The organism is Streptomyces tyrfis (genome assembly GCF_037034285.1).
Lineage (GTDB): Bacteria > Actinomycetota > Actinomycetes > Streptomycetales > Streptomycetaceae > Streptomyces.
Genome location: NZ_JBAGJZ010000001.1, coordinates 1 through 57383 on the forward strand (window position 1 = coordinate 1; position 57383 = coordinate 57383).

Annotated in this window: 55 protein-coding genes (1 of these 55 running past the window's edge); 12 read left to right on the forward strand and 43 right to left on the reverse strand. The window is 72.8% G+C overall.

The window, feature by feature from the left end; translation table 11 throughout:
• Positions 1-37 precede the first annotated feature (37 nt).
• From lgt to hisI, 10 genes are all read right to left on the reverse strand, one after another.
• Positions 38-1081: a prolipoprotein diacylglyceryl transferase gene (gene lgt, locus WA762_RS00005; protein ID WP_335931534.1), complete on the reverse strand. Its 1044-nt coding sequence runs from the start codon at positions 1079-1081 to the stop codon at positions 38-40.
• A gap of 101 nt (positions 1082-1182) precedes the next feature.
• Positions 1183-2130: a DsbA family protein gene (locus WA762_RS00010; RefSeq protein WP_335931536.1), complete on the reverse strand. Its 948-nt coding sequence runs from the start codon at positions 2128-2130 to the stop codon at positions 1183-1185.
• Between the two features lie 91 nt (positions 2131-2221).
• A complete protein-coding gene (gene trpA, locus WA762_RS00015; RefSeq protein ID WP_335931538.1) occupies positions 2222-3034 on the reverse strand; it encodes a tryptophan synthase subunit alpha in 813 nt (270 codons plus the stop codon).
• Positions 3031-4311 carry a tryptophan synthase subunit beta gene (trpB, locus tag WA762_RS00020; RefSeq protein WP_335931540.1) on the reverse strand — a complete coding sequence of 427 codons (1281 nt, stop codon included), beginning with the start codon at positions 4309-4311 and terminating at the stop codon, positions 3031-3033. Before trpB ends, trpA begins: the two co-directional genes overlap by 4 nt.
• A 413-nt stretch (positions 4312-4724) precedes the next feature.
• On the reverse strand, positions 4725-5534 hold the full coding sequence (trpC, locus tag WA762_RS00025) for an indole-3-glycerol phosphate synthase TrpC (protein WP_335931542.1): 810 nt from the start codon (positions 5532-5534) through the stop codon (positions 4725-4727).
• 195 nt (positions 5535-5729) lie between these two features.
• Positions 5730-6239 (reverse strand): DUF2752 domain-containing protein, encoded by a 510-nt coding sequence (locus tag WA762_RS00030; RefSeq protein ID WP_335931544.1) that lies wholly within the window; start codon positions 6237-6239, stop codon positions 5730-5732.
• 81 nt (positions 6240-6320) lie between these two features.
• Complete coding sequence (locus WA762_RS00035) at positions 6321-6569, reverse strand: HGxxPAAW family protein (protein ID WP_335931546.1); 249 nt, start codon at positions 6567-6569, stop codon at positions 6321-6323.
• Positions 6570-6704: 135 nt separating this feature from the next.
• Entirely contained in the window at positions 6705-7364 is a 660-nt protein-coding gene (locus tag WA762_RS00040; RefSeq protein WP_335931548.1) for a TIGR02234 family membrane protein, read from the reverse strand.
• A gap of 121 nt (positions 7365-7485) precedes the next feature.
• A complete protein-coding gene (locus WA762_RS00045) occupies positions 7486-8979 on the reverse strand; it encodes an anthranilate synthase component I (protein ID WP_335931550.1) in 1494 nt (497 codons plus the stop codon).
• Between the two features lie 11 nt (positions 8980-8990).
• Positions 8991-9377, reverse strand: coding sequence for a phosphoribosyl-AMP cyclohydrolase (gene hisI / locus WA762_RS00050; protein WP_335931552.1), 387 nt, complete (start codon positions 9375-9377; stop codon positions 8991-8993).
• Positions 9378-9460: 83 nt separating this feature from the next.
• Here hisI and WA762_RS00055 point away from each other — a divergent pair, with 83 nt between their 5' ends.
• Positions 9461-10093: a TIGR03085 family metal-binding protein gene (locus WA762_RS00055; RefSeq protein WP_335931554.1), complete on the forward strand. Its 633-nt coding sequence runs from the start codon at positions 9461-9463 to the stop codon at positions 10091-10093.
• Positions 10094-10144: 51 nt separating this feature from the next.
• Here the strand turns inward: WA762_RS00055 and WA762_RS00060 are convergent, their stop codons facing one another.
• From WA762_RS00060 to hisD, 10 genes are all read right to left on the reverse strand, one after another.
• Entirely contained in the window at positions 10145-11395 is a 1251-nt protein-coding gene (locus WA762_RS00060; RefSeq protein ID WP_335931556.1) for an MFS transporter, read from the reverse strand.
• 25 nt (positions 11396-11420) lie between these two features.
• Complete coding sequence (locus tag WA762_RS00065) at positions 11421-12008, reverse strand: ArsR/SmtB family transcription factor (RefSeq protein WP_335931558.1); 588 nt, start codon at positions 12006-12008, stop codon at positions 11421-11423.
• Positions 12009-12166: 158 nt separating this feature from the next.
• Positions 12167-12922, reverse strand: coding sequence for an imidazole glycerol phosphate synthase subunit HisF (gene hisF, locus WA762_RS00070; RefSeq protein WP_335931560.1), 756 nt, complete (start codon positions 12920-12922; stop codon positions 12167-12169).
• Positions 12919-13317: a RidA family protein gene (locus WA762_RS00075; protein WP_335931562.1), complete on the reverse strand. Its 399-nt coding sequence runs from the start codon at positions 13315-13317 to the stop codon at positions 12919-12921. The genes hisF and WA762_RS00075 overlap by 4 nt, the downstream gene beginning before the upstream one ends.
• Complete coding sequence (priA, locus tag WA762_RS00080) at positions 13314-14039, reverse strand: bifunctional 1-(5-phosphoribosyl)-5-((5-phosphoribosylamino)methylideneamino)imidazole-4-carboxamide isomerase/phosphoribosylanthranilate isomerase PriA (RefSeq protein WP_335931564.1); 726 nt, start codon at positions 14037-14039, stop codon at positions 13314-13316. Before priA ends, WA762_RS00075 begins: the two co-directional genes overlap by 4 nt.
• The gene (gene hisH / locus WA762_RS00085; protein ID WP_335931566.1) at positions 14039-14695 is read right to left on the reverse strand and encodes an imidazole glycerol phosphate synthase subunit HisH; all 657 of its coding nucleotides are present in this window, start codon (positions 14693-14695) and stop codon (positions 14039-14041) included. Before hisH ends, priA begins: the two co-directional genes overlap by 1 nt.
• A gap of 10 nt (positions 14696-14705) precedes the next feature.
• A complete protein-coding gene (locus tag WA762_RS00090; RefSeq protein ID WP_335931568.1) occupies positions 14706-14873 on the reverse strand; it encodes a hypothetical protein in 168 nt (55 codons plus the stop codon).
• Positions 14870-15472 carry an imidazoleglycerol-phosphate dehydratase HisB gene (gene hisB / locus WA762_RS00095; protein WP_335931570.1) on the reverse strand — a complete coding sequence of 201 codons (603 nt, stop codon included), beginning with the start codon at positions 15470-15472 and terminating at the stop codon, positions 14870-14872. The genes WA762_RS00090 and hisB overlap by 4 nt, the downstream gene beginning before the upstream one ends.
• Positions 15469-16620, reverse strand: a complete 1152-nt coding sequence (locus WA762_RS00100; RefSeq protein WP_335931572.1) for a histidinol-phosphate transaminase — start codon at positions 16618-16620, stop codon at positions 15469-15471. Before WA762_RS00100 ends, hisB begins: the two co-directional genes overlap by 4 nt.
• Complete coding sequence (hisD, locus tag WA762_RS00105; RefSeq protein ID WP_335931574.1) at positions 16617-17939, reverse strand: histidinol dehydrogenase; 1323 nt, start codon at positions 17937-17939, stop codon at positions 16617-16619. The genes WA762_RS00100 and hisD overlap by 4 nt, the downstream gene beginning before the upstream one ends.
• Positions 17940-18078: 139 nt before the next feature.
• Between hisD and WA762_RS00110 the strand changes: the two genes are divergently transcribed.
• The 4 genes from WA762_RS00110 (at position 18079) to ybaK (ending at position 22387) form a co-directional block, all read left to right on the forward strand.
• A complete protein-coding gene (locus tag WA762_RS00110; protein ID WP_335931576.1) occupies positions 18079-19680 on the forward strand; it encodes an oxidoreductase in 1602 nt (533 codons plus the stop codon).
• 304 nt (positions 19681-19984) lie between these two features.
• A complete protein-coding gene (locus WA762_RS00115) occupies positions 19985-21022 on the forward strand; it encodes a hypothetical protein (protein ID WP_335931578.1) in 1038 nt (345 codons plus the stop codon).
• A gap of 5 nt (positions 21023-21027) precedes the next feature.
• The gene (locus tag WA762_RS00120; RefSeq protein ID WP_335931580.1) at positions 21028-21774 is read left to right on the forward strand and encodes an LON peptidase substrate-binding domain-containing protein; all 747 of its coding nucleotides are present in this window, start codon (positions 21028-21030) and stop codon (positions 21772-21774) included.
• Between the two features lie 109 nt (positions 21775-21883).
• Complete coding sequence (gene ybaK, locus WA762_RS00125) at positions 21884-22387, forward strand: Cys-tRNA(Pro) deacylase (protein ID WP_335931582.1); 504 nt, start codon at positions 21884-21886, stop codon at positions 22385-22387.
• 99 nt (positions 22388-22486) lie between these two features.
• On the opposite strand, the gene cutA is transcribed toward ybaK, so the two are convergent.
• The 5 genes from cutA to WA762_RS00150 form a co-directional block, all read right to left on the reverse strand.
• Positions 22487-22810: a divalent-cation tolerance protein CutA gene (cutA, locus tag WA762_RS00130; RefSeq protein WP_335931584.1), complete on the reverse strand. Its 324-nt coding sequence runs from the start codon at positions 22808-22810 to the stop codon at positions 22487-22489.
• 80 nt (positions 22811-22890) lie between these two features.
• Positions 22891-23625 carry an ABC transporter permease gene (locus tag WA762_RS00135; RefSeq protein ID WP_335931586.1) on the reverse strand — a complete coding sequence of 245 codons (735 nt, stop codon included), beginning with the start codon at positions 23623-23625 and terminating at the stop codon, positions 22891-22893.
• 34 nt (positions 23626-23659) lie between these two features.
• Complete coding sequence (locus WA762_RS00140; protein WP_335931588.1) at positions 23660-24511, reverse strand: ABC transporter permease; 852 nt, start codon at positions 24509-24511, stop codon at positions 23660-23662.
• A 100-nt stretch (positions 24512-24611) separates the two neighbouring features.
• Positions 24612-25586, reverse strand: a complete 975-nt coding sequence (locus WA762_RS00145) for an ABC transporter ATP-binding protein (protein ID WP_335932254.1) — start codon at positions 25584-25586, stop codon at positions 24612-24614.
• Between the two features lie 132 nt (positions 25587-25718).
• Positions 25719-27032, reverse strand: a complete 1314-nt coding sequence (locus tag WA762_RS00150) for an NYN domain-containing protein (RefSeq protein WP_335931590.1) — start codon at positions 27030-27032, stop codon at positions 25719-25721.
• Positions 27033-27255: 223 nt separating this feature from the next.
• Between WA762_RS00150 and WA762_RS00155 the strand changes: the two genes are divergently transcribed.
• Positions 27256-27447 (forward strand): hypothetical protein, encoded by a 192-nt coding sequence (locus WA762_RS00155; RefSeq protein WP_335931592.1) that lies wholly within the window; start codon positions 27256-27258, stop codon positions 27445-27447.
• A 117-nt stretch (positions 27448-27564) separates the two neighbouring features.
• Here WA762_RS00155 and dnaE read toward each other — a convergent pair whose 3' ends face one another.
• Positions 27565-31104: a DNA polymerase III subunit alpha gene (gene dnaE, locus WA762_RS00160; protein WP_335931594.1), complete on the reverse strand. Its 3540-nt coding sequence runs from the start codon at positions 31102-31104 to the stop codon at positions 27565-27567.
• Between the two features lie 222 nt (positions 31105-31326).
• Here dnaE and WA762_RS00165 point away from each other — a divergent pair, with 222 nt between their 5' ends.
• The 5 genes from WA762_RS00165 (at position 31327) to WA762_RS00185 (ending at position 37475) form a co-directional block, all read left to right on the forward strand.
• Positions 31327-32652 (forward strand): DUF2252 domain-containing protein, encoded by a 1326-nt coding sequence (locus WA762_RS00165; RefSeq protein ID WP_335931596.1) that lies wholly within the window; start codon positions 31327-31329, stop codon positions 32650-32652.
• Between the two features lie 69 nt (positions 32653-32721).
• Positions 32722-33444, forward strand: a complete 723-nt coding sequence (locus tag WA762_RS00170) for a hypothetical protein (protein WP_335932256.1) — start codon at positions 32722-32724, stop codon at positions 33442-33444.
• Between the two features lie 42 nt (positions 33445-33486).
• Complete coding sequence (locus tag WA762_RS00175; RefSeq protein WP_335931598.1) at positions 33487-34302, forward strand: DsbA family protein; 816 nt, start codon at positions 33487-33489, stop codon at positions 34300-34302.
• A gap of 226 nt (positions 34303-34528) precedes the next feature.
• Positions 34529-36190: an alkaline phosphatase D family protein gene (locus WA762_RS00180; RefSeq protein WP_335931600.1), complete on the forward strand. Its 1662-nt coding sequence runs from the start codon at positions 34529-34531 to the stop codon at positions 36188-36190.
• Positions 36191-36506: 316 nt separating this feature from the next.
• Entirely contained in the window at positions 36507-37475 is a 969-nt protein-coding gene (locus tag WA762_RS00185) for a zinc metalloprotease (RefSeq protein WP_335931602.1), read from the forward strand.
• Positions 37476-37595: 120 nt separating this feature from the next.
• Here WA762_RS00185 and WA762_RS00190 read toward each other — a convergent pair whose 3' ends face one another.
• From WA762_RS00190 to WA762_RS00215, 6 genes are all read right to left on the reverse strand, one after another.
• Entirely contained in the window at positions 37596-38174 is a 579-nt protein-coding gene (locus tag WA762_RS00190; protein ID WP_335931604.1) for a dienelactone hydrolase family protein, read from the reverse strand.
• A gap of 42 nt (positions 38175-38216) precedes the next feature.
• On the reverse strand, positions 38217-39803 hold the full coding sequence (locus WA762_RS00195; protein WP_335931606.1) for a Na+/H+ antiporter: 1587 nt from the start codon (positions 39801-39803) through the stop codon (positions 38217-38219).
• Between the two features lie 153 nt (positions 39804-39956).
• Positions 39957-40433 (reverse strand): GNAT family N-acetyltransferase, encoded by a 477-nt coding sequence (locus WA762_RS00200; RefSeq protein ID WP_335931608.1) that lies wholly within the window; start codon positions 40431-40433, stop codon positions 39957-39959.
• Positions 40430-41371: an RluA family pseudouridine synthase gene (locus WA762_RS00205; RefSeq protein WP_335931610.1), complete on the reverse strand. Its 942-nt coding sequence runs from the start codon at positions 41369-41371 to the stop codon at positions 40430-40432. The genes WA762_RS00200 and WA762_RS00205 overlap by 4 nt, the downstream gene beginning before the upstream one ends.
• 77 nt (positions 41372-41448) lie before the next feature.
• A complete protein-coding gene (gene lspA / locus WA762_RS00210; protein WP_335931612.1) occupies positions 41449-42063 on the reverse strand; it encodes a signal peptidase II in 615 nt (204 codons plus the stop codon).
• Positions 42064-42121: 58 nt separating this feature from the next.
• Positions 42122-42937: a TraR/DksA family transcriptional regulator gene (locus WA762_RS00215; protein WP_335931615.1), complete on the reverse strand. Its 816-nt coding sequence runs from the start codon at positions 42935-42937 to the stop codon at positions 42122-42124.
• Positions 42938-43487: 550 nt separating this feature from the next.
• On the opposite strand from WA762_RS00215, the gene ileS reads away from it, so the two are divergent.
• Positions 43488-46664, forward strand: a complete 3177-nt coding sequence (gene ileS, locus WA762_RS00220; protein WP_335931617.1) for an isoleucine--tRNA ligase — start codon at positions 43488-43490, stop codon at positions 46662-46664.
• A gap of 261 nt (positions 46665-46925) precedes the next feature.
• Here ileS and WA762_RS00225 read toward each other — a convergent pair whose 3' ends face one another.
• The 11 genes from WA762_RS00225 to mraY form a co-directional block, all read right to left on the reverse strand.
• The gene (locus WA762_RS00225) at positions 46926-48080 is read right to left on the reverse strand and encodes a DivIVA domain-containing protein (RefSeq protein WP_335931619.1); all 1155 of its coding nucleotides are present in this window, start codon (positions 48078-48080) and stop codon (positions 46926-46928) included.
• Positions 48081-48129: 49 nt separating this feature from the next.
• Positions 48130-48414 carry a YggT family protein gene (locus tag WA762_RS00230; RefSeq protein WP_335931621.1) on the reverse strand — a complete coding sequence of 95 codons (285 nt, stop codon included), beginning with the start codon at positions 48412-48414 and terminating at the stop codon, positions 48130-48132.
• Positions 48415-48484: 70 nt separating this feature from the next.
• The gene (locus WA762_RS00235; RefSeq protein ID WP_335931623.1) at positions 48485-49108 is read right to left on the reverse strand and encodes a cell division protein SepF; all 624 of its coding nucleotides are present in this window, start codon (positions 49106-49108) and stop codon (positions 48485-48487) included.
• 126 nt (positions 49109-49234) lie between these two features.
• Positions 49235-49954, reverse strand: coding sequence for a YggS family pyridoxal phosphate-dependent enzyme (locus tag WA762_RS00240; protein ID WP_335931625.1), 720 nt, complete (start codon positions 49952-49954; stop codon positions 49235-49237).
• Between the two features lie 6 nt (positions 49955-49960).
• The gene (gene pgeF, locus WA762_RS00245) at positions 49961-50737 is read right to left on the reverse strand and encodes a peptidoglycan editing factor PgeF (RefSeq protein WP_443080482.1); all 777 of its coding nucleotides are present in this window, start codon (positions 50735-50737) and stop codon (positions 49961-49963) included.
• Positions 50734-51948, reverse strand: coding sequence for a cell division protein FtsZ (gene ftsZ / locus WA762_RS00250; protein ID WP_335931629.1), 1215 nt, complete (start codon positions 51946-51948; stop codon positions 50734-50736). Before ftsZ ends, pgeF begins: the two co-directional genes overlap by 4 nt.
• 278 nt (positions 51949-52226) lie before the next feature.
• Complete coding sequence (locus WA762_RS00255; protein WP_335931631.1) at positions 52227-53024, reverse strand: cell division protein FtsQ/DivIB; 798 nt, start codon at positions 53022-53024, stop codon at positions 52227-52229.
• A 53-nt stretch (positions 53025-53077) separates the two neighbouring features.
• The gene (gene murG, locus WA762_RS00260) at positions 53078-54172 is read right to left on the reverse strand and encodes an undecaprenyldiphospho-muramoylpentapeptide beta-N-acetylglucosaminyltransferase (protein ID WP_335931633.1); all 1095 of its coding nucleotides are present in this window, start codon (positions 54170-54172) and stop codon (positions 53078-53080) included.
• A gap of 6 nt (positions 54173-54178) precedes the next feature.
• Entirely contained in the window at positions 54179-55633 is a 1455-nt protein-coding gene (ftsW, locus tag WA762_RS00265) for a putative lipid II flippase FtsW (protein WP_335931635.1), read from the reverse strand.
• Positions 55634-55744: 111 nt separating this feature from the next.
• Entirely contained in the window at positions 55745-57265 is a 1521-nt protein-coding gene (gene murD / locus WA762_RS00270; protein WP_335932258.1) for a UDP-N-acetylmuramoyl-L-alanine--D-glutamate ligase, read from the reverse strand.
• A protein-coding gene (gene mraY, locus WA762_RS00275; RefSeq protein WP_335931637.1) for a phospho-N-acetylmuramoyl-pentapeptide-transferase crosses the window boundary here: on the reverse strand, positions 57262-57383 show its final stretch. 949 nt of this gene lie beyond the right edge of the window; the window shows 122 of its 1071 coding nt (coding positions 950-1071); its start codon lies off the right edge, out of view — the gene reads right to left on this strand; its stop codon occupies positions 57262-57264. The genes murD and mraY overlap by 4 nt, the downstream gene beginning before the upstream one ends.

Sequence of the window (57383 nt, forward strand, 5' to 3'; positions counted from 1 at the left end):
CCCCCCCACGTCCGGATCACGCGGCGGACCGCACGGCTCAGGACTTCTCCGCCGCCTCCACGGGGGCGTCCGTCTTCGGCGCCTTCGCGTCGGCGGCCCCGTCGCGGTCGGCGGCGTCCGCCTCCCCGGCGGCTTCACCGTCCCCCGACGAGTCCTCCGGGCCCTTCGACTCCGTCGTGTCCTTCGAGCCGTCCGAGCCCTTCAGGCCCTTCGGACCGGTCGCGTCCTCGGCGCCATCGGCGTCCGCCGCGTCCGCCGCGTCCTCGATGGCCTGCGGCTCCACGACCTCCTCGCGGCCCGGTCGCAGCTTCGCCGAGATCACGATGTACACCACCGCGAGGACGAACACGATCAGCGCGGTCCACACGTTCAGCCGCAGGCCCAGGATGTGGTGCGCCTCGTCGACCCGCATGTACTCGATCCAGCCGCGCCCCGCGCAGTACGCGGCGACGTACAGCGCGAACGCCCGGCCGTGTCCGAGCTTGAAGCGGCGGTCCGCCCAGATCACCAGCAGCGCGACGCCGACGCACCAGAGCGACTCGTAGAGGAACGTCGGGTGGTAGGTGCCGGCGACCCGGTTGGGGCCCTCGCTGATCTTCAGCGCCCACGGCACGTCGGTCGGCCGGCCGTACAGCTCCTGGTTGAACCAGTTGCCCCACCGGCCGCAGGCCTGGGCCAGCGCGATGCAGGGGGCGAGCGCGTCCGCCCAGGCGGGCAGCGGGATGCCGCGGCGGCGGCAGCCGATCCAGGCGCCGACGGCGCCCAGCGCGATCGCGCCCCAGATGCCGAGGCCGCCCTGCCAGATCTTGAAGGCGTCGACCCAGTTCTCGCCCTCGCTGAAGTACAGCTGGTAGTCGGTGATGACGTGGTAGAGCCGGCCTCCGACGAGCCCGAAGGGCACCGCCCAGACGGCGATGTCGGCGACGGTCCCGGCTCTGCCGCCCCGGGCGACCCAGCGCTTGTTGCCGAGCCAGACGGCGACGAAGACACCGATGATGATGCAGAACGCGTAGCCGCGGAGCGGGATCGGGCCGAGATTGATCACGCCGGTCGACGGGCTGGGAATGAAGGCAAGGTCCATGGCAGGGTCGACGCTACCCTGTCGGGTGGGGCCCGGGGCAACCCACCCGACAACGTCTGAGTAACGGGCCGGTCATCGAATCCTCATGCCGGAGGCACCGGTCAGGAGGCCGACGGCACGGGGGTGGACGCGGGGACGGGCGGGGCCGCCGGCTCCGCGGGTGACGCCGGCGCGGGCGCGGATCCGGGGGCCGACCCGGGGGCGGACGGCGGCGCGGGCGTCGGCGGATGCGTCGGCGTCGGAGCGGGCGCGCCGGGCTTCCCGCCCTTGCCGGCCTGCGCGACCCACTTCTTCAGGTTCTCCACGGTGATCGGTTCGTTCCCCTTCTTGGGGAAGACCGACTCGCCGTTGAGCAGCACGGTCGGCGTGCCCTTGAATCCGCCGTTCTGGAACGCCGTGTTGGACTTCCGGACCCAGCTGTCGTGCTTCCCGTCGTTCACACAGGTGCGGAAGGCCGGGGTGTCGAGATCGGGGACCTTGCCCGCGAGGCCGATCAGCTTGTCGTTGTCCGCGAAGGCGTCGACGGACTCCTGCGGCTGGTTGCGGTAGAGGACGTCGTGGTACGGGGAGAACAGGCCGACGTCCTGGGCGCAGGCCGCCGCGTTGGCCGCGCGCAGCGATCCGGTGCCGCCGAGGTTGCCGTCGATGATCGTGGCGAGGTGGTACTCGATCTTCATCCGGCCGTCGCGCTCCAGCTCGTGGAAGGTGTCCCTGAACACGTTCTCGAACTGGGCGCAGACCGGGCAGCGGAAGTCCTCCCAGATGGTGAGGGTGGACGGGGCGTCGTCCCGGCCGACCTGGATGGCCAGGCCGTCCTTGCCGCCCGCGCCGGACGGCGCGACGGCCGGGCCCGTCGCCTCGGTCTTCCCGCCCTTGCCGCCCGTGTTCGCGGCGATCACACCGATGACGGCGGCCAGCCCCAGCACGCCCGCCACGGCCCCGCCGACGATCAGCGAACGCCTGCGGCGCTCCCGGGCCTTCTCGCGCTCGCGCTGCTGGGCGAGCCGCTCGCGCGCGGTCCTTTTTCCGTGTTCTTTCTTCTCGCTCACACCCGCAGCAACGAACCGGGGAGGCACGCGCGTGCCTCCCCGGTCAAGATCCACCCGTACGGATGACGCCCGATGCGGCGGGCCCTGTCGCTCAGCGCTTGCGCACGCCCTCGGCCAGTTCGCCCGCCAGCGCGCGGACCGCGGCCAGGCCGGCCTCCTCGTCGGGGGCGTCGAGCATGCCCTTGACGAAGGCGGAGCCGACGATCACGCCGTCGGCGAAGCCCGCGACCTCGGCCGCCTGGGCGGCGTTCGAGACGCCGAGGCCGACGCAGACCGGCAGGGAGGTGGTGGCGCGGGTCCGCTCGACCAGGTCCTGGGCCTGCTCGCCGACGGACTCCCGGGTGCCCGTGACCCCCATCAGCGAGGCCGCGTAGACGAATCCGGAACCGGCCGCCGTGATGGTGGCCAGGCGCTCGTCCTTGCTGCTGGGCGCGACGACGAAGACGGTCGCCAGACCGTGCCTGTCGGCGTGCTCGCGCCACAGCGCGGACTCCTGGACCGGCAGGTCGGGCAGGATGCAGCCGGCGCCGCCCGCCTCCGCGAGTTCCGCGGTGAACCGCTCGACGCCGTAGCGGTCGATCGGGTTCCAGTACGTCATGACGAGGATCGGGGCGCCCGTCGCCTCGTGCGCCTCGCGGACCGTGCGCATGACGTCGGCGATCCGGACGCCGCCGCGCAGGGCGATGTCGTCGGCGGTCTGGATGACCGGGCCATCGAGGACCGGGTCGCTGTGCGGCAGCCCCACCTCGACGACGTCCGCGCCGCCCGCCACGACCTCCTTCACCGCGGCGATCGCGCCGTCGACGGTCGGGAAGCCGGCCGGGAGATAGGCGATCAGCGCCGCGCGGTTCTCGGCCTTCGCCCGCGCGAGGGCGGCGTTCAGCAGTTCCACGTTGCCGCTCACTTGGCGACCTCCTCTTCCCCGTCGGCCTCATCGGCCTCGACGACCCCGTCGGTCTCGTCGTACAGCCCGAAGTAGCGGGCCGCCGTGTCCATGTCCTTGTCGCCTCGGCCGGACAGGTTGACCACGAGGAGTCCGTCCTCGCCCAGCTCGCGCCCGACCTCCAGGGCCCCGGCCAGCGCGTGCGCGCTCTCGATCGCCGGGATGATCCCCTCGGTGCGGGAGAGGAGACGCAGCGCCTGCATGGCGGCGTCGTCGGTGACCGCGCGGTACTCGCCGCGGCCGGTGTCCTTCAGGTACGCGTGCTCCGGGCCGATGCCCGGGTAGTCGAGGCCGGCCGAGATGGAGTACGGCTCGGTGATCTGGCCCTCGTCGTCCTGGAGGACGTAGCTGCGCGAGCCGTGCAGGATTCCGGGCTCGCCCGCGGTCAGGGTCGCCGCGTGCTCGCCGGTCTCCACCCCGTGCCCGGCGGGCTCGCAGCCGATCAGCCGGACGCGGGCGTCCGGGATGAAGGCGTGGAAGAGCCCGATGGCGTTGGAGCCGCCGCCGACGCAGGCGATCGCCGCGTCCGGCAGCCGGCCGGCCCGCTCCAGGATCTGGCGGCGGGCCTCGACGCCGATGACCCGGTGGAAGTCGCGGACCATGGCGGGGAAGGGGTGCGGTCCGGCGACGGTGCCGAAGAGGTAGTGCGTGTGGTCCACGTTGGCGACCCAGTCGCGGAACGCCTCGTTGATGGCGTCCTTGAGCGTGCGGGAGCCGGACTTCACGGCGATGACCTCGGCGCCGAGCATCCGCATCCGCGCCACGTTCAGCGCCTGCCGCTCGGTGTCGATCTCGCCCATGTAGATGGTGCAGTCGAGGCCGAAGAGCGCGCAGGCGGTCGCGGTGGCGACGCCGTGCTGGCCGGCCCCGGTCTCGGCGATGACCCGGGTCTTGCCCATGCGCCGGGTGAGCAGGGCCTGGCCCAGCACGTTGTTGATCTTGTGCGAGCCGGTGTGGTTCAGGTCCTCGCGCTTGAGGAAGATCCGGGCCCCGCCCGCGTGCTCGGCGAAGCGCCGGACCTCGGTCAGCGCGCTGGGGCGGCCGGTGTAGTCGACCAACAGCGCGTTGAGCTCCGCGGCGAAGGCCGGGTCGGCCTTCGCCTTGTCGTACTCGACGGCGACCTCGTCCACGGCGGCGACCAGCGCCTCCGGGATGAACTTGCCGCCGAACGCGCCGAAGTACCCCTCGGCGCTGGGGACCAGACCCTCCGGGTCCGGGATGAAGAAGTCAGATGACATCCGACGTGCTCCTCGACATCGCAATGGGTGGTTTCACCGTATGCGCCGTGCCGGAGCGCCGCCGCGACCCCGAACGGTCGGGCGGTGCGGGCGGACGTACGACCTGAGAGGTCGGGTACGAACGGCCGGGGCTCGCTACGGCGCGGACCCCGTGCGCCATCGCATGCCGTTGACCTGGCCGGGCTCGTCGCCGATCACATAGCGCACCCGTCGTCCGTGCACCCGGCGCGCGGGGGCGCGGCAGCCGCGGTGCCAGAACGGGGGCGCGCAGCGCCTCGGCTGGGCGTGGCCGGCCTCCGGACGGCGGCCTGACGACGGCCGCGCGTACGGGCCCCGGGCAGCCCTCGCACCGGCCGGGCACGGGGCCGGCCGGGTGCGGGGCGGGGCGGGGCGGTCGGCGGGCACGGGCGCGGTCAGCCCCGTCCGTGGCGCAGCGCCGGGTGGGCGCCCGCGGCGACCAGGTCGGCGACGGCGGTGCGCGGGTCGCGCCCGGTGACCAGGGACTCGCCCACGAGCACCGCGTCGGCGCCCGCGTTGGCGTAGGCGATCAGGTCGTGCGGGCCGCGCACGCCGGACTCCGCGACCTTGACGATGTGGTCGGGGATCTCGGGGGCGACGCGCTCGAAGGTGGAGCGGTCGACCTTGAGGTCCTTCAGGTTGCGCGCGTTCACGCCGATGACCTTGGCCCCGGCGTCCACGGCGCGGTCGGCCTCCTCCTCGTCGTGCACCTCGACGAGCGGCGTCAGGCCGATGGACTCGGCCCGCTCGATCAGGGAGACCAGGGCCTCCTGGTCGAGCGCGGCGACGATCAGCAGGGCGAGGTCGGCGCCGTGGGCCCGGGCCTCCCAGAGCTGGTACGAGGTGACGATGAAGTCCTTGCGCAGGACCGGGACGTCGACCTTGGCGCGGACGGCCTCCAGGTCCGCGAGCGAGCCGCCGAAGCGGCGCTGCTCGGTGAGGACGGAGATGACGGACGCGCCGCCCGCCTCGTAGTCGGCGGCGAGCGCGGCCGGGTCGGCGATGGCGGCGAGCGCCCCCTTGGAGGGGCTGGAGCGCTTGACCTCGCAGATGACGGAGACGCCCTCGCCGCGGAGTGCGGCGGCCCCGTCCTTGGCGGCGGGGGCGCGCCGGGCGCGTTCCTTCAGCTCGTCGAGGCCGACACGCGCCTGCCGCTCCGCGAGGTCGGCGCGGACGCCGTCGATGATCTCGTCGAGCACACTCACGCGAGCGGCCCCCTTCCGGGACGGTGATGAGGGAACAGGATCAGCCTCGTCAATGCTATCCGCAGGAGGGCAAAGGGCCCGAATCCTGTCGGCGGGCGTCCCACAGTGCGGGCAGTGTGGACCCTGTCCTGGAACTGCCGCCTGCCGTGCGACGGCGGTCCGAAGACAGGTCCTAGGGCGGTCCTAGGGCCCGTCCTAGGGCGCCAGCGCCGAGCCGAACGGCAGGTTCCGGGCGACCGAGAAGACGATCAGCACGGCCCCGATCCCCCACCAGACGGCGGGGCGGGCGGCGAGGGTCATGGGTCTGCCCCGGGCGGCCCGGGCCACCCAGACCGTCCAGAGGACGGCGAAGAGCGCGTAGCCGGCGACGGCGAGCGCGTTGGAGCCGAGGGCGGCGGCGAGGTCGCCGTGCGCGACGGCGTGGGCGCTGCGCAGCCCGCCGCAGCCGGGGCAGTACAGGCCGGTGAGGCGGAGCAGCGGACAGACCGGGTAGTGGCCGGGTTCGTTGGGGTCGACGGCCCCGACGTAGCCGAAGGCGCCGACGACGGCGGCCATGACCCCGGCGGGGACGGCGAGCCGCCGCAGGCGCGGGACGGGCGCGGGGGCGTGCGGGAGGACCGGCGGCGGGCCGGGCGGCGCCGGCTGCCCGGCGGCGGCTCCCGGACCGGGGGCGGGCCGGGCGGCTGGGGTAGGCGTTGCGTCCACGCGGTGATTCTCCCCGCTGGTACGGAAAGGCGCAGCCCGGTCGACGGGCTGCGCCTCGCGTTCGTGCGGCTGTCGCGCGCGTCAGGAGATCTGGGCCTGCGCGGCGCGCGCCCGGGCGGCGGCCATCTCGGGGGACTCCTTCGGCGTGCCGAGGCCGGCCATCTTCATCCCGAAGCCGACGACCCCGCCCAGGAGGATGACGCCCATGCTGGCCCAGAAGCCGATCGGGTTGGCCGCGACCATGAAGACGCCCCCGGCGCAGAAGCCGATGAAGGAGATGATGACACCGGTCCAGGCGGCCGGGGTGTGTCCGTGGCTGCTGCCCGCCATGAGTTGCTCCTTGTTGGTGTTGCGCTGTTGGTGTCGTTGGTGTCGCTGTACGCAAAGCTGGTGCCGCGGTCGGTGCCGCTGTGCGGAAGCTCCGTGCCATTGTCCCGTACGGGCGGGTGGGGCGTGAGCTCGGGGTCATGCGTCGCGCGTCGGGTCCTCGCCGCGGTCCAGGGCCTTCCAGAGGTCCTCGGGCCGGTCCGGGTCCGGGGCGGTGCGGGGGGCCCGGCGCGGACGGGGGGCGCCGTCGCGTTCGTACCGTCCCGACATGCCGGGCCAGAGCCTGCCGTAGCGCAGGGCGAGCAGGCCGGCGAGGAGGATCAGCAGGCCGCCCGTCGCGGTGACGTAGGGCCAGGGGGTGTGGGTCAGGGCCTGGACGGTGGCCGAGGTGTCGCCGGTGGTCTGCGCGGCCTTCTCGTCGAGCGCCGTGCCGTCGGAGGCAGTGAGGCAGGCGCTCAGTCCGGCGCCGAGGCCGCTGAGCGCGAGGAGCCCGGCGACGATCAGCCGGCCGCCGCCGCGGACGGCGAAGACGGCGACGAGGGCGGCCAGGCCGACGATGGCGAGGGCCGCGGGGAGGCCGGTGACGTCCCGGCCGTCGGCGGTCAGCGGCAAGGAGCCGCCGCCGACGGCCGCCCGCCCCTCGGCCCAGGTCTGGCCGGAGGCGAGCAGGACGACGGTGGCGCCGGCCGCCCCGAGGAGCAGGCCGGCGGCCAGGCTGCGGCGGCTTCCCGCGGCGCCGGACGCGGCGGCCGCGCGGGCGCGGGGCTGGGGTACGGGGGCAGCACTCACGTACCCCACTATCCCCTACCGCCCTCTCCTCGCCGGGGAGCGGGGTACCGGCCCGGGCTCCGGCGGGGAGGGCGGGCGGCCCGGAGGCCGTCGGGCGGCCCCGGCCGGCGGGAGCCCGCCCGACGGGCCCTCAGGCGCCGCGGAGGCGGTTGGCGGTGTGGACGGCCCGGAGGACGGCCGCGGCCTTGTTGCGGCATTCGGTGTCCTCGGCGACCGGGTCGGAGTCGGCGACGACGCCCGCCCCGGCCTGGACGTACGCCGTGCCGTCGCGGAGCAGCGCGGTCCGGATGGCGATGGCGGTGTCGGAGTCCCCGGCGAAGTCGAGGTAGCCGACGCAGCCCCCGTACAGACCGCGGCGGCTGGGCTCCAGCTCCTCGATGATCTGCATGGCGCGGGGCTTGGGGGCGCCGGAGAGGGTGCCCGCGGGGAAACAGGCGGTGAGCACGTCGAAGGCGGTGCGGCCCTCGGCGACCCGGCCGGTGACGGTGGAGACGATGTGCATCACGTGCGAGTAGCGCTCGATCGACATGAAGTCGACGACCTCGACGCTGCCCGGTTCGCAGACCCGTCCCAGGTCGTTGCGGCCGAGGTCGACGAGCATGAGGTGCTCGGCGCGCTCCTTCGGGTCGGCGAGGAGCTCCTCGGCGAGGGCCTGGTCCTCCTGCGGGGTGGCGCCGCGGTGCCGGGTCCCGGCGATCGGGTGGAGCAGGGCCCGCCCGTCCTCGACCTTGACGAGGGCCTCCGGGCTGGATCCCACGACGTCGAAGCCGTCGAAGCGGAAGAGGTACATGTACGGGGACGGGTTGGTGGTGCGCAGCACCCGGTAGACGTCCAGCGCGCTCGCGGTGCAGGGGGTCTCGAAGCGCTGCGAGGGCACCACCTGGAACGCCTCGCCGGCCCGGATGCGCTCCTTCACGTCCTCGACGGCGTCCTGGTACGCCGCGCCGCCCCAGCGCGCGGTGTACGGGGGGAGCTCGGAGGGCGGGAGCACGGCGGGGGCGTTCTCGACGGGGCGCGAGAGGTCGCGTTCCATGGCGTCGAGGCGGGCGACGGCGTCCGCGTGCGCCTCGTCGACGCCGGTGGCGAGGTCGTTGTGGTTGATCGCGTTGGCGATCAGCAGGACGCTGCCGTCCCGGTGGTCGAGGACGGCCAGGTCGGAGGTGAGCAGCATGGTCAGTTCGGGCAGGCGGAGGTCGTCCGTCCCGCTGTCCCCGATCCGTTCCAGGCGGCGCACCACGTCGTAGCCGAGGTAGCCGACCATGCCTCCGGTGAACGGGGGCAGTCCGGCGTCCGCGACCAGGTCGCGGGGGGTGTGGAGGGCGTCGACGGTGGCGCGCAGGGCTTCCAGCGGGTCGCCGTCGACGGGGACGCCGACCGGCGGGGAGCCCAGCCAGTGCGCCTGCCCGTCGCGTGCGGTGAGGGCTGCGGCGCTGCGCACCCCGATGAAGGAGTAGCGCGACCAGGTGCGGCCGTTCTCGGCGGATTCCAGCAGGAAGGTGCCGGTGCGTCCGCCCGCGAGCTTGCGGTAGAGGCCGACCGGGGTGTCGCCGTCCGCGAGGAGTCTGCGGCTGACGGGGATGACGCGGCGTTCGACGGCCAGCTTGCGGAACGTGTCGAGGTCCATGGCGCCGAACCCTACTGGCCCAGCGGGAGGACGTCGGCGTCGAAGCAGGTGCGGTCGCCGGTGTGGCAGGCGGCGCCCGTCTGGTCGACCTTGACGAGGACGGTGTCGGCGTCGCAGTCGAGGGCGACGGACCTGACCGTCTGGATGTGGCCCGAGGTGTCGCCCTTGACCCAGTACTCCTGGCGGCTGCGCGACCAATAGGTGCAGCGGCCGGTGGTGAGGGTGCGGTGCAGGGCCTCGTCGTCCATCCAGCCGAGCATCAGCACCTCGCCGGTGTCGTACTGCTGGGCGATGGCGGGGATCAGTCCGTCCGGGCCGCGCTTGAGGCGGGCGGCGATGGCCGGGTCTAGGTCGCTGGGCGGCGGCGTCGGGGCGCCGGGGGCGGTCGCGCTGGTCATGCGCCCATTGTGCCGTGGTCGCGGGGCCGGCCGGTGCGGCGTCCGCTGGGCGGACCGGGCGCGGCGGTCGTACGCTGGCGGGCATGTCGACCCATGCGAAGCGCGAACGGCTTCTGCTCGCCGATCTGTTGGAGGCGGCCGGCCCGGAGGCCCCGACCCTGTGCCGAGGCTGGACGGCCCGGGACCTCGCCGCCCATGTGGTGGTCCGGGAACGCCGCCCGGACGCCGCGGGAGGGGTGGTGCTGGGCGTGCTGAGGAACCGCCTCGAACGGGTGCAGGCCGAGTTCGCGGCGAAGCCGTACGAGGAACTGATCCAGCTGATCCGCACCGGGCCGCCGAGGATGTCGCCGTTCGGTCTGAAGCAGATCGACGAGGCGGCCAACACCGTCGAGTTCTACGTGCACGCGGAGGACGTGCGCCGGGCCCAGCCGGACTGGTCGCGGCGGGAGCTGGACCCGGTCTTCGCCGATCTGCTGTGGGCGCGGGCCGAGCGGACGGCCCGGCTGCTGGGCCGCAGGTCGCCGGTGGGGCTGGTGCTGCGGCGGCCGGACGGCCGGACGGTGGTGGCGCACAAGGGCGTCCCGGTGGTGACGGTGACCGGCGAACCGGGCGAGCTGCTGCTCTTCGCGTTCGGCCGGCAGAACGCCGCGGTGGTGGAGCTCGACGGCGACCAGGACGCGGTGGACCGGCTGAGGACGGCGGAGCTGGGCATGTAGGGGCCCGCGGCGGATCGGCGCCGGACGGGCCCCACGGCGCGCGGGCCCGGGTCAGCTCGGGAGTTCCGCGCGGCGCAGCCGGGTGAAGGCCAGAGCGGTCACCGCCCCCGTCGCGCACGTCGCGGCACTGCCGACGAACACCGGGCCCGTCCCCCAGGCGGCGACCATGGCTCCCGTGACCGGGTAGCTGAGCGGCGCGACCGCGTGGGTGAAGAGCGTCGAGACGGAGGTGACCCGGCCCAGATAGGCCGGGTCGGCGACCGTCTGGATCAAGGCGCCGCACAGGGAGCCGCCGAGGCCCGCGAAGAGCCCGACGCAGACGGCGACGGCGGCGGCGAGGCCCAGCGAGGGCATGTAGGCCAGGGCCGCCACGGCGAGGGCGCCGATCAGCAACATCAGGCTCATGACAAGCCCGGCCCGGGACACCCGGCCGCGCACGGCGAGCACCAGGGCCGACGCACCGGCGCCGACCCCGAACCCGGCGACGATCCAGCCCATGCCCGAGGCGCCCCAGTCGCGCTCGCGGGCGAGCAGGACCAGCCCCAGGTTGAGCGGTCCCGCGAAGCCCAGTTCGGTGAGGGCGACGGCGAGCATCAGCGGTCCGAGCACCGGGTGACGGCGGATGTGGCGCAGCCCGTCCACCAGTTCGCGCCAGGCGGTGCCGGACGGCTCGGCGGTCTCCTGATCGGGCAGCGGGCCGACCCGCAGGGACAGGAGCAGCGGCAGGGACACGGCGAAGAGCACCCCGGCCGCGGCGAACGCGAGGGTCGGGCCGCCACCGGCCACCGCGACGCCGCCGAGCGGGGCCCCGACGACGTTGGCGGCACGGGAGGCGAGTCCGCGCAGTCCCTGGACGCGGGCGAGCTGTCCGGCGGCGGTGATCCGGGGCGGCAGTGCGCCGACGGCGGGCAGGAAGAGGGCGTCGACCACGCCGAAGACGAGCGCGACGGCGATGAGCATCCACACGGCGGGCGAGGTGAACAGCAGCGCGCCCGCCAGTCCCAGGACGACCAGGCAGCGGGCGGCGTCGCTGCCGATGACCACGCGGCGCGGTCCGATCCGGTCGGCGAGGACTCCCCCGCCGAGCATCAGTAAGGCCCTGGGCACGGACCCGACGGCGAGAACGAGCCCGGCCTGGGCGGCGTTGCCGCTGCGGGCCGCGGCCCAGGCGAGCGCCATGTAGTAGACGCTGTCGCCGATCATCGACGCGGTGTAGGCGCCGAGCCAGCGCAGAACGTTGCCGTCGCGGTGGGCGGGGCGTCCGGGCGCTTTCGTGATCGGGTCGGTGGCGCTGGCGGTCATGACGTCGTCCTCCCGGGGCGGCGGCTCAGCTGTGGAACGGGAATGCGTACAGGTGCATGGCGACGTTCTCGCGCCCTTCCGTGTCGCCCGCCTCGTCGCGGGCGCGGCCGAGCGCTTCGTACCGGTTGATCAGCTCGTGCATCTCGCGGCTGAGCGCGGAGAGCTCCTCGGCGGTGAGCCGGGCCAGGTACTCGGAGCTGGAGGCGGCGCCGCGCCACTCCTGCGGCCAGCTGTGGGCCGAGTCGAGGTAGCGGCGGTACAGCTCGACGTGCTGGTCGAAGGAGAGCCGGCCGATGGCGGCGTGCGTGGCGGCCTTCTCCGGCTCGTCGGCGAAGTCCTCCTCGTGGAAGCTCACCCCCTTCGAGGCGGGCTGCCACCAGCGCTCGCGGCCGTCCCTGCCCTGCTGCTCGGCCTCCTTGATCAGGCCGTTCTCGGCGAGCTTGCGCAAGTGGTAGCTGACCAGCGAGACCGCCTCGTCGACCTGCTCGGCGAGCTGGGAGGCGGTGGCTGTGCGGGAGATGTAGAGCGCCCGGTAGAGCTTCATCCGCAGGGGGTGCGCGAACGCCTTCAGGGTCTTCAGGTCCGAGATCCGGCGCAGTTCGTTGCTTGCCATGCCCCTCACCCTAGAAAGAAAAGAAAACTTGCGCAACATTTATTGCGCAAGGAAAGTTGTGTGATTCCGTGGGGTGTGGAGGGGCGGCCCGGCTTTCGGAACGCCGATCGCCGGACGAACCAGGAATCGGCTCGTCCGGCGATCGGCGTGGTGTGTGGTCAGCGGACCGGGTGTCCGGCCTCCCGGAGCGCGCCCTTGACCTCGGAGATCCGCAGGTCGCCGAAGTGGAAGACGGACGCGGCGAGCACGGCGTCGGCGCCCGCGGCGACGGCCGGGGCGAAGTCCGCGAGCCGCCCCGCGCCGCCGGAGGCGATGACGGGGACGGTGACGTGCTTGCGGACCGCCGTGATCATCTCGGTGTCGTAGCCGTCCTTGGTGCCGTCGGCGTCCATCGAGTTGAGCAGGATCTCGCCCGCGCCCAGCTCGGCGGCCCGGTGCGCCCATTCGACGGCGTCGATGCCGGTGCCCCGGCGGCCGCCGTGCGTGGTGACCTCGAAGCCGCCGCCGGGCGCCCGGCGGGCGTCCACGGAGAGCACCAGGACCTGGCTGCCGAACCGCTCGGCGATCTCCCGGATGAGGTCGGGGCGGGCGATCGCGGCGGTGTTGACGCCGACCTTGTCCGCCCCGGCCCGCAGCAGCCGGTCGACGTCGTCGGCGGTGCGGACGCCGCCGCCGACGGTGAGCGGGATGAAGACCTGCTCGGCGGTGCGCCGCACCACGTCGTAGGTGGTCTCCCGGTCGCCGCTGGACGCGGTGATGTCCAGGAAGGTCAGCTCGTCGGCGCCCTCGGCGTCGTACAGCTTCGCCATCTCGACGGGGTCGCCGGCGTCGCGCAGGTTCTGGAAGTTGACGCCCTTGACGACCCGGCCGGCGTCGACGTCCAGGCACGGGATGACGCGTACCGCGAGGCTCATCGCGCACCTGCCCGGTACGCCTCGACCTCGACCTCGACGACCAGGCTCGGGTCCACGAAACCGGACACGATGATCATCGACGCGGCGGGGCGGACGTCGTCGAACAGCTCCTTGTGGGCGCGGCCGACCTCGTCCACGTCCCGGGCGTGGGTGACGTACATCCGGGTGCGGACGACGTCCTCGCGGCCCAGGCCGAGTTGCTTCAGCGCGTCGAAGGCGACCTTGAAGGAGGTGACCGTCTGCTCGTACGGGCCGCCCGCCGAGATCTGCCCGTTCTCCACCGAGGTGCAGCCGGCGACCAGCACGAGGCCGTTCGGCAGCTGGACCGCCCGGGAGTAGCCGAACTTCTCCTCCCAGGGGGCGCCGGAGGAGATGCGGTTGACTGCGTCGGTCATTCCGACACCGCCCGCAGGGCCTCTTCGAGGGTGAACGCCTTCGCGTACAGCGCCTTGCCGACGATCGCGCCCTCGACGCCGACCGGCACGAGCGCGGAGATCGCGCGCAGGTCGTCGAGCGAGGAGACGCCCCCGGAGGCGACGACGGGCTTGTCGGTGGCGGCGCAGACGTTCTTCAGGAGGTCCAGGTTGGGCCCCTGGAGGGTGCCGTCCTTGGCGATGTCGGTGACGACGTAGCGGGCGCAGCCCTCGGAGTCGAGGCGGGCGAGCGTCTCGTAGAGGTCGCCGCCGTCCCGGGTCCAGCCGCGGCCGCGCAGGGTGGTGCCCCGCACGTCGAGACCGACGGCGATCCGGTCGCCGTGCTCGGCGATGACCTCGGCGACCCACTCGGGGCTCTCCAGGGCCGCGGTGCCGAGGTTGACCCGGGTGCACCCGGTGGCGAGGGCGGCGGCGAGCGAGGCGTCGTCGCGGATGCCGCCGGAGAGCTCGACCTTGATGTCCATGGAGCGGGTGACCTCGGTGATCCGCTCGCGGTTGTCGCCGGTGCCGAACGCGGCGTCCAGGTCGACGAGGTGCAGCCATTCCGCGCCCGCCCGCTGCCAGGCGAGGGCCGCCTCCAGCGGGTCGCCGTAGGAGGTCTCGGAACCGGACTCGCCGTGGACGAGGCGGACGGCCTGGCCGTCGCGGACGTCGACGGCGGGGAGGAGTTCAAGCTTCGGCATTACAGCGTCTCAATCCAGTTGGTCAGCAGCTGGGCGCCGGCATCGCCGGACTTCTCGGGGTGGAACTGGGTGGCCGACAGGGCGCCGTTCTCCACGGCGGCGACGAACGGCTCGCCGTGGGTGGCCCAGGTGACCTTGGGGGCGCGGATCTTGGGGTTGGTGACTTCCAGGGTCCAGTCGTGCACCGCGTAGGAGTGCACGAAGTAGAACCGCTCCTGGGGGTCGAGTCCGGCGAACAGCCGGGAGTCCTCGGGGGCCCGCACGGTGTTCCAGCCCATGTGGGGCACGACCGGGGCCTTCAGCGGGCCGACGGTGCCGGGCCACTCGTCCAGCCCGGCGGCCTCCACCCCGTGCTCGATGCCGCGCTCGAAGAGGATCTGCATCCCGACGCAGATGCCCATGACGGGCCGGCCGCCGGCCAGCCTGCGGCCGATGACCCATTCGCCGCGGGCCCTGCGCAGCCCCTCCATGCAGGCGGAGAACGCGCCGACGCCGGGCACCAGCAGCCCGTCCGCGTTCATCGCCCGGTCGTAGTCGCGGGTGATCTCGACGTCCGCGCCGACCCGGGCCAGCGCCCGTTCGGCGGACCGGACGTTGCCGAAGCCGTAGTCGAAGACGACGACCTTCTTCTTGCCGCTCTTGTGCTTGTCGCTCACCGGTCGTACCTCAGTCCCAGAGTCCCTGGATCCGCATGACGCCCGCGACCAGGCACATCGCGGACCCGATCCCGAGCAGGACGACGACGCCCCTGGGCATCTTCTGCTTGGCGAAGGAGTAGACGCCGCCGGCCAGGAAGAGGCCGACGACGATCAGTATGGTGTTCAGGCCGTTCACAGCGCGCCCTTCGTCGAGGGGATGATCCCGGCGGCGCGCGGGTCGTGCTCGCAGGCGTACCGCAGAGCGCGGGCGAGGGCCTTGAACTGGCACTCGACGATGTGGTGGGCGTTGCGCCCGTACGGCACGTGGACGTGCAGCGCGATCTGCGCCTGGGCGACGAAGGACTCCAGGATGTGCCGGGTCATCGTGGTGTCGTAGGCGCCGATCATGGGCGCCATGTTCTCCGGCTCGGTGTGCACCAGGTAGGGGCGGCCGGAGAGGTCGACGGTGACCTGGGCGAGCGACTCGTCCAGCGGGACCGTGCAGTTGCCGAAGCGGTAGATGCCCCTCTTGTCGCCGAGGGCCTGCCGGAAGGCGGCGCCGAGCGCGAGGGCGGTGTCCTCGATGGTGTGGTGCGAGTCGATGTGCAGGTCGCCGTCGGTCTTGACGGTGAGGTCGAACAGCCCGTGCCGGCCGAGCTGGTCGAGCATGTGGTCGTAGAAGCCGACGCCGGTCGACACGTCGACCGTGCCGGTGCCGTCAAGATCGATCTCGACGAGCACCGAGGTTTCCTTGGTGGTGCGTTCGACTCTTCCAACACGGGCCGCGCGGGTCATGCGTCGTGCTCCTTCTTGTTCTCACGTGTGGCTGACGCCGTCACTCCGTCGACCGCCGCGAGGAACGCGTCGTTCTCCGCCGGGGTGCCCGCGGAGACCCGCAGCCATCCCGGTACGCCGTTGTCCCGGACCAGGACGCCCCGGTCGAGGATCCGCCGCCAGGCGGCGTGGCTGTCGGCGAAGCGGCCGAACTGGACGAAGTTGGCGTCCGAGTCGACGACCTCGAAGCCCCTGGCGCGCAGCTCGGTGACGATCCGGTCGCGCTCGCTCTTGAGCTGGGCGACGTACCCCAGCAGCGTATCGGTGTGCTCCAGGGCGGCGAGCGCGGTGGCCTGGGTGATGGAGGAGAGGTGGTACGGCAGCCGTACCAGCTGCACCGCGTCGACGACGGCCGGGTCGGCGGCGAGGTAGCCGAGGCGGAGTCCGGCGGCGCCGAACGCCTTGGACATGGTGCGCGAGAGCACCAGGCACGGCCGGCCCTCGATCAGCGGGAGCAGCGAGGGGTGGTGGCTGAACTCGCCGTACGCCTCGTCGACGACGACCATCGACGGCTTGGCGGCCTGGGCCGCCTCGTAGAGGGCGAGGACGGTGTCGGCGTCGACGGCGGTGCCGGTGGGGTTGTTGGGGGAGGTGATGAAGACGACGTCGGGCTGCTGTTCGGCGATCGCCTTGCGGGCGGCCTCGACGTCGATGGTGAAGTCGTCGTTGCGCGGTCCGGAGATCCAGCCGGTGCCGGTGCCGCGGGCGATGAGGGCGTGCATGGAGTACGAGGGCTCGAAGCCGATCGCGGTGCGCCCGGGGCCGCCGAAGGTCTGGAGGAGCTGCTGGAGCACCTCGTTGGAGCCGTTGGCGGCCCAGACGTTGGCGAGGCCGACCTCGTGTCCGGCGGTGCGGCTGAGGTAGCGGGCGAGCTGGGTGCGCAGCTCGACGGCGTCCCGGTCGGGGTAGCGGTTGAGGTCGCGGGCGGCCTCGCGGACGCGTTCGGCGATCCGGTCGACCAGCGCCTCGGGCAGCGGGTACGGGTTCTCGTTGGTGTTCAGCCGTACGGGCACGTCGAGCTGCGGCGCGCCGTAGGGGGACTTGCCGCGCAGCTCGTCCCGGACGGGGAGGTCGTCGATGCGTACGGGACGTACGGGGGTGGCGCTCACCGGTTCGGCACCTTCCATCCGAAGCGGGCCTTGACGGCCGCGCCGTGGGCGGGCAGGTCCTCGGCCTCCGCGAGCGTGACCACGTGGTGCGCCACGTCGGCGAGGGCGCCGCGCGTGTAGTCGACGATGTGGATGCCCCGCAGGAAGGACTGCACGGAGAGCCCGGAGGAGTGGCAGGCGCAGCCGCCGGTGGGCAGCACGTGGTTGGAGCCCGCGCAGTAGTCGCCGAGCGAGACCGGGGACCAGGGGCCGACGAAGATCGCGCCCGCGTTCCTCACGCGCTCGGCGACGGCGGCGGCGTCGGCGGTCTGGATCTCCAGGTGCTCCGCGCCGTACGCGTCGACCACGCGCAGTCCCTCGTCGAGGCCGTCGACCAGAACGATCGCGGACTGCCTGCCGGTCAGGGCCGGGACGATCCGGTCCTCGACGTGCTTGGTGGCGGCGATCTGCGGCTCCAGCTCCTTGGCGACCGCGTTCGCGAGCTCCTCGGAGTCGGTGACGAGCACGGCGGCCGCGAGCGGGTCGTGCTCGGCCTGGCTGATCAGGTCGGCGGCGACGTGCACCGGGTCGGCGGTGTCGTCGGCGAGGACGGCGATCTCGGTCGGCCCGGCCTCGGTGTCGATGCCGATGCGTCCGGTGAAGTAGCGCTTGGCGGCGGCGACCCAGATGTTGCCGGGGCCGGTGACCATGTTGGCGGGCGCGCAGGTCTCGGTGCCGTACGCGAACATCGCGACGGCCTGGGCCCCGCCGGCCGCGTACACCTCGTCGATGCCGAGGAGGGCGCAGGCGGCGAGGATCGTCGGGTGCGGCAGGCCGCCGAACTCCTTCTGCGGCGGGGAGGCGAGCGCGACGGAGGCGACGCCGGCCTGCTGCGCGGGCACGGCGTTCATGATCACGGAGGAGGGGTAGACGGAGCGGCCGCCAGGCGCGTAGAGCCCGACCCGCTCGACCGGGACCCACTTCTCGGTGACGGTGCCGCCGGGCACGACCCGGACGGGGTGCGGGGCGCGGCGCTGCTCGGCGTGGACGCGGGTGGCGCGCGCGATCGACTCCTCCAGGGCCGCCCGGACGAGCGGGTCCAGTCCGGCCAGGGCCTCGGTGAGCGCGGCGGCGGGGACGCGCACCCGCTCCAGGCGGACGCCGTCGAACCTCTCCGCGTACTCGATCAGCGCCGCGTCGCCCCGATGATGCACGTCCTCGCAGAGGGGCCGCACCTTCTCCAGGGCGGCTTCCACGTCGAACTCGGCACGGGGCAGCAGGTCGCGCAGGGCGCCGCCCTCGGGGAGGGCGTCGCCGCGCAGATCGATTCGAGAGATCACGTGGCAATTCTCGCAGACCGCGCACCTCATCCCGTCGTCCGTATCACTGGCTGATACGTGTCCCGGGCGTCACGGTGCCTCATAGCGTTCACGTCGTCACTCAGCGGGAAGAACAGCTCCGAGCGGAAGGGGGTCACCCGTGACCGAACCGCACGACGCCGATTTTCCGGACGGTCTCAGCGCGGCGGAGCTGGGCATGTGGCAGGCGTTCCGGAACGGCAGCACCTACGATCTGCGGGCCCGCGACCCCGCGCGGGACGACCCGTTCGCGCCGGTCCTGTGGGGGCCGGAGCGCAGTGTGGACGGGCGCGTCGTGGCCCGGCTGCTGCTGTCCGGACCGCCGCCGCGGCCCGGGCGGGTCGCGGCGCTGAAGCTCCGCGGGGTGCGGATCACCGGCACGCTGGATCTCGCGGGCGGGCGTGTCGCGCCGTACGTCGAGCTGACCGGCTGCCGCTTCGAGAACGAGGTGGTGTTCCCCGAGTGCCACTTCACCACCCTGCGGATCGTCGGCTGCGCGATGCCCCGGCTGGAGGCGGCCCGGCTGCGGACCGAGGGCGATCTGCATCTGCCGCGCTGCCGGGTCCGCCGCGGGATCCGGCTGACCGACGCCCAGATCGGCAGCGATCTGCTGATCAACCAGGTCGAGATCGGCCCCGACCGGAACGGGCGGGCCCTGGCCGCCGACGGGCTGGCCGTCGCCCAGGACCTCCAGGCGGAGCTGGTGGAGGCGCGCGGCGAGCTGAGCCTGCGCGGGGCGAAGGTCGGCGGTTCGCTCAGTCTGCGCGGCAGCCGGCTGCGCGGCCGGGAGGGGCGGCGGGCGCTGAACGCGCCGCAGCTGACGGTGGAGCGGACGCTGTACATGAGCGAGGCGTGGGTGAGCGTCGACACCGGCAACCAGGGCACCACTCCCCCGTACGGCATCGTCATGGCGCCGACCCCGGCGCGGGGCACGCGTTCGCAGGTCTTCGAGAGCCGGGGCGGGGTGCGGCTGGACGACGGGCGGTTCGGGGACGCGGTCGACCTGCACAAGGCGCGGTTCGTGCTGGCCCGGCACGAGGAGCTGTCGCTGCGCCGGATCGTCGCCCCGGAGCTGCGGTTCAGCGCGGAGCGGCCGGAGGAGGGGCGGGTCGTGCTGAACGGCGCCCGGGTGATCACGCTGATCGACGTGTCGACCAGCTGGCCGGGGCCCGGCGGTCTGGCGATGGGCGGCTTCGTGTACGAGAACCTCGTGCCGTACGGGCACTTCCCGCTGGCCCGCCGCCTGGAGTGGGTGGCGGCGGCGACCCCGGAGTACGTGCCGGAGCCGTACGAGCGCCTGGCGACGGTGCTGCGCAACTGCGGGGAGGACGCGGACGCCCGCGAGGTGCTGCTGGCCAAGCAGCGGCGGCGGCGCGAGACGCTGCCGCTCGCCGCGAAGCTCTGGGGCTTCCTCCAGGACTGGACGGTGGCGTACGGCTACCGGCCGGGGCGGGCCGCGGTGTGGATGGCGGTGCTGTGGGCGGCGGGGACGCTGGCCTTCGCGCGGCACGCCCCGGTCCCGATCAAGGAGGACGAGCACCCGGAGTGGAACCCCGCGCTGTACGCGCTCGACCTGCTGATCCCGGTGATCAACCTGGGGCAGGACGGCTACTGGCGGATGAAGGACGGCTGGCAGTGGGGCTCGGCCGCGATGATCCTGCTGGGCTGGATCCTGGCCACGACGGTGGCGGCCGGTGCCTCCCGGCTGCTGCGGCGCGGATGAGGCCGGGGACGGGCCGGTGGGCGTGCCCGCGCCCGGCCGGTGGCGCGCGCCGCGCCCGTACGCCGTGCCCGTACGCCGCGCCGGGGGCGGACGGCCGGATTCCGGCCACCGGCGGCCGGCGGCGGGTCCCCGGTGGCGGCGCCCGGGGCGGCGGCGCCCGGCACGACACGTCCCGGAGCGGCGGAATCGAGCCAGTTTCCCGCGCTTCCCTTCACTTTCCGTCGACCGCGCCCGACACAACCCGTCCACTCGGCACCAAAGCTTCACAGCAGCTCTCTGGCGCCGTCCCGACCTGCGCTTTTCAATGGTCTGCACCATGTCTCTGCTTCGTGCCCTGTTCCGTGCCGCAGCCACGGCCCGCCGCGCCTCCCCGCAGTCCGCCGGGCTGCCGGCGGACGACGCGGTGCTGCTCGACGCCCCCGACGAGCGACTCTCACCGGCGCTCGTCGCCGCCGCCCTGGGGGACCATCGCCCGGCCGCCGCGCTGCTCGCCGCCACCCGCTCCGGGGCCGAGTGGGAGAACCGCGACCGGTATCTCGGCCGGCTCGTCGCGTTCGCCCGCGGCCGCGACGGCTGGCTGACCGCATGGCTGGCCGCCGCCCCGCGCGACCCGGACGCCCTGCTCGTCAAGGCCGAGCTGGCGGTCCGCAGGGCCTGGGAGTCCCCCGTACGGGCCGAGCGGCTGCGCGAGGTGGCGCCGCTGATCACCGCGGCGGCGGAGAGCGATCCGCGCGACCCGGTGCCGTGGCGGCTCGCGCTCGACCACGCCCGCGGCGCCCACGCGGCGCACACCGCCTTCGAGGCGCTGTGGGAGCAGGCGGTCCGGCGCTCCTCGCACCACTACGGCTGCCATGTCGCGGCCCTGCGCTATCTCTCCGCCGCCTGGTACGGCTCGCACCGGGAGTGCTTCGACTTCGCCGAGCGGGCCGCGGAGGACTCCCTGCCCGGCTCGCTGGTGCGGGCACTGCCCCTGCGGGCGGCGTTCGCCCTGCTGGTCGAGGGGCCGGGGGCCCGGATCACCCCGGTGCAGGAGGAACGGATCGACGCGGCGGCGGATCTGGCGATCGCCCTGTCCGCCTCGTTCGAGCCGGGCGACCCCTGGCCCGCCGAGGTCCGCAACCTGCTGGCGTTCGTGCTGACGGCCCGGGGCCGCTGGGACGCGGCGCTGGAGCAGTTCCGGCGGATCGGCCCGCACGCGGCGTCGTTCCCGTGGTCGTCGGTCTCGGACGATCCGCTGGGCCGGTTCCTCGCCGTGCGGGACGAGACGCGGTCCCGGGTGGCCGGCGGGACGCCCTTGTCGGGCCGGGCCCGCCGGGGCCGGACCCGCGGCCATTACGCTTGACCGCTGTGACCACCGCTCGCCTGCCCCTGTTCCCGCTGAACGTGGTGCTCTTCCCGGGCCTCGTGCTGCCGTTGAACGTCTTCGAGGAGCGATATCGCGCCATGATGCGCGAGCTGCTCAAGACCGACGAGGAGGACCCCCGCCGCTTCGCGGTGGTGGCGATCCGCGACGGCCACGAGATCGCCCCGACCGCCCTCGGGATGCCGGACTCGGCGCCCGCCCCCACCGCCGGGCGCGGTCCCGCGGACGGCTTCGGCCCCGACCCGATGCGGGCCTTCCACCCGGTGGGCTGCGTCGCCGACGCCGCGAAGATCCGGGAACGGCCGGACGGCACCTTCGAGGTCCTGGCCACCGGCACCACCCGGGTCGAGCTGCTCTCCGTCGACGCGAGCGGCCCCTTTCTCACGGCGGAGGTCCGGGAGCTCGACGAGGAGCCCGGCGAGGAGGCGGGCGCGCTCGCCGAGGGCGTCCTGCGGGCCTTCCGCGGCTACCAGAAGCGGCTGGCCGGGGCGAGCCGGCGGACCCTGACGACGGGGGCGGACCTGCCCGACGACCCCTCGGTCGTCTCCTACCTGGTCGCGGCGGCGGCCGTGCTCGACATCCCGTCGAAGCAGCGGCTGCTCCAGGCCCCGGACACCGCGTCCCGGCTGCGCGAGGAACTGACGATGCTGCGGGCCGAGACCGCCGTCATCCGTCATCTGCCGTCGCTGCCCGCCGTGGACCTGACGCGCGCCCCGACCCACCCCAACTGACCCGTCGGCCCGGCCGGCGGACCGCCGGGCCCGCGTCACCGACGTACCGACGTGCCCATCCGCAGGCGTACCGACACGCAGGCGTACCGACCCCCGAGGAAGCCGCACCGTGGCGAAGAAGGCGAAGAAGCAGCAGCAGTCCGGCGGAACCCCGGCGACGGTCGCGCTGACCGCCGCCGGGACGGCGTTCGCCGTCCACTCCTACGACCACGATCCGGCGGCGGCCTCGTACGGCGAGGAGGCCGCCGAGGCGCTGGGCGTCTCCCCCGACCGGGTCTTCAAGACCCTGGTCGCGGACGTGGACGGCGCCCTCACCGTCGCGGTGGTGCCGGTGGCCGGCACCCTCGACCTCAAGGCCCTGGCCTCGGCGGTGGGGGGCAAGCGGGCCGCCATGGCCGACCCCGCGGCGGCGGAACGCACCACGGGGTACGTGCGCGGCGGCATCTCGCCGCTGGGCCAGCGCAAGCGGCTGCGCACGGTGCTGGACGCGTCGGCGCGGTCGCACGAGACGATCTGCGTCTCGGCCGGCCGCCGTGGTCTGGAGGTCGAGCTGTCCCCCGCGGACCTGGCCTCGCTGACGGGGGCGGTGTTCGCGGAGATCGGGCGCGTCTGAGGGACGCCCCGGCGTCCGGGACGGCCACCCGTCGGCGGCGCGCCCGGCGTCACGGCGTGCCGGTCCGCCCGGCGTCGCCGTGTGCCGGTCCGCCCGGCGTCAGGGTGCGCCCGTCTCCTCGGCCACCCAGGACAGATACGCCCGGGAGCCGCCGGTGACCGGAAGGGTGATCCACTCCGGGACGTCGTAGTCGTGCCGCCGGGCCACCCACGCCTCCAGTTCCACAAGCCGCTCGACGGTCGTCTTGTACGAGATCCGCCACTCCCGGGCCGTCTCGACGGCCCCGTTCCACCGGTAGACCGCGGTGAACGGCGCGTCGACGTGGGCGCAGGCCGCGAGCCGCCGCTCCACGGCGCCGCGCGCCAGCGCGTTCGCCCGGTCCTCGTCGTCGATGGTCGTCTGCGCGATCACGATCCCGCTCATCACGCGCCCGCCTCCCCTGGTCCCGTTCCGATACGCCTGCTCCCGATCCGTGCGCCCGGCGCGGTCCGTCGGGCATGTCCTCAGGCCGACGGGGGCGGCGGGGTTCCCCCTCCGGCGGGGGCTCCATGGCCGGGCGCGCCGTGGCCCGCGCCCGGGACCGGGCCGCCCGCGGCCCACCCGGGGAAGACGCCCCACTCCGGCTCCGGGTCCCTCGGCCCGAACAGCGCCGTCAGCACCAGATGCGCCGCCATCGCCGCCACCGGCCAGGCCGCCCAGGCCGCCGCCACCGTCCGCAGCTGGAGCGGGGCGTCGAAGACGACGCCCTTGCCGACCGCCCGCGCGTGCGCCACCACGTCCTGCTCCGGCCCGAGCCACACCCCGAGCCGCCAGGCCAGCAGCGAACCGAGCACCCCGCCCACCGCCAGCCCCACCACCAGCGCGATGCCGCCGGTGCGCCGGAACCAGAAGACCAGCGCGGCGGAGAGGAACCCGAAGCCCAGGGCCAGCAGCACGAACGTGCCGTCGGCGCCGATCGCCTCCTCGCCCTCGCTGTCCTTGAGGAAGACGGCCGTGCCGTCGGAGATCAGCGGAACCTTCGGCGCGAGCCACGCCCAGAGGAGCCCGAGCCCGACACCGGAGACGGTCACCAGCACGGCGACGACCACGGCGCGCAGCAGCTCCCGGCCGAGGTCCCCCTCACCGGGCGGGGCCGGCACGGCCCCGGAACCGGATCCCCCGGCTCCGTCCCAGTTGGGCGGAGGCTGCCAGGGGTCGTCGGACGAGGGCCGGTGCGGCGGTGTCAGAGGTGCTGTCACCGTGCCATCGTGCCAGGCGTCCCCGTGCCCCGCCTCATCGGACCGCCGCCCTGCGGTACGCCCAGGTGGCGACGGCCAGCGAGAGCACGCCGACGGCGGCGCAGACGCCCAGATCCAGGGCGACGGCCGCCCAGTCCGGGCGGGCGTCGAAGGAACGCGAGAGCGCCTCGACGCCGTAGGTCGACGGGAGCAGATCACGGGCCCAGTCGATCGGCGCGGGCAGCCGGTCGGCCGGCAGCACGCCGAGCAGCAGCGCCGCCGACATGCCCAGCTGCCCCAGCAGCGTGGCCAGCTCCTGCCGGGGCGCCAGCAGCCCCAGCGCGGCGCCGAGCCCGGAGAGCGCCGCCCCGGACAGTGGGATGACGGCGACGAGCACCCACAGATGGGTGAGCGGAAGTCCGAACAGCACGCTCCCCGCCACGGCCGTGACGATCGTGCCGGGCACGGTGAAGGAGGCGTACGCCCCGGCCGCGCCGAGCACCACCGCGGCGGGCGGCACCGGCAGGGTGGCGTAGTGGTCGAGACCGCCGCCGGCCCGCAGCTGCCCGAAGTACTGGGCGAGCAGGTTGAGCGCCACGAAGGCCACCACCAGGACGCTGGACCCGGCGACGACCGCCCGCGCCTCGGAGCCGCCGTCGACGACCCCGCGCATCAGCACCATGATCCCGATGGACTGGAACGTCGCGACGAAGAGCAGTGGGATGCGGGCCACCCTGGCCCGGGACAGCTGGGCCCGGTAGACGGCCGCGAGCGAGGGGAACAGCCGGGCCCGGGGCGCGAGCGGGACGGCCTGCGCCCCGCCGTCGCCTGCGGCGCGGCCCGTGCCGGAGGGGCGGGCGGACCGGGCCGGGCCGGTCACCGCCTGTGCGGGAACGATGCTCGTCACCTGGCGCTGCTCCTGTCCCCTCGCCGCCCGGCCGCGCGGGCGGGACCGGCCGCCTCGGCCGCTCCCGCCGTCCCCGCGCCGGTCCTGCCTTCGCCGCCGGTCATGCCTTCACCAGTCCCTTGGTCGCGTCCCCGCCCAGCGCCAGATAGACGTCCTCCAGGCTGGGCGTCGCCAGGGTGAAGTCGTCGAGGGCGGCGAACGCGGCGCCCCCGGTCACGGCGGCGACCGCGGCCCGAGCCTCGTCCGGGCCGAGCCGCAGCACCCAGCGCCGCCCGGACTCCTGCGCGGAGCCGCGCAGCGCGGCCACCTCGGGGACGTCCAGCGGCGCCCGTTCGCGCCACACCAGCTCGACCCGGACCTCGCCGGCGACCCGCTCCTTGAGCCCGTTCGGCGTGTCGCAGGCGATGACCCGGCCGCGGTCGATCACCGCGACCCGGTCGAGGACGGTCTCGGCCTCGATGACGTTGTGCGTGACCAGCAGGACGGTCGCGCCGTGCTCGGCGCGGCGCCGGTCCACGGCGGCCCACACGGCGCGCCGCGCGACGGGGTCCATTCCGGTGGTCGGTTCGTCCAGCACCAGCAGGGGGCGTTCGCCCACCAGCGCGGCGGCGAAGCAGGCGAGCCGCCGCTGTCCGCCGGAGAGCTTCTTCAGCGGGCGCCCGGCGATCCCGGCGAGGCCGAGTTCGTCGAGCACCTCGTCGCGTTCGGCACGGGCCCGGGCCGCCGTGAGGCCGCGCAGCCGTCCGGTGGTCTCGGCGGCCAGTGACACGGTCAGCTCGTCGAGGGCGGTGGACTCCTGCCCGAGGTAGCCGATCAGCCGGGCGGCCCGTTCGGGGTGGCGCACGAGGTCGTGGCCCAGCACGGTGACGCTGCCGGAGTCGGGGCGCATCAGTCCGGTCAGCTGCCGCACCAGGGTGGACTTGCCCGCGCCGTTGGGGCCGAGCAGTCCGAAGATCTCGCCGCGCCGCACGTCCAGGGTGATCCCGTCGCAGGCGCGCACCTCCGGGGTGGCCGGTGCGCCGCGCCGGCCGCGGGCGGCGGGGTAGGTCTTGACCAGGTCACGCACCGCGCACACGGTCCCGGTCGCCGTCTGCGCCTGTGCTGTGCCCGTACTCACGAGGTACGAGAGTACGGGGTCGGGCGGTCCGGATCACGTCCGGGGCCGGGCCGTACGACGCCGGAGCCGCTCCCGCCGGGCGAGGCGGCGTCAGGTCCCGGTCCCGGACGGGCCGGTGCGCTCCGCCGCCGCGGTGCGCTCCGCCGCCGCGGTGTGTCCCGCCGCGGCGCGTACGTCGATCTCGCGCCAGAACCCCGCCCGGATGGCATAGCGGTCGTGCTCGTCGATCTGGTCGTCCTTGTGGGCGAGCAGGCCGAAGCGCGCCGCGTAGCGCAGCAGTTCGCCGTCGATGCGGTGCGGGACGCGCGGGTACAGCGCGGACAGCCTCTGCAGATGGCCGCTCTCGGGCAGCCGTTCCATCCAGCGGCGGGCGAAGACCTGGCCGACCTCGAAGGGGTCGCCGCCGACGGTGGTGATGTCCTCCTCGCGGTCCGCCCAGCGCTGCTCGGCGGAGGTGAGCTGGGCCAGCGTGGGGAGGGACGCGGTGTCGGCGGGTTCGCCGAGCGGCCCGCCGCGGTCGATCCAGCCCTTGTCCGAGGACCAGCGCAGGGTGGCGCCCGAGGCCACGGGCGGCGCGGCCGGCTGGGCGCCGGGGGCGGGGGTGGGGCCGCGCAGGCTGCCCGCCAGGTCCTTCGGGGTGGGGACGCCGCCCTTTCCCCCGGGGGCGGGGCGGTCGGCGGGGGCGTCCGCCCCGGACGGCGGGGCGCCGCCGTCGGCGGCGGCCGCCGCGCGGGCCTCCGACGCCCGTTCCGCCGAGGCGGCCAGGGCCGACTCCGGCAGCGGCGCGGAGAGGATCGCGGCGATCTCCGGGCCGGGCGCGGGCGGCGGGGCGCAGACGCCGCCGGTGTCCTTGGCCTGGACGGCCCGGATGATCCAGCTCCGGTCGAGCACCCGGCGCTCGTCGGCCTCGGCCACCAGGTCCTCGGACTGGTTGTAGTCGCCGTCGGCGGCCTGCACGGCCCACAGGTGGACGGCGACGCCGTGCTCCTTCGCCGACATCAGCCCCGGGAGCAGGTCGCCGTCCCCGGTCACCAGCACCACGTCCGAGCACGCGCGGTTCCTGGCGAGTTCGGTGAGTTCGGCGTGCATCGCGGCGTCGACGCCCTTCTGCGCCCAGCGTCCGTCGCTGCGGGTGAGGGCGCCGAGCCGGACGGTCACCCGGGGCATCACCCGCAGTCTGCGGTGCTCGGGCTGCGGGACGCGGTCGGGGGCGCCGTCGAACCAGTAGATCCGCAGCAGCGGCTGCCGCGTGTCGGCCTCCGCCAGCTCGCGCAGCCCCCGGATCAGGGCCGCGTGGTCGACGGTGATGCGGGAACGGGCGGGTTCTCCGGCCAGCAGGCTCGCGGCCGCGCCCAGCAGGTAACCGGCGTCCACCAGGACGACGCAACGGTCCACGCGTTCCACCCTCTTCCGGGAGTTTCGGGTGCGGTCTTTGCGAAGAGTTTCCTTCGAGTCTGCCCGAACGGACGGGGCTGGACGGCCGGAACTCGATCATCGGCGTGGCGGACCCGGGGAACGGCGCATGATACACCCTCACTACAGTGCGTAATGATCCACAATGCACCATTTATTCGATTATGTGAGTCTGAACGCGGTCCTGGTCCCGAGAGTCCCCAGGAGGAACGCCATGGCCAAGAACAAGAACCGCAAGCAGGGCAGCCAGCAGAACCGCGCCTCGTCGCCGCAGCAGGGCACGGAGGAGGCCAAGCAGGCCGCGTACGAGTCGCAGACGCAGGCGCAGTCGCAAGCGCAGTCGCAGGCCCAGGGCAGCCCTGCCGATGTCGCTCGTAAGCATCAGCGGCGCTTCGGCCACAACTGACCGGCCGTGCCGGTCCGGTGACCGGGCCGGGCGAACGCGAGGGGCGCCCCCGCCGGAGCGGGGGCGCCCCCGTGCGCGTGTCCCGGGCCCGCGGGAGCGCGGAGCCGCGGCCCGGGTTCAGCCGGCCAGGCAGGACGGCCCGAGCAGCACCTTCAGGTCGCCGTAGAGCGCCGGGTCGGGCTTCACCCGGTGCCGGTCGAGCCGGAGCACCGTGGTCGTGCGGGGGCCCTGGAGCCTGATCCGCACCTCGGTGTCGCCCCGGTGGTTGCTCAGCACCTCGCCGAGGCGGCTGACCATGGGCGGGGTGACCTTGACCGTGGGAATGGTCAGGATCACCGGGGCGTTGGTGCCCGCCGCCGAGACGTCGGGGACCTGCATCTCCATCGCGACCAGCCGGGGCACGTCCTCCCGCTTGTCGAGACGGCCCTTGACGAACACGATGGTGTCCTCGACCAGCTGGGTGGAGACCAGCTGGTAGGTGGCCGGGAAGAACATGCACTCGATGGAGCCGGCCAGGTCCTCGACGGTGGCGATCGCCCAGGCGTTGCCCTGCTTGGTCATCTTCCGCTGGAGGCCGGAGATGATGCCGCCGACCGTGACGATGGCGCCGTCCGCGTGCTCGCCGCCGGTCAGCTGGGAGATCGCGGCGTCGGCCTTGTCGGAGAGCACGTGCTCCAGCCCGAAGAGCGGGTGGTCGGAGACGTAGAGCCCGAGCATCTCGCGCTCCTGGGCCAGCAGATACGACTTCTCCCACTCGACGTCGGAGAACTCCACGTCGAGCCCGAAGCCCGGCTCGTCGCTGTCCTCGTCGCCCATGCCGCCGAAGAGGTCGAACTGGCCCTCGGCCTCCTTGCGCTTGACCTGCACCACGTTGTCGATCATCGGTTCGTGGTGGGCGACCAGGCCCTTGCGGGTGTGCCCCATCTCGTCGAAGGCCCCGGCCTTGATCAGCGACTCGACGGTCCGCTTGTTGCAGACCACGGCCTCGACCTTGTCCAGGAAGTCCGGGAAGCTGCTGTACTTCCCCTTCGCCTTGCGGCACCGGATGATCGAGTCGACCACGTTCTGGCCCACGTTGCGCACGGCCGTCAGGCCGAAGAGGATCACGTCGTCGCCCTGGGCCGCGAAGTTCGACAGCGACTCGTTGACGTTGGGCGGCAGCACCTTGATGCCCATGCGGCGGCACTCGTTGAGGTAGACCGCCGACTTGTCCTTGTCGTCCTTGACCGAGGTCAGCAGCGCCGCCATGTACTCGGCGGGGTAGTTCGCCTTGAGGTACGCGGTCCAGTAGGTGACCAGGCCGTACGCGGAGGAGTGCGCCTTGTTGAACGCGTATCCGGCGAACGGGACCAGCACGTCCCAGAGCGCCTGGATCGCCTCGTCCGAGTAGCCCTTCTTCTTGGCGCCGGCCTGGAAGAGGACGAAGTTCTTCTCCAGTTCCTCGGGCTTCTTCTTGCCCATCACGCGGCGCAGGATGTCGGCCTCGCCGAGCGAGTACCCGGCGACGATCTGGGCGGCCTTCTGCACCTGCTCCTGGTAGACGATCAGGCCGTAGGTCAGGCCCAGGGTCTCCTTGAGCGGCTCCTCCAGCTCCGGGTGGATCGGGGTGATCTCCTGGCGGCCGTTCTTGCGCTCGGCGTAGTTCGTGTGCGAGTTCATGCCCATCGGGCCCGGCCGGTACAGGGCCGAGACGGCGGAGATGTCCTCGAAGTTGTCGGGCTGCATCTGACGCAGCAGGGAGCGCATCGGCCCGCCGTCGAACTGGAACACGCCGAGCGTGTCGCCGCGGCAGAGCATGTCGTACGTCTTGGGGTCGTCCAGCGGGAGGCCGAGCAGGTCGAGCTTGACGCCCTTGTTGCTCTCCACCATCTTGACGGCGTCGTCCATGATGGTGAGGTTGCGCAGGCCGAGGAAGTCCATCTTCAGCAGGCCGAGCGACTCGCACTGCGGGTAGTCCCACTGCGTGATGGTGACGCCGTCGGTGTGCCGGACCCAGACCGGGGCGTGGTCGACGATCGGCTCGCTGGACATGATCACGCCGGCGGCGTGCACGCCCATCTGCCGGACCAGGCCCTCCACGCCCCTCGCGGTGTCGATGACCTTCTTCACGTCCGGCTCGTTCTCGTACATCGACCGGATCTCGCCCGCCTCGCTGTAGCGCGGGTGCTTGGGGTTGGTGATGCCGTCGAGGTCGATGCCCTTGCCGAGGACGTCGGCGGGCATGGCCTTGGTGAGCCGGTCGCCCATCGCGTACGGGTAGCCGAGGACGCGCGCGGAGTCCTTGATGGCGTTCTTCGCCTTGATCTTGCCGTACGTGCCGATCATGGCGACCTTGTCGGCGCCGTATTTCTCCGTCACGTACCTGATCACCTCGACGCGCCGACGCTCGTCGAAGTCGATGTCGACGTCGGGCATGGAGACGCGCTCGGGGTTGAGGAACCGTTCGAAGATCAGCCCGTGCTCGATCGGGTCGAGGTCGGTGATGCCCATCGCGTACGCCACGATCGAACCGGCCGCGGAGCCTCGGCCGGGGCCGACCGCGATGCCGTTGTTCTTCGCCCACATGATGAAGTCGGCGACGACGAGGAAGTAGCCCGGGAACCCCATCTGGATGATGACGTCCATCTCGTACTCGGCCTGCTTCTGCCGGTCGTCGGGGACGCCGCCCGGGAAGCGGCGGGCCATGCCGCGGCGGACCTCCTCCTGGAACCAGGTGACCTCGGTGAAGCCGTCCGGGATCTCGAACTTCGGCATCAGGTCGCGCTTCTCGAACATGCCGGTGGTGTCGATCTGCTCGGCGACCAGCAGCGTGTTGCGGCACCCCTCCTGCCAGGCGTCGGAGGAGTCGACGGCGTACATCTCGTCGGTCGTCTTGATGTAGTAGCCGCTGCCGTCGAAGCGGAAGCGGTCCGGGTCCGAGAGGTTCTTGCCGGTCTGGATGCAGAGCAGCGCGTCGTGCGCGGTGGCCTCGTGCGCGTAGGTGTAGTGCGAGTCGTTGGTCACCAGCGGCGGGATGTTCAGCTTCCGGCCGATCTCCAGGAGCCCGTCGCGGACCCGGCGCTCGATGTCGATGCCGTGGTCCATCAGCTCCAGGAAGTACCGGCCCTCGCCGAAGATGTCCTTGTAGTCGGAGGCCGCCTGGAGCGCCTCGTCGAACTGGCCCAGCCGCAGCCGGGTCTGCAGCTCGCCGGAGGGGCAGCCGGTGGAGGCGATGAGCCCCTCGGACCACTGCGCGATGGTCTCCTTGTCCATGCGCGGCCACTTCTGCAGCCAGCCCTCGGCGTACGCATCCGAGGACAGCCGGAAGAGGTTGTGCAGGCCCGTGCTGTTCGACGCCCAGATGGTCTTGTGGGTGTAACCGCCGGAACCCGAGACGTCGTCGCGCTTCTGGTGCGGCTGGCCCCAGAGGACCTTCCGCTTGTGCTTGCGGGACTCCGGGGCGACGTACGCCTCGATCCCGATGATCGGCGTGACACCGGCCTTCTTCGCGGAGTGGAAGAAGTCGTACGCCCCGTGCAGGTTGCCGTGGTCCGTCATCGCGATGTGCGTCATGCCCATCTCGTTGCACGCGTCGAACATGTCCTTGAGCCGCGCGGCACCGTCCAGCAGCGAGTACTGGGTGTGGACGTGAAGGTGCGTGAAGGGCGGCTTGCTCACGGCGGTGGGCCTCCGAAGTGCGGGCGCGGCGCGCAGCGCGTCGATGAGGGGCGGCGGCCGGGCGACGGGCGGGCGTGCTGCGGGTGACGGGTGGGGACAGCGTGGAAGTCTACGTCTCCGGGAGGACGGACGCGGGGCACTCCCGGACGCGGTCGCGCGTTGGAGGTGCTGGGAAAACCGTCCCGCCCGTCCACGCACGTCAGCACCAGGAGGCACTCGGAGATGTCGGAACCGCAGACCGGCACGGCGCAGCGCGGGGAGCAGATCCTGGAGGTCTTCGAGGCCGCCTTCGGGGAGCTGCTGGCGGCCGACCCCGCCGCCTTCCGGATCAAGTTCCGCAGGATGGCCGGCTCGGCCTTCGCCTTCTACCGGGGCACGGCGTGCCTCTTCTACCAGGATCTGGAGCGGGAGCGGCACGGCGGCCCGTACCTGGACGAGCGGACCGGCCGGGTGTGGATCCACGGCGATCTGCACGCGGAGAACTTCGGCACGTACATGGACGCCAACGGCCGCCTGGTCTTCAACGTGAACGACTTCGACGAGGCGTACGTCGGCCCGTTCACCTGGGACCTCAAGCGGTTCGCCGCCTCCGTCGCGCTGATCGGCTACGCGAAGGCGCTGAGCGACGGCCAGATCACCGGGCTGGTCCGAAGCTACGCGGCGGCGTACCGGGAGCGGATCCACGCCCTGGCGACGGGCGCGAAGACCGAGGAGCTGCCCCCGTTCACGCTCGACACGGCCGAGGGCCCGCTGCTGGCCGCGCTGCGCGACGCGCGGTCGCAGACCCGGTTCGCGCTGCTGGACTCGATGACGGAGATCCGGGACTTCGAGCGGCGCTTCGCGCCGGGCGGCGGCTCGGTCGACCTGGACGCGGCGACGCGCTACAAGGTGCTGGACGCGTTCGACGGCTATCTGGAGACGCTCCCGGACTCGAGCCTGAGCCGCCCCGACTCCTACCGGGTCAAGGACGTCGTGGGCCGCCGCGGCATCGGCATCGGTTCGGCCGGGCTGCCCTCGTACAACATCCTGCTGGAGGGCAACAGCGACGCCCTGGAGAACGACGTGGTGATCTACCTCAAGCAGGCGCAGACCCCCGCGGTCTCCCGGCACATCACCGATCCGGCGGTGCGCGGGTACTTCCACCACGAGGGCCACCGCACGGTGATCTCGCAGCGGGCCCTGCAGGCGCACGCCGACCCCTGGCTGGGCTGGACGGAGCTGGACGGCGCGGGGCAGCTGGTCGCGGAGGTCTCGCCGTACGCGGTCGACCTGGACTGGTCCGGCGTCGACGAGCCGGAGGAGATCGCCGCGGTCGTCGCGGACCTGGGCCGGGCCACGGCGACGATGCACGCCGCGGCGGACGACGAGAGCGGGCACTCGCTGGTGCCGTTCTCCACGGAGCGGGCGATCGACGCGGCGATCGCGGCGGACGAGGAGGGCTTCGCCGAGCTGCTGGTGGACTTCGCCCACGGCTACGGGGCGCGGGCCCGCGCCGACCACCGGATCTTCGTGGACCTCTTCCGCAACGGGCGCATTCCGGGCCTGTAGCCCGGCCCCGCCCGCATTCTTCGGCCCTTCGGGGGACGCACACAGGTCGGCATGGCACACTCCTCGACGATGGACATATCCGGGACGCACCTCAGAGTCGTTCGCGCGGCGCTCTTCACGGCGCTCGTCGTGACGCTCTCCACCGCGTCCCATGTGCTGCTCTCCCGGGTGCCGCTGCCGCTGGCCTCCGTCGCGCTGCTGGCCGGAGCGGTCTTCGCCGTGGCGTACGCGCTGGCCGGCCGGGAGCGCGGCTTCGGGGCCATCGCCGGGCTGCTGGTCCCGCTGGAGCTGGCCGCCGACACCTTCTTCACCACCGGCCAGCACCTCTGCTACGGCGCGGCGGGCGGCCCGATCGCGGGGCCGCTGCGCTCGGTCGGGGTCGATCTGCTGTGCGGCGGCGGGAGCGTCGGCCCCGGGGCGGTCCCCGGCGGCGACCTCGCCGCCCCGCTCGTCTCGGTGACCGGCGCGGGGCACACGGCCGCCGCGCTGCTGGCCTCGCCCGGCCCGGCGGTGCCGTGGCTGCTGCTCGCGGCCCATGTGTCGGTCGGGCTGCTGGCCGCGGCCTGGCTCCGGCGCGGCGAGGCCGCGCTGGTCTCCCTGCTGGGCGCGGCCGCCGCCCTGGCCTTCCGGCCGCTGCTGGTCGCGGTCGCCGTGGCGGGCTCCGCCTGCCGGACCGTACGCCTCAAGGTGCGTCCCGCCGGGCGCGGCCCGCACCCGCTGCCGCGCGCCCGCCTCCTCGTGCACTCCGTGGGACGGAGGGGACCGCCGCGCTCGGCCCACGCCATCGCCTGAGCACGTACGTCCCCGAAGAACCCACACCACGGAGAGAACAACATGAGCAAGCGCAACAGCCAGGCCAACAAGGCGGCGGCCCGCGAGCGTCTGCGCGCCGAGCGCGAGCGCCAGGCGAAGCGGGAGAAGACCCGCCGGCAGATGCTGGTCGGCCTCTCGGTCGTCGCGGTGCTGGCGGTCGCCGGCGGCATCGGCTGGGGTGTCATGCAGATGAACAAGCCGTCCCACTGGGAGGCCGCCAAGGACGAGAAGAACGTCAAGGCGCCCAAGAACACCTCGGGCGAGAACGGCACGACCGTCGTCATCGGCAAGTCGACCGCCAAGAAGACGCTGGAGCTGTACGAGGACTCGCGCTGCCCGATCTGCGGCACGTTCGAGCAGGCCATCGGCGAGACGGTGCACAAGGACGTCGACGCCGGCAAGTACAAGATCAGGTACATCGGCGCCACGTTCCTCGACGACGCCACCAACGGCGAGGGCTCGAAGAACGCGCTCAGCGCGCTCGGCGCGGCGCTCGATGTCAGCCCGGAGGCCTTCCTCGACTACAAGTACGCGCTCTACTCCGCCAAGTACCACCCGGAGGAGAACGACGACAAGTTCAAGAAGGACTCCTACCTGATCGAGATCGCGAACACGGTCGACGCCCTGAAGGGCAACAAGGAGTTCCAGAAGAACGTCGAGGACGGCACGTTCGACGCCTGGGCGATGAAGATGTCCGAGACGTTCGACAAGAGCGGCGTGCAGGGCACCCCCACGCTGAAGATGGACGGCAAGAAGATCACCGGCCAGGGCAGCGACAACGCCCCGATGACGGTGGAGGAGTTCAACACCGCGATCGACGCCGCGCTGAAGGGCTGACCCCGGGGACCGGTCCCGCACGGGCGACGGGCCCGGGGCCGGTGACGGGCCGGTCCGGGCGGGAGGCCCCGCCCGGGGGCGGGTGACGGGCGGGCCGGATGAAGAGTCCCGCCCCGAAATCTCCTCCGCCGGTGTGGCGAAATCCTGACGACCGCCGCACGACGGGCGGGCGAACTTCCCCGGTTCGCCCGCCCGTTGGCATTACCGGCCAGTAAGGTCCTGGCCCATGACCTCTCGACAGCTTCCGCCGCAGCCGGCCGCCCCCAGTCGCCGCACGGTCGTCAAGGCCGCCGCCACCGCCGCCGTCGCGGTCCCGGTGCTGGGCTCCGCCGTCACCGCGCACGCCGCCGACGGACCCGCCTTCCTGCACGGCGTCGCCTCGGGCGACCCGCTCCCCGACGGCGTCCTCCTGTGGACCCGCGTCACCCCGTCCCCGGACGCCGTGCCCGGTTCCGGCCGCGGCGCCGACACGACGGTGAGCTGGGAGGTGGCCGAGGACAAGGGCTTCTCCCGGATCGTCTCCCGCGGCTCCGCCGTCGCGCGGGCCGCCTCCGACCACACCGTCAAGGCCGACATACGCGGGCTGAGCCCGGCCACCACGTACTGGTTCCGCTTCTCGGCGGGCGACGGCGCGGCGGTCCTCTCGCCCACCGGCCGCACCCGCACCGCGCCCGCCGCCACCGCCGCCGTCCCCGGTCTGCGCTTCGGCGTGGTCTCGTGCGCCAACTGGGAGGCCGGCTTCTTCTCCCCGTACCGGCACCTCGCGGCCCGCACCGACCTCGACGCGGTGCTGCACCTGGGCGACTACATCTACGAGTACGCGTCGGGCGTCTACCCGGCCGCGAAGTACGTCGTACGGCCGCACGAGCCCCGGCACGAGATCCTCACCCTCGCCGACTACCGCACCCGGCACGGCGCCTACAAGACGGACGCGGACCTCCAGGCCCTGCACGCCGTCCACCCGGTGATCGCGATCTGGGACGACCACGAGTTCGCCAACGACGCCTGGTCGGGCGGGGCCGAGAACCACACGCCCGGCACGGAGGGCTCGTGGACCGACCGCGCCGCGGGCGCCCGGCAGGCGTACTTCGAGTGGATGCCGGTCCGCCCCTCCACCGAGGGCACCGTCCACCGGCGGCTGCGCTTCGGCAAGCTGGTCGATCTCCACCTCCTCGACCTGCGCACCTTCCGCTCCCAGCAGTCGACGATCGGCAATGGCTCGGTCGACGACCCGGACCGCACGATCACCGGCCGGGCGCAGCTGGACTGGCTGAAGGCGGGCCTGGCCGGTTCGGACGCGGCCTGGAAGCTGGTCGGGACGTCGGTGATGATCTCGCCGGTCGCGTTCGGCGCGCTGCCCGCGCATCTGCTGGAGCCGCTGGCCGAGTTGCTGGGGCTGCCGAAGGAGGGGCTCGCCGTCAACGTCGACCAGTGGGACGGCTACACCAGCGACCGCAAGGAACTGATCACGCATCTGCGGGACCGGTCGATCGCCAACACGGTGTTCCTGACCGGCGACATCCACATGGCGTGGGCCAACGACGTGCCGGTGAAGGCGGCCACCTACCCGCTCTCGGCGTCGGCGGCGACCGAGTTCGTGGTGACGTCGGTGACCTCGGACAACCTGGACGACATCCTGCACGTGGCGCCGGGAACCCTCTCCGCGGTCGCGAGCGCGGCGGTCAAGGCCGCCAACCGCCACGTCAAGTGGGTGGACATGGACGCGCACGGCTACGGCGTGCTCGACGTGACCGCGGAGCGCTCGCAGATGGACTACTACACGGTGTCCGACCGGACGAAGCGGGACGCGACCTCCGCCTGGGCGCGCTCCTACCGGACGCTCAGCGGAACGCAGAAGGTCGAGCGGGTGAACCAGCCGGCGCGCTGAGGGGCCAATTCCGGCCACTCAGGCTCGGGTTGACGGCGCATGACATCGCTACGGCGGGTGGCGTGCCTCCACCCCCCAATGGGGACACACCGCCCGCCGGAGTGACACGTGACGCCCCGTTCCCGTCTCAAACCCTGGAACGGGCAGATTCTTTCCTACCGGTTCCGACTGGTTCATCCCTCGAATGATCAGGCTTGATCATCACTGCTGGGAATATGACATGAGCACGTAATCTCCCTGGCGGCGAGGAGGAAATCCCTCCCCCACACATCCGCGAGGAGACCCCGTGCGCGCTCTTGCCCGTATTTCGCCGCGTATGCGCAACCGTGCGATCGGCACCGCCGTCCTGGCCGGAACCCTGGCCCTGGCGCCGCTCTTCGCCACCTCCGGCTCCGCCGCCGCCAGGACCTCCGGGTCCGCCTCCGCCTCCGCGTCCGCCCAGAAGTGCGTGGACGACGCGGCCGCCGACGCCACGGCGCGCCGGGCCCGCCCCTCGGAGACCAAGCAGGTCCACGACCCCAACGAGCTGACCGCCGCCCAGGCCCGGGCGATGGAGACCCAGCTGCGGGAGAGACTCGCGGACCGCCGGGTCAACGCCTCCGCGGCGGCCGCGGGCGCCTCGATACCGGTGTACTTCCACGTCATCCACTCCGGGACCGCCGGCAAGCTCGGCGCGACCGCCATCGCCAACCAGATGAGCGTCCTGAACGCCGCCTACAGCGGCCAGGGCGCCGGCAACACCGACTCCGGCTTCCGCTTCACGCTGGCCGGCACCGACTACACGGACAACAGCTCCTGGTACGGCGTCTCGCCGGGCTCCTCCGCCGAGAAGTCGATGAAGTCCGCGCTGCGCAAGGGCGGCGCGAACGCGCTCAACGTCTACACCGCCAACCTCGGCGGCGGGCTGCTGGGCTGGGCGACCTTCCCCAGCTCGTACAAGTCCAACCCGTCCGACGACGGCGTCGTCATCCTCGACGCCTCGCTGCCCGGTGGCTCGGCCACCAACTACAACGAGGGCGACACCGCCACCCACGAGGTCGGCCACTGGCTGGGCCTATACCACACCTTCCAGGGCGGCTGCACCGGCAGCGGCGACTACGTCGCCGACACGCCCGCCGAGAAGAGCGCCGCGTCCGGCTGCCCGACCGGGCGGGACACCTGCACCAGCCCGGGCCTGGACCCGATCCACAACTTCATGGACTACTCGTACGACTCCTGCATGTACCAGTTCACCCCCGGCCAGGTGCAGCGCATGAGCGACAGCTGGACCGCCTACCGCGCCTGACCCCTGCCCGCCCCCCGGCACACGGCCTCGGCCGGTCCGCCCCGCCCGTGCGAAGGGCCGCGCACCGCGCGGCTCCCCCGCGCGGGCGGGGCCTGCGCGCGTCCGGCCGGGCCCGTGCGGTCAGAGCGTGGCGAGGAAGCCGAGCGCGACCTTCCAGGCCAGCTCGGCCGACGCCTCGTCGTGGTCGGGGAGTTCGGGGTCGGTGAAGAGATGGCCCGCCCCCGGGTAGCGGTAGACCTCGACGTCCGCGCCGGCCCGCCCCATCCCCAGGTACCAGGAGTTCAGCCAGTCATGTGTCTCGAACGGGTCGGGGTCCGCGACGTGCAGCTGCACCGGCAGCTCGTCGACCGAGGCGTTCTCCGCGATGTCCGAGGTGCCGTGGAAGAGCAGCAGGCCGCGCGCCTTCTCGTCGCCGAGCGCCAGCGTCTGCGCGGTGGCGGCCCCGAGCGAGAAGCCGGCGTACACCAGCCCCCGGTCGGAATAGGGCGCGGCGGCCAGCACGGCCCGCCGGAGCAGTTCGTCCTTGCCCAGCTCCTCCTTGTGGGCCATGCCCTCCTCGACGGTGTCGAAGGTGCGCCCGTCGAAGAGATCGGGCGTCCGCACCTCGTGCCCGGCGGCGCGCAGCCGGGCGGCGGCGTCGTGCACGGCGGGGCGCAGACCGTACGTCGAGTGGAAAAGCATGATGTCCATGGGGCCCATGGTGCCAGCCGCGGCCCCGGTCGCGCCGCCCCCGCCCCGCGGTCACCGCAGGCTGCGCACGTCCAGCTGCCTCAGCACCCGGTCGACCACCTCCGGGTCGGAGCCCGGCTCGTTGCGGGCGGACAGCACCTCGTGGCGGGCGGCGGACAGCAGCTCGCGCTGGACGCGGCTGATCGCCCGGAAGTTCTCGGCGCGCCGGGCGTACGCCTCGCGGCGCTCGTCGTCGACCATGTCGGGGCTGATCCGGGCCCCCACGTCGTACGCCAGCCGCTGCAGCCGCTCCACGACCTCCTCCGGGAACTCCTCGGCCTCCTCGATCTCCTTCAGCCGCTTCTTCGCGGCCCTGGCGGCGCGCAGCGCGAGGTCCTTCTCCAGCGCCTCCTCGGCGGCGGTGTCCGCCCGCACGTGGAGCCTGCGGACCAGCCACGGGAGGGTGAGGCCCTGGACGACCAGCGTGGCCATGATCACGGCGAAGGCGATGAAGACGATCTCGTCGCGTCCCGGGAACGGACTGCCGTCGTCCGTCTTCAGCGGAATGGCGAGTGCCAGGGCGACCGAGGCGACGCCCCGCATCCCGGACCACCACATCACCACGGTCTCCCGCCAGCTGGTGGGGATGTCCTCGCTGACGTCGCGCCGGGTGTGCAGCCGCTTCGCCAGCCAGGTCGCGGGCAGCAGATAGAGCAGCCGTACGCCGACGACCACCCCGACGACGGCCAGCCCCCAGCCGAGCATCTCCGGCAGGCGGCCGCTCGCCGTGCCGAAGACGTTGTGGAGTTCGAGACCGATCAGCCCGAAGGCGACGCCGGTCACCAGGGTGTCGACGATCTCCCAGAAGGAACGGCCGGCGAGCCGGCCCAGGACGTCGTCGGCGTCGGCGGTGTGCTCCGCGAGGAAGAGCGCGGTGGTGAGCACGGCCAGCACGCCGGAGCCCATGAGCTCCTCCGCGAGCACATAGCTCACGAACGGCACCAGCAGGGTGAGCCCGACCTGGAGGGTGGCGTCGCCGAGCAGGCCCATCAGCTTGATGGTGAGCCAGCCCAGCACGAGCCCCACCGCCACGGCGACGACCGCGGACAGGATCAGCAGCCCGAACGCCTGCGGCAGGGAGAAGGAGCCGCTCACCGCGGCGGCGATCGCCACGTGGTACAGCACGATCGCGGTGACGTCGTTGAACAGCCCCTCGCCCTCCAGGATGGAGACGAGCCTGCGGGGCAGCCCGACCGAGCCCGCGACGGCGGTCGCGGCGACCGGGTCGGGCGGAGCGACGAGGGCGCCCAGCGCCACGGCGGCGGCGATGGGCAGCCCCGGGACTATCGCGTTGGCCACGGCGGCGACGGCGGCCGTGGTGACGAAGACCAGCGCCACGGCCAGCAGGAAGATCGGGCGTTTGTTGGCGGCGAACTGACGCCAGGAGGTGCGCTGCACCGAGGCGTAGAGCAGCGGCGGCAGCAGCGCGGGCAGGATGATCTCGGGCGGGATGTCCACGTTCGGCACGAAGCTGAGGAACGCCAGGCCGACCCCGGCGAGGGTCATCAGCACCGGCGCGGGCAGTCCCAGCCGCTCCCCCAACGGCACCGTGACCACGGCTCCGAGCAACAGCAGGAGGAGCAGTGCCATTTGGTCCACGAGGTGCCTTCCGGGACGCGGTGGACCGGCCTGCGTGATCGGCCGGTCGGGACCCCAAGCCTGCCATGCAGGGGGGACTAACCGGACAACACCCCCTTCGGCCCCTCGCCGGCCGGACCGCGGAGCCGTCCCGCGGGCCTGTCCGGCGCCCGGTCAGAGGGTGCGGCGCATCGCCCGGTGCGGGATGCCGGCGTCCGGGAACTCCGGGCCGTACGCCGCGTAGCCGAGGCGTTCGTAGAAGCCGAGGGCGTGCGTCTGGGCGTGCAGGTCGACGGCGGTCAGGCCCAGCTCGCGGGCCGCGTCCTCGATCGCCCGGACCAGGGCCGCGCCGACGCCCAGCCCGCGCGCCCGGCCGGTCACCGCCAGCCGCCCCAGCGAGCCGACGCCCGGGTCGCCGCCGGTCCGGTCCGCGGCCGCCGGGCCGTGCAGCAGCCGCCCGGTGCCGAGCGGGGCGCCGTCCGCCGCGACGGCGAGCACATGCACCGCGACCGCGTCGAGGGCGTCGTACTCGATCTCCTCGGGCACGTTCTGCTCATGGACGAAGACGTCCTTGCGGACCCGCAGACAGGCCGCGATGTCCCGCTCGCCGACGGCGGTGCGGGTGGTGTACGGGCCGGGCGCCCCGGTCACCGGCTCTCCTCGGTGATCTTGTCCAGGGCGCGCTGGAGATCCTCCGGGTAGCTGCTGGAGAACTCCACCCAGCCGCCGTCGGCGGGGTGCTCGAAGCCGAGCCGGACGGCGTGCAGCCACTGCCGCGTCAGGCCGAGGCGCTTGGCCATCGTCGGGTCGGCGCCGTAGGTGAGGTCGCCCACGCAGGGGTGGCGGTGCGCGGACATGTGCACCCGGATCTGGTGGGTGCGGCCGGTCTCCAGCTTGATGTCGAGAAGGCTGGCGGCCCGGTACGCCTCGATGAGGTCGTAGTGCGTCACCGAGGGCTTGCCCTCGGCCGTGACCGCCCACTTGTAGTCGTGGTTGGGGTGGCGGCCGATGGGGGCGTCGATGGTGCCGCTCATCGGGTCCGGGTGGCCCTGCACCAGGGCGTGGTAGCGCTTGTCGACGACGCGGTCGCGGAACTGCGCCTTCAGCAGGGTGTAGGCCCGCTCGGACTTGGCGACGACCATCAGCCCGGAGGTGCCCACGTCGAGGCGGTGGACGATGCCCTGGCGCTCGGCCGCCCCGGACGTCGAGATCCGGTACCCGGCCGCGGCGAGACCGCCGATCACCGTCGTGCCGGTCCAGCCGGGGCTGGGGTGGGCGGCGACGCCGACCGGCTTCACGATCACCACGACGTCGTCGTCGTCGTGCACGATCTCCATGCCCTCGACGGGCTCGGCGACGATCCGCACCGGGGCCGGCGCCTGCGGCATCTCCACTTCCAGCCAGGCGCCGCCCCGCACCCGCTCGGACTTCCCGACCACCGCACCGTCCACCTGCACCTTTCCGGCGGCGGCCAGATCGGCGGCCTTGGTGCGGGAGAAGCCGAACATCCGGGAGATGGCGGCGTCGACGCGCTCGCCCTCCAGGCCGTCCGGAACGGGCAGGGTGCGGACCTCGGGATACGTACTCACCTGATCGAGTATGCCTTGCGGCCGACGGTGCTGTGACCGGCGAGCCCGGCCGCCCGCCGGGGACGGCGGGAGCGCCCTCAGTCCTTGTGCACGGTCCCGTCGGGGTCCAGGCCCCGGAAGGAGAGGAGCACGATCAGGATGCCGCCGCAGACGATCGCGGAGTCCGCGAGGTTGAACACGGCGAAGTGCTCGACGGAGATGAAGTCGACCACCGCACCCCGGAACACGCCCGGCGCGCGGAGGAGGCGGTCGGTCAGGTTGCCCAGCGCCCCGCCCAGCAGCAGGCCGAGCGCGACGGCCCATGGCAGGCTGTAGAGCTTGCGGGCCAGCCGCGCGATCACCACGATCACGGTCGCCGCGATCGCGGTGAAGACGATCGTGTACGCCTCGCCGAGGCTGAACGCGGCCCCCGAGTTGCGGATCACCTCGAACTTCAGCCAGGTGCCGATGGCTTCGACCGGCTGGTGGTGCTCCAGCTTCGCGACCACGACCAGCTTGCTGCTCAGGTCCAGCAGGTAGGCGAAGACGGCCACGGCGAAGAGCACCGCGATCTTCCGCTTGCCCCTGCCGGCGGGCGTCGCCCCGGACGTCTCCCCGGCCGGGCTCCCGGCGCGGTCCCCGGTCCCCTCCCCTTCGGTCCCCTCAGTGTCGGGGATGTCCGGCGTGTCGATGATGCGCTCCGCCTCTGCCACGTGAGTCCCTCAACCTAGGTTCCTGACTGAGGACGAGGGTACGACACGCCGCACCGGATCAACCGCGTCGCTCCTGCTTCTGTTTGTCCTCGACGCACAGCGTGGCGCGGGGGAACGCCTGCATGCGCGCCTTGCCGATCGGCCTGCCGCAGATCTCGCACAGCCCGTACGTCCCGGCGTCGAGCCGGGCCAGCGCCCGGTCGGTCTGGTCCAGCATCTCGCGGGCGTTGGCGGCGAGCGCCATCTCGTGCTCGCGGGTGATGTTCTTGGTGCCGGTGTCCGCCTCGTCGTCGCCCGCCCCGTCGCCGGAGTCGCGCATCAGCCCGGCGAGCGCGATCCCCGCGGCCTCCAGCTCGTTGCGCAGCCGGGTGCTCTCGGCGCTGAGCACGGCCCGCGCCTCGTCGACCTCCTCCGGGGTCCAGGGGTCCTCGTCGGGCCGGACCGCCAGCTCGCCGGGGGCCGTCGTGGCGACCCCGCCGCCCGACGGCACGACGGGGGGCGCGGCCTCGTCGGCCCTGCGCGCCCCGGACTCGCTCTTCTTGGCTACCACCGTGTGGGCTCCCGTCTGCTCGGCGGACCCGGCCGCCTCCGTGGCCGCGTCGGCGGCCTTCTTCGAAGCCTTCCCGGCCGTCTTCCTCGACGCCGTCTTCTTCGCGGCGGTCTTCTTCGCCACTGCCTTCTTCGCGGCGGTCTTCTTCGCCACCGCCTTCTTCGCCGCGGGCCTCTTCGCCGCGGCGGCCGCCTTCCTCTCCTTCGGGGCCTCGGGGGCGCCTTCCGGGGCCCCGGGGGCCCGCTCCGGGCCCGTGTTCCCGGCCGCCGCGCCGGTGGATCCCGGCGGCGCCGTCTTCTTCGCGGTGGTCTTCTTCGCCACCATGGCCGCGGCCCCTTCACATATTGTGATCTTGCACGCGAATCGTGCTGGGACGATAAATCGGCCCCGCCCCCTCGGCAACGGGGCACGCCGCCGTTTCGCCCCCGCCCGAGTGCCCGGACGCCGACCGCCTGAATCCGTTGTGCCCAGCTCACCGCCCCATAATCAGGTTTTCCGACCCCCGGCCGGGGCCCCGCGAGGCCCGTCCGCCGCGTCTGCCCGTTCGGGTCATCCGCCGCACCGCCCGATATCCGGTCGGCCGACGCCCGTACGGGCCCGTACACTGGCCTGAGCGAGAGGCGTGGATGGGACGAGTAGCGTCGTACGCGGCCAGGAGCGACCCGGGGACGGTGGAAGCCCGGGGGCGAGCGCGTCGTGAAGATCACCCGGAGCCGCCGGAAGAAAGCCGAGAGGCGAGTAGACCCGGCATCGCGACCCCAATGAGGGGGCCACGGGCGTCTGCCCGGGGCCAAGGAGGGTGGTACCGCGGGAGCCGACCGGGTTCTCGTCCCTCCGACGGAAGTGGAAGCCGTCCGCCGGAGGAAGTCCGCCCATGACATCACCTCAGTACCGCCAGGTGCCCGCCCAGGTCGACCTGCCCGCGCTGGAGCACGCCGTGCTCGACTTCTGGCGCGAGAGCAAGGTCTTCGCCAAGACCCTCGAACAGTCCGAGGGCCGCCCCGAGTGGGTCTTCTACGAGGGCCCGCCCACCGCCAACGGCATGCCCGGCGCCCACCACATCGAGGCCCGCGTCTTCAAGGACGTCTTCCCCCGCTTCCGCACCATGCAGGGCTACCACGTCGGCCGCAAGGCCGGCTGGGACTGCCACGGCCTGCCGGTCGAGCTCGCGGTCGAGAAGGAGCTGGGCTTCAACGGCAAGAAGGACATCGAGGCGTACGGCATCGCCGAGTTCAACGCCAGGTGCCGCGAGTCCGTGACCCGCCACACCGACGCGTTCACCGAGCTCACGACCCGGATGGGCTACTGGGTCGACCTCGACGACGCCTACCGCACGATGGACCCCGAGTACGTCGAGTCGGTGTGGTGGTCGCTGAAGGAGATCTTCAACAAGGGGCTGCTGGTCCAGGACCACCGCGTCGCCCCCTGGTGCCCCCGCTGCGGCACCGGCCTCTCCGACCACGAGCTGGCCCAGGGGTACGAGACGGTCGTCGACCCGTCGGTCTTCGTCCGCTTCCCCCTCACCTCCGGCCCGCTGGCCGGCGAGGCCTCCCTCCTCGTCTGGACGACCACCCCCTGGACGCTGGTCTCCAACACCGCCGTCGCCGCGCACCCCGACGTCGCCTACGTCGTCGCGAGCAACGGCGAGGAGAAGCTCGTCGTCGCGCAGCCGCTCGTCGAGAAGGCCCTGGGCGAGGGCTGGGAGACGACCGGGCAGACCTTCACCGGCCGTGAGATGGAGCGCTGGACCTACGAGCGCCCGTTCGAGCTGGTCGACTTCCCGGCCGAGGCGCACTACGTCGTCAACGCCGAGTACGTGACGACCGAGGACGGCACGGGTCTGGTCCACCAGTCCCCCGCCTTCGGCGCCGACGACCTCCAGGTCTGCAAGGCGTACGGCCTCCCGGTCGTCAACCCGGTACGCCCCGACGGCACCTTCGAGGAGAACCTGCCGCTGGTCGGCGGCGTCTTCTTCAAGAAGGCCGACGAGGCGCTCACCGAGGACCTGGCCGCCCGCGGCAGGCTCTTCCGGCACGTCCCGTACGAGCACAGCTACCCGCACTGCTGGCGCTGCCACACCGCGCTCCTCTACTACGCGCAGCCGTCCTGGTACATCCGCACGACCGCGATCAAGGACCGGCTGCTCGCGGAGAACGAGAAGACCAACTGGTTCCCGGACTCGGTCAAGCACGGCCGCTTCGGCGACTGGCTGAACAACAACGTCGACTGGGCGCTGTCCCGCAATCGCTACTGGGGCACCCCGCTGCCGATCTGGCGCTGCGAGGACGGCCACCTCACCTGCGTCGGCTCACGCGCCGAACTGGGCGAGCTGACCGGCGCCGACCTCTCCGGGCTGGACCCGCACCGCCCGTTCATCGACGAGATCACGTTCACCTGCTCGCACGAGAACTGCCAGCTGGAGGCGTACCGCGTCCCCGAGGTCATCGACGCCTGGTACGACTCGGGCTCGATGCCGTTCGCGCAGTGGGGCTACCCGTACAAGAACAAGGAGCTGTTCGAGAGCCGCTACCCGGCGCAGTTCATCTCCGAGGCCATCGACCAGACCCGCGGCTGGTTCTACACGCTGATGGCGGTCGGCACGCTGGTCTTCGACAAGTCGTCCTACGAGAACGTGGTCTGCCTGGGCCACATCCTCGCCGAGGACGGCCGCAAGATGTCCAAGCACCTGGGGAACATCCTCCAGCCGATCCCCCTCATGGACCAGCACGGCGCCGACGCGGTGCGCTGGTTCATGGCGGCCGGCGGCTCCCCGTGGGCGGCCCGCCGGGTCGGCCACACCACCATCCAGGAGGTCGTCCGCAAGACCCTCCTGACCTACTGGAACACCGTCGCCTTCCAGGCCCTGTACGCGCGCACCTCGCAGTGGGCCCCCTCCGCGGCCGACCCGGCGCCGGCGGACCGCACGGTCCTGGACCGCTGGCTGCTGAGCGAGCTCAACACGCTGGTCGACCAGGTCACGCTGGCCCTGGAGGGATACGACACCCAGCGCGCCGGCAAGCTCCTGTCCTCGTTCGTCGACGACCTGTCCAACTGGTACGTGCGCCGCTCGCGCCGCCGCTTCTGGCAGGGCGACAAGGCGGCGCTGCGCACCCTGCACGAGGTCGTCGAGACGGTGACCCGGCTGATGGCCCCGCTGACCCCGTTCATCACCGAGCGGGTCTGGCAGGACCTGGTGGTCCCGGTGACCCCGGACGCCCCCGAGTCGGTGCACCTCGCCACCTGGCCGAAGGCGGACCGGGCGGCGATCGACCCCGCGCTGTCCACCCGGATGGCGCTGGTGCGCCGCCTGGTCGAGCTGGGCCGGGCGACCCGCGCGGAGTCGGGCGTCAAGACCCGGCAGCCGCTGTCCCGCGCCCTGGTCGCGGCGCCCGGCTTCGACTCGCTCCCGCCCGAGCTGCACGCCCAGATCACGGAGGAGCTGAACGTCTCCTCGCTGGCCTCGCTCACTGATTCCTCCGCCGGTCCGGCGGGCGGCGGCTCGCTGGTCGACACGACCGCGAAGGCGAACTTCCGCGCGCTCGGCAAGCGGTTCGGCAAGGGCGTCCAGGCGGTGGCCAAGGCGATCGCGAACGCCGACGCGGCGGCGCTGTCGCTGGCGCTGCGCGAGGGCACGGCCTCCGTCGAGGTGGACGGCGAGACCGTCGCCCTCGCCCCCGACGAGGTGATCATCACCGAGACGCCCCGCGAGGGCTGGTCGGTGGCCTCCGACGCGGGCGCGACCGTCGCCCTGGACCTGGAGATCACCCCGGAGCTGCGGCGCGCGGGCCTCGCCCGGGACGCCATCCGTCTGATCCAGGAGGCCCGCAAGAACAGCGGCCTGGACGTCGCGGACCGCATCGCCGTCCGCTGGACGTCCGACTCCCCCGCGACGGTGGAGGCGCTGACCGAGCACGCGGCCCTGATCGCGGACGAGGTGCTGGCGCTGGACTACGCCCAGGGCGAGGCGGACGCGGCCTACGGGGACCCGTTCGAGGACGAGGGCCTGGCCCTCGCCTTCCGCCTCCGCAAGGCGGACGGAACCCAGCGGTAGCCCGGGCCCCGGCCCGAATCCTTCGGAGGGCCCGCCCGGAACACCCGTTCCGGGCGGGCCCTCCGGCGTTCCGGGCGGGCCTCCGCCGCTCCGGACGCCACGCCGTTCCGGACGCCCCGCCCGTCGGCGGCCGCCCCTGCGCCGCCGGGCACGGCGGGGACCGCGGCTCCGGGCACGACGAAGGGCCGGGCCCCGGGGGTTCTCCCCGTGGCCCGGCCCTTCGGACTGCCGACGGCTACGCGCTCATCGCGCGCGCCCGGCTCAGTTGTCGTCCTCGTCGATCAGGAACCCGCGCATCGGCGACGGCGCCTGCTGCATCGGCTGCGGCGCCTGCGGCCGCACCGGCGCCATCGGCTGGGTCATCGCCGGCGACATCTGCTGCTGACCACCGTACGAGGGACCGCCGCCCATGGACGGGTTGCCGCCCATCGACTGGTTGCCGTGGTTCCCGCCGCCCATGCTGTGGCCCATGGCGCCCGCACCGGCCGGAGCCAGCGAGGGCGACGGCGGCAGCGAAGCGGTCGCCGGGGTCCGCGGCGGGGCGAGCGAGTCGTCCGCCTGGGTCTCCAGCTGACGCAGCTGGCTCTCCAGGTAGGACTTCAGCCGGGTGCGGTACTCGCGCTCGAAGCCGCGCAGGTCCTCGACCTTGCGCTCCAGCGTCGCGCGGGCCGACTCCAGCGAGCCCATCGCCACGCGGTGCTTCTCCTGCGCGTCCCGCTCCAGGGCGTCCGCCTTGGCGCGCGCGTCGCGCTCCAGCCCCTCGGCACGGCTGCGGGCCTCGCCGACGATCTTGTTGGCCTCGGAACGGGCCTCCGCGATCGCCTGGTCGGCGGTCTGCTGCGCGAGCGAGAGGACACGGGCGGCGCTGTCCCCGCCGGGGCCCTGACCGGGCTGCTGCATCTGCGGCGGCTGCTGCATCTGCTGCTGCGGAGCGTGACCGCCCATAGGACCGCCCATCGGGCCGCCCATGGGACCGCCCTGCATCGGGCCGGGGCCGTGCGGGCCCTGCGGACCGGGGCCATGCGGGCCCTGCGGGCCGGGGCCGTGCTGACCCTGGGGACCAGGACCATGACCGCTGGGACCGGCGGGCAGCTGCGGAGCACCACCGGGCAGCTGGGGGGGACCCATCTGCGGGGGCTGCTGCTGGACCGGCGGACCCGATATGGCGGCGGGCACCGGGGCCCCGGGCCGGTCCTGCGGCTCCGGCTTGCGCATGCCCTGCTGCTGTTGGTTCTGCGCGGCGGCTCGCGTGGCGGCGGCCAGCTTGGCGCGGAGATCCTCGTTCTCACGGAGCAGGCGGGTCAGCTCGGCCTCGACCTCGTCGAGAAAGGCATCGACCTCGTCCTCGTCGTAGCCTTCTCGGAGACGGACGGTTGTGAACTGCTTGTTCCGCACGTCCTCGGGAGTCAGCGGCATCTCTTCTTCACCTCTACGTAGTCGTCGGCAGTCGGCAAGACCGTATCGCTCACAACCCGATCACGATGCCTCTCAGGATGAAAACGATGATCATCAGAACGAAGAAGGACAGGTCGAGTGCCACGCCCCCGAGACGCAGCGGCGGGATGAACCGCCGCAGAAGCTTGAGCGGTGGATCGGTGATCGAATAGGTGGCCTCGAGTATGACCACCATCGGCCTGCCGGGCTGCCATGAACGTGCGAACTGGAAGACGTAGTCCATGACCAGCCGGAAGATCAGCACGATGAGGAAGCACGTCAACGCGATATAGACAACCTGCAGTGCGACGTCCATCTTCGCGCGTCCCTCTCCCCTGACTCTCTCGCCCCGGCCCCGCGGCCGGGTCGTTCCCGGTGTCGTGTTCTCAGCTCTGGTTGAAGAATCCGCCCTCAGCGATGCGGGCCTTGTCCTCCGCCGTGACATCGACGTTAGCAGGCGACAACAGGAACACCTTCTGCGTCACGCGCTCAATGCTGCCATGGAGACCGAAGACGAGTCCTGCCGCAAAGTCGACAAGTCGCTTCGCGTCCGTATCGTCCATCTCCGTGAGGTTCATGATCACCGGAGTGCCCTCACGGAAGTGTTCACCGATGGTACGGGCCTCGTTGTAGGTCCGGGGGTGCAGCGTGGTGATGCGGTACGGCTCCCGCTCGGACACGACCTTGGGCATGATCACCGGTGCGTTCTTCTCCAGGTTGGGACGTTCGGGTGTGATGGATGCCACGGGGGCGATCCGGGCGGGTCGCTCTCTTTCCACCGGGATCTGGACCGGTTCCCGCTGCGCGGGAGGCTGCACCGCTCGTACCGGTTCGTCCCGTTCGCGCTCCCGGTCCCGGTCGACCTGATGCGCGGGCTCGTGCCGCCGCCGGTCGCGCTCGGGGTCCGGCTCGGGTTCGAATTCGTCGTCGGGGTCGAACCCCGGACCGTCGTACCCATCGTCCTCCACGAGGCCGAGGTAGACCGCCATCTTGCGCATCGCGCCGGCCATGCTCTGAATCCTCCGCTCTGTGGTGGATCGGCATCTGTCACCAAGTGCCCCGCGATCCACTGTGGCCTGCCCGCCATCGGCGGGATTGACCATATTTTCTGCTGTGGTCCGACTCGTTTGGCGACGTTACCCGAGCCTCGGTCGGACTCCGAGTACCGCCGTACCGATGCGCACATGTGTCGCTCCGGCCGCGACGGCGTCCTCGAGGTCCGAACTCATCCCCGCGGAGACCATGTTCGCAGCCGGATGGTCCGCGCGCAGGCGCGATGAGATTTCCATCAGCCGATCGAAAGCCGCGCGCCGCCGCCCCGCGTACGGCCCGGCCAGCGGGGCGACGGTCATCAGACCGTCGAGCCGCAGCCCGGGCGAGGAGTCGACCGCGGCGGCCAACTCCTCGATCCCGTCCGGCGCGACGCCGCCCCGGACACCGCGCTCGCCGCTCTCCGCGTCGAGCGCCACCTGTACGAGGCAGCCGAGTTCGCGGCCCTCGCGCACGGCCGCCGCCGAGAGAGCCGTGACCAGTTTGACCCGATCCACTGACTGCACGAAATCGGCATAACCGGCCACAGAACGAACCTTATTCGTCTGCAACTGACCGACAAAATGCCATGTGAGCGACAGATCCGCACACTCGGCCGCCTTGGGAGCGGCGTCCTGGTCGCGGTTCTCCGCGACATGACGCACACCGAGTCCGTGCAGGATCCGCACATCGCTCGCCGGATAGGTCTTGGTGACCACGATGAGGGTCACCTCCTCCCGCGCCCGGCCGGCCGCGGCGCAGGCGGAGGCGATGCGGTCCTCCACCCGTGCGAGATTCTCCGCGAGTTGAGTCCTACGGTCCGTCATGCCCTATCAGTCCAACCAGACATATCCGGCGAGCCGCCCGGTGGTGCGGTCGCGGCGGTACGAGAAGTGGTCGCCCGATTCGAGGGTGCAGACCGGCGACGCCTGCCGGTCGGTCACGCCGACCGCGTCGAGCTGGGCGTGGACCCCCGCGGTGACGTCCACGGCCGGGGTGCCCCAGCTGGTCTCGGACCAGGCGGCCGGAACGGCCGCGGCGACCTCTGCGCGCATCGGGGCGGGGACCTCGTAGCACCGGCCGCAGACGGCGGGTCCGGTGCGGGCGACGATCCGGGAGACGTCCGCGCCCAGCGCGGTCATCGCCGCCACCGCGGCGGGGACGACCCCGGCGACCAGTCCGGGGCGGCCCGCGTGCGCCGCCGCCGCGATCCCGGCGACCGGGTCGGCGAGCAGGACGGGGGTGCAGTCGGCGGTGAGCACCGCGAGCGCGAGCCCGCGCCGCGCGGTCACCAGCGCGTCCACGGCGGGGATGTCCGAGGCGTCCGCCCAGGGGCCGTCGACCACCGCGACGTCCCGGCCGTGCACCTGGTTCATCCAGACGACCCGTGCCGGGTCGAGGCCGAGGGACCGGGCCGCACGCTCCCGGTTCGCCAGAACGGCGGCGGGGTCGTCGCCGACCGCGCCGCCGAGGTTGAGTTCCTCGTACGGGGCCGCGCTCACTCCGCCCCACCGGTCGGTGAAGGCGAAGTGCGCGCGCCCCCTTGAGGTCTCCGAGGTCCCGGAGGTCTCCGAAGCCACCGCGGGAACCGGGTGGTGCGGGACTATCACTTCAAGAAGTCCGGGACATCCAGCTCTTCGACCTGCGAGTCCGGGTAGGGACGGGCCGGCGGGATGTGCGGCGCGGCGACCGGGGGCAGGTGCTTCTCAGCGGCCGACGGCGCGGGCTCGGCCGGGGCCGGGGACTCCTCGCGCGGCGGCAGGGAGCCGAGACCGCCGGACGAGCGCACCGGCTCGGCGGCCCGCACCGGCGCGGCCGGCTCCTCGCGCTTGGCGGAGCCGGCGCTGAGCACGTTGTCGCGGCGGGCCGGCGGCTGACCGCCGTCGAAGCCGGCCGCGATCACGGTGACGCGCACCTCGTCGCCCAGCGCGTCGTCGATGACCGCGCCGAAGATGATGTTCGCCTCGGGGTGCGCCGCCTCGCTCACCAGCTGGGCGGCCTCGTTGATCTCGAAGAGACCGAGGTCGCTGCCGCCGGAGATGGAGAGCAGGACACCGCGGGCGCCGTCGATGGACGCCTCCAGGAGCGGCGAGGAGATCGCCATCTCCGCGGCGGCCACCGCGCGGTCGTCGCCGCGGGCCGAGCCGATGCCCATGAGCGCCGATCCGGCCTCGGACATGACCGACTTGACGTCGGCGAAGTCGAGGTTGATCAGACCGGGCGTGGTGATGAGGTCGGTGATGCCCTGGACGCCCGAGAGCAGCACCTGGTCGGCCGACTTGAACGCGTCGAGCACGCTGACCTGGCGGTCCGAGATGGACAGCAGTCGGTCGTTGGGGATGACGATGAGGGTGTCGACCTCTTCGCGGAGTTCGGCGATGCCGTCCTCCGCCTGGTTCGCGCGGCGCCGGCCCTCGAAGGTGAACGGGCGGGTGACCACGCCGATCGTCAGGGCGCCCAGCGAGCGCGCGATGTTCGCGACGACGGGTGCGCCGCCGGTACCGGTGCCGCCGCCTTCCCCGGCGGTGACGAAGACCATGTCGGCCCCCTTGAGGACCTCCTCGATCTCCTCGCGGTGGTCCTCTGCCGCCTTGCGACCGACGGCCGGGTTGGCCCCGGCGCCGAGTCCGCGGGTGAGTTCGCGGCCGACGTCGAGCTTGACGTCGGCGTCGCTCATCAACAGGGCTTGCGCATCCGTGTTGATCGCGATGAACTCGACGCCCTTGAGACCGACCTCGATCATTCGGTTGATGGCATTGACACCACCGCCGCCGACACCGATGACCTTGATGACTGCGAGGTAGTTCTGCGGTGCTGCCACGTCGAAGGCCTCTCGCCTCGAGTTATGTGTCGTCGCTTCGCGGGTGTGCCCGCCGCGACGACGGATGCCGATGGGGACGGTCCGAAACGCCGACCCAAACCCTAACGTTGAAGTTTAGGGTTACCAGTGTGTCTGCTTCATGGACTCTTCCGAACAGGACACTAAGTCGACAAGTGGCGCGCGTTCAACGAACACGCCGAACCTCCCGTTTTTCTTTTCACCCTATGTGATCACCCGTAGCGCTGACCAACCAGGGTGCTGGCCTGGTCACATGTGCGTCAACCGCCCGATGCCGCGGGGGCGGTGGGCGCGCTCACGTCGAACCGGTCCGCTCCGGGCACGGCCTTCATCAGGGCGGTGAGGACGCGTGCCTTGGCGGGCCCGTCCTCGCCGCTGCCCCACTCGACCGTGCGCCCCCGGGTGAGCTTCAGGGTGATCGAGTCGTACGAGGCGACCCGGAGGGCGACGGTGTCCCTGGCGACCCCGTGCGGGAGTCCGCCCGCGACCCGGACCGCCTCCCGCACCAGCCGGTCGCCGCCGAAGCGGCGCAGGCTCGGCGACCGGTCGGCCGTCAGCTCCAGGACCGGCACATGTCCGGGCGCTTTGTCCACCGTTGCGAAACGAACGCCCTTGGCATCCACTTCGATGAACTTCGCGCCCTTTTTCATCAACAGAACCGGCTGACGCTCGGTCACTTTAAGTCCAATTCCGTGCGGCCATGACCGAACGACATCCACCGAGTCGATACGAGGCACCTTCTGGCGCAACCGGCCGGCGATGGCGTCGGTGTCCACGGAGACGAGCGGGGCGCCGACCGGCACCGCCGCGGCGGCCTCGACCTCGGCCGGGGTCAGCACGTCGACGCCGGTCGTCCTGACCCGTTCGACCCGGAACCAGGAGGAGCCGTAGAGCGCCCAGACGGCGCCCGCGCCCAGCAGCAGGGCCAGCGCACCGCCCAGGGCCAGCTGGAGGCGGCTGGGCCGCCAACGCCCTTCGGGGCGCCGCGAACTCGGCGGCCGGGCCGGGGAGTCCTTCGGCTGCGCTGCACCGCGCTGGGCGGTCGTCGGTCCGGCCACGCTCGCTCCTCACACCGGGTCCGGGAAGGCGTGCCTCCCCGGACCCGTCCGCCTCACGCGCCTCGGCGTGCGGCAATCGCCTCGTACACCATGCCGACGAGCAGGTCGTCGGCGTCCCGGCGGCCGAACTCCGCGGCGGCACGGGACATTTCGAACAGCCGGTGCGGATCAGCGAGCACCGGCAGGACGTTGCCCTGGATCCACTCGGGGGTGAGGGCCGCGTCGTCCACCAGCAGCCCGCCGCCGGCGTTCACCACCGGCTGGGCGTTCAGCCGCTGTTCGCCGTTGCCGATGGGCAGCGGCACGTACGCGGCGGGGAGCCCGACGGCGGAGAGTTCGGCGACGGTCATCGCGCCCGCGCGGCAGAGCATCATGTCGGCCGCCGCGTACGCGAGGTCCATCCGGTCCACGTACGGTACCGGGATGTACGGCGGCATCCCGGGCATGTTGTCGACGTGCGGCAGTTCGTTCTTCGGGCCGACCACGTGCAGGATCTGGATGCCGGAGCGCTGGAGCAGCGGGGCGACGCTCTGGACCACCTCGTTGAGGCGGCGCGCGCCCTGGGAACCGCCGGAGACCAGCAGCGTCGGCAGGTTGGGGTCGAGACCGAAGGCGGCGCGAGCCTCCGGGCGGACCCGGGCCCGGTCCAGGGTGGCGATGGTCCGGCGCAGCGGGATGCCGATGTAGCGGGCGCCGCGGAGCTTGCTGTCGGGGGTGGAGACGGCGACGCCGTGGGCGTAGCGCGAGCCGATCTTGTTGGCCAGACCGGGCCGGGCGTTGGCCTCGTGGACGACGATCGGCACGCCGGCGCGCTTGGCCGCCAGATAGCCGGGCAGGGCCACGTAGCCGCCGAAGCCGACCACGCAGTCCGCGTGGGTGCGCTCCAGGACCTGTTCGGCGGCCTTGATGGTGCCGCGCAGCCGGCCCGGGACGGTGATCAGTTCCGGGGTGGGCTTGCGGGGCAGCGGGACGGCCGGGATCAGCGCGAGTTCGTACCCCCGCTCGGGTACGAGCCTGGTCTCGAGTCCGCGCTCCGTGCCGAGGGCAGTGATCCCCACGGTCGGGTCCTGCCTGCGCAGGGCGTCCGCGAGGGCTAGCGCGGGCTCGATGTGGCCGGCGGTCCCCCCGCCGGCGAGTACGACATGCACCGAAATTCACCGCTCTCCGGACGGACGCTGCTTGACGCGCCGTCTCATCGTCTTCCATCTCACCCCGGGCCTCCGCATGGCCAGGGCCGCCTTCGCGGCGGGCTCCTCTCGCGCGAACGCGATCAGCAGCCCGACGGCGAACATGGTCGGCAGCAGGGCCGACCCTCCGTAGGAGAACAGCGGGAGCGGGACACCGGCGATCGGCAGCAGGCCGAGCACCGCACCGATGTTGATCACGGCCTGCACCATGATCCAGGTGATCACGCCTCCCGCGGCGTACCTCACGAAGGGGTCCTCCGTGCGTCCGGCCACGCGGATACCCGCATAGCCTAGAGCCGCGAAGAGAGCGAGTACCGACAGCGTCCCCGCCAGCCCCAGTTCCTCCCCGGTGATGGCGAAGATGAAGTCGGTGTGCGGTTCGGGCAGTTGGCCCCATTTTTCCACACTCGCACCGAGCCCGGAACCGAACCATCCGCCGGACGCCAGAGCATAGATGCCGTGCACGGCCTGCCAGCAGGAGTCCCCCGGGCCCGGCTCGGTGGCGCCGATGCAGGCGAGCCGGGACATCCGGTTCGGGCTGGTCTTGATGAACACGACGCTGAGCACCACGGCGAAGGCGAGCACCCCGGCGAAGAGCCGGGTGGGGGCGCCCGCCAGCCAGAGCAGTCCGAACAGGATCGCCGTGAGAATGATCGCAGTGCCCATGTCCCCGCCGATCATGATCAGCCCGAGGAGCATGAAGGCGACCGGGACCAGCGGCACCAGCATGTGCTTCCACTGCGACAGCAGCCGCTTGTCCTGTTTGCGGGCGAGCAGGTCGGCGCCCCACAGGACCAGGGCGAGCTTGCCGAACTCGCTGGGCTGGAGCTGGAAGGGGCCGCCCAGGGAGAGCCAGTTCTGGTTGCCGTTGATCGACATCCCTATCCCCGGCACCTGGACCAGCGCCATCAGGACGACCGTCCCCACCAGCAGCGGGTAGGACAGCGCCCGGAGCAGCTTGACGGGCATCCGGGCGGCGACCGCCATCAGTACGGCGCCGATGACGGCGGCGAGGAACTGCTTGCGGAAGAAGTAACTGCCCGGTTTGTTGAGCTCCAGGGCCTTGATCATGGAGGCGGAGTAGACCATCACCAGGCCGAGCACGGTGATCAGCAGCCCGGCGCCCAGGATCAGGTAGTACGCGGTCAGCGGGCGGTCCCAGGTCCGTCGTGCGCGCTCGAACAGCCGGCGGGCCCCGCCGCCCCGGGGAACGCGGGGAGAACCGGCGGCACGCCCCTTGGGACGGGCCGCCGGGGGGCGCCGGGAGCCGGCGGCGGACCGGACCCGCAGGACCGGTCCGCGGGACGCCGGGGCGCCCGCTCCCGCTCCCGCGAGCAGCGGCGGGGCGAGTGCCCGGCTGATCGCCGCGATGGCCCGCGGACGGTCCCCGCGGTCGGCGGCGGAGCTCTCTTCGGCCGGCATTGTCGCTGTCCCCTCCACTGTGCGTGGGCCCGGGGCCGCCGCCGGGGGCCGGGCCCGTGGTGCGGCCGCCCGCGCCCGGTCGTCCGGACGGCCCGGCGCGGGGCCGTACCGTCAGTCGCTCTCCGCGGCGAGCGCGCGGACCGCTTCCGCGAACGCCTCGCCCCGCTTGTTGTAGTTGACGAACATGTCCATCGAGGCGCAGGCCGGGGCCAGCAGCACGGTGTCCCCCGGCCGGGCGAGCCGTGCCGCCTCCCGGACCGCCTCGGACATCGCCCCAGTGTCGGTCCGGTCGAGGTCGACCACCGGGACCTCGGGGGCGTGTCGCGCGAGGGCTTCGCGGATCAGCGCCCGGTCCCGGCCCATCAGCACCACGCCCCGCAGCCGCCCGGCGGCCCCGGTCACGAGTTCGTCGAAGGCGGCGCCCTTGGCGAGACCGCCCGCGATCCAGACGATCGGCTCGTGGGCGGCGAGGGACGCCTCGGCGGCGTGGGTGTTGGTGGCCTTGGAGTCGTCGACGTACGCGACCCCGGCGACGTCCGCGACGTGCTCGATGCGGTGCGGGTCGGGGCGGAAGGCCCGCAGACCGTCCCGGACGGCCGCCGGCTCGACGCCGAAGGCGCGGGCCAGGGCCGCCGCCGCCAGGGCGTTGGCGATGTTGTGCGGGGCCGGCGGGTCGATGTCGCCGACCTCGGCGAGCTCCTGGGCCTGCTTGTGCCGGTTCGCCACGAAGGCCCGGTCGACGAGGATGCCGTCGACGACGCCGAGCTGGGAGGGGCCCGGCGTGCCCAGGGTGAAGCCGATGGCCCGGCAGCCCTCCTCGACGTCGGCCTCGCGGACCAGGTCCTCGGTCGCCTTCTCGGCCGCGTTGTAGACGCAGGCGACGCGGTTGCCCTCGTAGATCCGGCCCTTGTCCGCGACGTACGCCTCCATGGAGCCGTGCCAGTCGAGGTGGTCGGGGGCCAGGTTGAGGACGGCCGCGGAGTGGGCGCGCAGCGACGGTGCCCAGTGCAGCTGGTAGCTGGACAGTTCGACGGCGAGCACGTCGTACTCCTCGTCGCCGAGGACGGCGTCGAGGAGGGAGACGCCGATGTTGCCGACGGCCGCGGTGCGCAGCCCCGCCGCCTCCAGGATGGAGGCGAGCATCCGCACGGTCGTGGTCTTGCCGTTGGTGCCGGTGACCGCGAGCCAGGGCGCGCCCTCCCGTCGCCCGCCGCCGCTCCCGCCGGAACGCGCTGCGCGCAGGCTCTCCCCATGGCCGCGCAGCCGCCAGGCGAGTTCGACGTCGCCCCAGACCGGGACGCCCGCCTCGGCGGCCGCGGCGAACAGCGGCTTGTCGGGCTTCCAGCCGGGGGCGGTGACGACGAGCTCGGTGGACTCGGGCAGGGTGGCGCCGTCGCCGAGGCGCACGGTGATTCCGCCCGCCCGTCGCCCGCCGCCGTCCTCGGCGGAGGCGCTTCGCGCCGCTGCCCAGGATTCCAGCTCGGCGGCCTGCGCGCGGGACCGTTCGTCGTCGCCGTCGTCGACGACCGTGACGACGGCCCCGAGGCCGTGCAGGGCCCGGGCCGCCGGGATTCCGGAGACGCCCAGTCCGGCGACGGTGACGTGCTTGCCCTGCCAGTCCACTGTGCTCACTTCTCGGCTGCCCATCCCGCGTAGAAGAGTCCGAGGCCGACGATCACGCACATGCCCTGGATGATCCAGAAGCGGACCACCACGAGGACCTCGGACCACCCCTTGAGTTCGAAGTGGT

Coding starts and splice junctions, on each gene's coding strand:
- WA762_RS00175 (WP_335931598.1), top strand. CDS start 33,487: ATGAGCAAGCGCAACAGCCAGGCCAACAAGGCGGCGGCCCGCGAGCGT.
- priA (WP_335931564.1), bottom strand. CDS start 14,039: ATGCCGAAGCTTGAACTCCTCCCCGCCGTCGACGTCCGCGACGGCCAG.
- WA762_RS00185 (WP_335931602.1), top strand. CDS start 36,507: ATGCGCAACCGTGCGATCGGCACCGCCGTCCTGGCCGGAACCCTGGCC.
- WA762_RS00035 (WP_335931546.1), bottom strand. CDS start 6,569: ATGGCGGGCAGCAGCCACGGACACACCCCGGCCGCCTGGACCGGTGTC.
- WA762_RS00055 (WP_335931554.1), top strand. CDS start 9,461: ATGTCGACCCATGCGAAGCGCGAACGGCTTCTGCTCGCCGATCTGTTG.
- WA762_RS00190 (WP_335931604.1), bottom strand. CDS start 38,174: ATGGGCCCCATGGACATCATGCTTTTCCACTCGACGTACGGTCTGCGC.
- cutA (WP_335931584.1), bottom strand. CDS start 22,810: ATGAGCGGGATCGTGATCGCGCAGACGACCATCGACGACGAGGACCGG.
- hisI (WP_335931552.1), bottom strand. CDS start 9,377: ATGACCAGCGCGACCGCCCCCGGCGCCCCGACGCCGCCGCCCAGCGAC.
- WA762_RS00065 (WP_335931558.1), bottom strand. CDS start 12,008: ATGGCAAGCAACGAACTGCGCCGGATCTCGGACCTGAAGACCCTGAAG.
- ileS (WP_335931617.1), top strand. CDS start 43,488: ATGACATCACCTCAGTACCGCCAGGTGCCCGCCCAGGTCGACCTGCCC.
- hisB (WP_335931570.1), bottom strand. CDS start 15,472: ATGACCCGCGCGGCCCGTGTTGGAAGAGTCGAACGCACCACCAAGGAA.
- WA762_RS00225 (WP_335931619.1), bottom strand. CDS start 48,080: ATGCCGCTGACTCCCGAGGACGTGCGGAACAAGCAGTTCACAACCGTC.
- WA762_RS00180 (WP_335931600.1), top strand. CDS start 34,529: ATGACCTCTCGACAGCTTCCGCCGCAGCCGGCCGCCCCCAGTCGCCGC.
- WA762_RS00155 (WP_335931592.1), top strand. CDS start 27,256: ATGGCCAAGAACAAGAACCGCAAGCAGGGCAGCCAGCAGAACCGCGCC.
- WA762_RS00215 (WP_335931615.1), bottom strand. CDS start 42,937: ATGGTGGCGAAGAAGACCACCGCGAAGAAGACGGCGCCGCCGGGATCC.
- WA762_RS00045 (WP_335931550.1), bottom strand. CDS start 8,979: ATGGACCTCGACACGTTCCGCAAGCTGGCCGTCGAACGCCGCGTCATC.
- trpB (WP_335931540.1), bottom strand. CDS start 4,311: ATGTCATCTGACTTCTTCATCCCGGACCCGGAGGGTCTGGTCCCCAGC.
- WA762_RS00235 (WP_335931623.1), bottom strand. CDS start 49,108: ATGGCCGGCGCGATGCGCAAGATGGCGGTCTACCTCGGCCTCGTGGAG.
- ftsW (WP_335931635.1), bottom strand. CDS start 55,633: ATGCCGGCCGAAGAGAGCTCCGCCGCCGACCGCGGGGACCGTCCGCGG.
- WA762_RS00240 (WP_335931625.1), bottom strand. CDS start 49,954: ATGACGGACCGTAGGACTCAACTCGCGGAGAATCTCGCACGGGTGGAG.
- hisF (WP_335931560.1), bottom strand. CDS start 12,922: ATGAGCCTCGCGGTACGCGTCATCCCGTGCCTGGACGTCGACGCCGGC.
- WA762_RS00075 (WP_335931562.1), bottom strand. CDS start 13,317: ATGACCGACGCAGTCAACCGCATCTCCTCCGGCGCCCCCTGGGAGGAG.
- WA762_RS00230 (WP_335931621.1), bottom strand. CDS start 48,414: ATGGACGTCGCACTGCAGGTTGTCTATATCGCGTTGACGTGCTTCCTC.
- lgt (WP_335931534.1), bottom strand. CDS start 1,081: ATGGACCTTGCCTTCATTCCCAGCCCGTCGACCGGCGTGATCAATCTC.
- WA762_RS00165 (WP_335931596.1), top strand. CDS start 31,327: ATGTCGGAACCGCAGACCGGCACGGCGCAGCGCGGGGAGCAGATCCTG.
- WA762_RS00115 (WP_335931578.1), top strand. CDS start 19,985: ATGGTCTGCACCATGTCTCTGCTTCGTGCCCTGTTCCGTGCCGCAGCC.
- WA762_RS00060 (WP_335931556.1), bottom strand. CDS start 11,395: ATGACCGCCAGCGCCACCGACCCGATCACGAAAGCGCCCGGACGCCCC.
- WA762_RS00170 (WP_335932256.1), top strand. CDS start 32,722: ATGGACATATCCGGGACGCACCTCAGAGTCGTTCGCGCGGCGCTCTTC.